Annotated in this window: 44 protein-coding genes and 1 riboswitch (2 of these 45 cut by a window edge); of the genes, 19 read left to right on the top strand and 25 right to left on the bottom strand. The window is 68.0% G+C overall.

What is annotated here, in order from left to right:
- The 7 genes from DEO45_RS02130 to DEO45_RS02100 form a co-directional block, all read left to right on the top strand.
- Window positions 1-236, top strand: partial view of an amidase gene (locus tag DEO45_RS02130; RefSeq protein ID WP_114340677.1) — the 3' portion only. Its footprint begins 1,162 nt before the window's first position; 236 of the gene's 1,398 nt are visible here — the last part of the coding sequence; its start codon lies off the left edge, out of view; the stop codon is at window positions 234-236.
- A gap of 255 nt (window positions 237-491) precedes the next feature.
- Window positions 492-1,409 carry a sulfate adenylyltransferase subunit CysD gene (gene cysD, locus DEO45_RS02125; RefSeq protein WP_114340676.1) on the top strand — a complete coding sequence of 306 codons (918 nt, stop codon included), beginning with the start codon at window positions 492-494 and terminating at the stop codon, window positions 1,407-1,409.
- Entirely contained in the window at window positions 1,409-3,301 is a 1,893-nt protein-coding gene (gene cysC / locus DEO45_RS02120; RefSeq protein ID WP_114340675.1) for an adenylyl-sulfate kinase, read from the top strand. Before cysD ends, cysC begins: the two co-directional genes overlap by 1 nt.
- An 88-nt stretch (window positions 3,302-3,389) precedes the next feature.
- Window positions 3,390-4,490, top strand: a complete 1,101-nt coding sequence (gcvT, locus tag DEO45_RS02115; protein WP_114340674.1) for a glycine cleavage system aminomethyltransferase GcvT — start codon at window positions 3,390-3,392, stop codon at window positions 4,488-4,490.
- Between the two features lie 89 nt (window positions 4,491-4,579).
- The gene (gene gcvH, locus DEO45_RS02110; protein ID WP_114340673.1) at window positions 4,580-4,975 is read left to right on the top strand and encodes a glycine cleavage system protein GcvH; all 396 of its coding nucleotides are present in this window, start codon (window positions 4,580-4,582) and stop codon (window positions 4,973-4,975) included.
- Between the two features lie 664 nt (window positions 4,976-5,639).
- Entirely contained in the window at window positions 5,640-6,164 is a 525-nt protein-coding gene (gene metJ, locus DEO45_RS16825; RefSeq protein WP_114340672.1) for a met regulon transcriptional regulator MetJ, read from the top strand.
- 392 nt (window positions 6,165-6,556) lie between these two features.
- Entirely contained in the window at window positions 6,557-7,588 is a 1,032-nt protein-coding gene (locus tag DEO45_RS02100; protein ID WP_114340671.1) for an energy transducer TonB, read from the top strand.
- Window positions 7,589-7,670: 82 nt separating this feature from the next.
- Here DEO45_RS02100 and DEO45_RS02095 read toward each other — a convergent pair whose 3' ends face one another.
- Both DEO45_RS02095 and DEO45_RS02090 read right to left on the bottom strand, forming a co-directional pair.
- Window positions 7,671-8,966: a serine hydrolase domain-containing protein gene (locus DEO45_RS02095; RefSeq protein WP_114340670.1), complete on the bottom strand. Its 1,296-nt coding sequence runs from the start codon at window positions 8,964-8,966 to the stop codon at window positions 7,671-7,673.
- A gap of 125 nt (window positions 8,967-9,091) precedes the next feature.
- On the bottom strand, window positions 9,092-10,681 hold the full coding sequence (locus DEO45_RS02090) for a GMC family oxidoreductase (RefSeq protein WP_114340723.1): 1,590 nt from the start codon (window positions 10,679-10,681) through the stop codon (window positions 9,092-9,094).
- A gap of 118 nt (window positions 10,682-10,799) precedes the next feature.
- Between DEO45_RS02090 and DEO45_RS02085 the strand changes: the two genes are divergently transcribed.
- Window positions 10,800-12,041, top strand: coding sequence for an NTP/NDP exchange transporter (locus tag DEO45_RS02085; protein WP_114340722.1), 1,242 nt, complete (start codon window positions 10,800-10,802; stop codon window positions 12,039-12,041).
- Between the two features lie 51 nt (window positions 12,042-12,092).
- On the opposite strand, the gene DEO45_RS02080 is transcribed toward DEO45_RS02085, so the two are convergent.
- From DEO45_RS02080 to mtgA, 3 genes are all read right to left on the bottom strand, one after another.
- On the bottom strand, window positions 12,093-12,521 hold the full coding sequence (locus DEO45_RS02080) for a CBS domain-containing protein (protein ID WP_114340669.1): 429 nt from the start codon (window positions 12,519-12,521) through the stop codon (window positions 12,093-12,095).
- A 95-nt stretch (window positions 12,522-12,616) separates the two neighbouring features.
- Window positions 12,617-13,555 (bottom strand): glycosyltransferase family 2 protein, encoded by a 939-nt coding sequence (locus DEO45_RS02075; RefSeq protein ID WP_114340668.1) that lies wholly within the window; start codon window positions 13,553-13,555, stop codon window positions 12,617-12,619.
- 62 nt (window positions 13,556-13,617) lie between these two features.
- The gene (gene mtgA / locus DEO45_RS02070) at window positions 13,618-14,358 is read right to left on the bottom strand and encodes a monofunctional biosynthetic peptidoglycan transglycosylase (RefSeq protein WP_114340721.1); all 741 of its coding nucleotides are present in this window, start codon (window positions 14,356-14,358) and stop codon (window positions 13,618-13,620) included.
- A 97-nt stretch (window positions 14,359-14,455) separates the two neighbouring features.
- Between mtgA and DEO45_RS02065 the strand changes: the two genes are divergently transcribed.
- Window positions 14,456-15,355 carry an Hsp33 family molecular chaperone HslO gene (locus DEO45_RS02065; protein ID WP_114340667.1) on the top strand — a complete coding sequence of 300 codons (900 nt, stop codon included), beginning with the start codon at window positions 14,456-14,458 and terminating at the stop codon, window positions 15,353-15,355.
- Window positions 15,356-15,411: 56 nt separating this feature from the next.
- Here the strand turns inward: DEO45_RS02065 and DEO45_RS02060 are convergent, their stop codons facing one another.
- On the bottom strand, window positions 15,412-18,312 hold the full coding sequence (locus DEO45_RS02060) for a bifunctional diguanylate cyclase/phosphodiesterase (protein ID WP_114340666.1): 2,901 nt from the start codon (window positions 18,310-18,312) through the stop codon (window positions 15,412-15,414).
- A 246-nt stretch (window positions 18,313-18,558) separates the two neighbouring features.
- Here DEO45_RS02060 and DEO45_RS02055 point away from each other — a divergent pair, with 246 nt between their 5' ends.
- A complete protein-coding gene (locus tag DEO45_RS02055; RefSeq protein WP_114340665.1) occupies window positions 18,559-19,452 on the top strand; it encodes a hypothetical protein in 894 nt (297 codons plus the stop codon).
- A gap of 80 nt (window positions 19,453-19,532) precedes the next feature.
- On the opposite strand, the gene DEO45_RS02050 is transcribed toward DEO45_RS02055, so the two are convergent.
- The 5 genes from DEO45_RS02050 to DEO45_RS02030 all read right to left on the bottom strand — a co-directional run bounded on the left by DEO45_RS02050 (window position 19,533) and on the right by DEO45_RS02030 (window position 24,072).
- Window positions 19,533-20,435, bottom strand: a complete 903-nt coding sequence (locus DEO45_RS02050; RefSeq protein WP_114340664.1) for a DUF4097 family beta strand repeat-containing protein — start codon at window positions 20,433-20,435, stop codon at window positions 19,533-19,535.
- Window positions 20,436-20,452: 17 nt separating this feature from the next.
- Window positions 20,453-20,896 (bottom strand): hypothetical protein, encoded by a 444-nt coding sequence (locus DEO45_RS02045; RefSeq protein ID WP_114340663.1) that lies wholly within the window; start codon window positions 20,894-20,896, stop codon window positions 20,453-20,455.
- Window positions 20,893-21,438: an RNA polymerase sigma factor gene (locus tag DEO45_RS02040; RefSeq protein ID WP_114340662.1), complete on the bottom strand. Its 546-nt coding sequence runs from the start codon at window positions 21,436-21,438 to the stop codon at window positions 20,893-20,895. The genes DEO45_RS02045 and DEO45_RS02040 overlap by 4 nt, the downstream gene beginning before the upstream one ends.
- 144 nt (window positions 21,439-21,582) lie before the next feature.
- Complete coding sequence (locus DEO45_RS02035; protein ID WP_262982180.1) at window positions 21,583-23,484, bottom strand: phosphoenolpyruvate carboxykinase (GTP); 1,902 nt, start codon at window positions 23,482-23,484, stop codon at window positions 21,583-21,585.
- A gap of 9 nt (window positions 23,485-23,493) precedes the next feature.
- On the bottom strand, window positions 23,494-24,072 hold the full coding sequence (locus DEO45_RS02030) for a TetR/AcrR family transcriptional regulator (protein WP_114340660.1): 579 nt from the start codon (window positions 24,070-24,072) through the stop codon (window positions 23,494-23,496).
- A 139-nt stretch (window positions 24,073-24,211) separates the two neighbouring features.
- Between DEO45_RS02030 and DEO45_RS02025 the strand changes: the two genes are divergently transcribed.
- The 3 genes from DEO45_RS02025 to DEO45_RS02015 are packed head-to-tail and all read left to right on the top strand — an operon-like array spanning window position 24,212 to window position 28,103.
- Window positions 24,212-25,117, top strand: coding sequence for an alpha/beta fold hydrolase (locus tag DEO45_RS02025; protein WP_114340659.1), 906 nt, complete (start codon window positions 24,212-24,214; stop codon window positions 25,115-25,117).
- 9 nt (window positions 25,118-25,126) lie between these two features.
- The gene (locus DEO45_RS02020; protein WP_114340658.1) at window positions 25,127-27,577 is read left to right on the top strand and encodes an acyl-CoA dehydrogenase; all 2,451 of its coding nucleotides are present in this window, start codon (window positions 25,127-25,129) and stop codon (window positions 27,575-27,577) included.
- A gap of 52 nt (window positions 27,578-27,629) precedes the next feature.
- On the top strand, window positions 27,630-28,103 hold the full coding sequence (locus DEO45_RS02015; RefSeq protein WP_114340657.1) for a hotdog fold domain-containing protein: 474 nt from the start codon (window positions 27,630-27,632) through the stop codon (window positions 28,101-28,103).
- 19 nt (window positions 28,104-28,122) lie between these two features.
- Here DEO45_RS02015 and DEO45_RS02010 read toward each other — a convergent pair whose 3' ends face one another.
- From DEO45_RS02010 to DEO45_RS01960, 11 genes are all read right to left on the bottom strand, one after another.
- Window positions 28,123-29,115: a diguanylate cyclase domain-containing protein gene (locus DEO45_RS02010; protein ID WP_114340720.1), complete on the bottom strand. Its 993-nt coding sequence runs from the start codon at window positions 29,113-29,115 to the stop codon at window positions 28,123-28,125.
- Window positions 29,116-29,201: 86 nt separating this feature from the next.
- Entirely contained in the window at window positions 29,202-29,435 is a 234-nt protein-coding gene (locus DEO45_RS02005) for a hypothetical protein (RefSeq protein WP_147269667.1), read from the bottom strand.
- Window positions 29,435-33,073: a response regulator gene (locus tag DEO45_RS02000; protein ID WP_114340655.1), complete on the bottom strand. Its 3,639-nt coding sequence runs from the start codon at window positions 33,071-33,073 to the stop codon at window positions 29,435-29,437. Before DEO45_RS02000 ends, DEO45_RS02005 begins: the two co-directional genes overlap by 1 nt.
- A gap of 66 nt (window positions 33,074-33,139) precedes the next feature.
- Entirely contained in the window at window positions 33,140-34,039 is a 900-nt protein-coding gene (locus DEO45_RS01995) for a CPBP family intramembrane glutamic endopeptidase (RefSeq protein ID WP_114340654.1), read from the bottom strand.
- 92 nt (window positions 34,040-34,131) lie between these two features.
- Window positions 34,132-35,733, bottom strand: a complete 1,602-nt coding sequence (locus tag DEO45_RS01990; RefSeq protein WP_114340653.1) for a peptide chain release factor 3 — start codon at window positions 35,731-35,733, stop codon at window positions 34,132-34,134.
- Between the two features lie 653 nt (window positions 35,734-36,386).
- Entirely contained in the window at window positions 36,387-37,289 is a 903-nt protein-coding gene (locus tag DEO45_RS01985) for an Abi family protein (protein ID WP_114340719.1), read from the bottom strand.
- 237 nt (window positions 37,290-37,526) lie between these two features.
- Window positions 37,527-38,924, bottom strand: a complete 1,398-nt coding sequence (locus tag DEO45_RS01980; RefSeq protein ID WP_114340652.1) for a M20/M25/M40 family metallo-hydrolase — start codon at window positions 38,922-38,924, stop codon at window positions 37,527-37,529.
- 227 nt (window positions 38,925-39,151) lie between these two features.
- Window positions 39,152-42,085: a TonB-dependent receptor gene (locus DEO45_RS01975; RefSeq protein ID WP_114340651.1), complete on the bottom strand. Its 2,934-nt coding sequence runs from the start codon at window positions 42,083-42,085 to the stop codon at window positions 39,152-39,154.
- 199 nt (window positions 42,086-42,284) lie between these two features.
- A complete protein-coding gene (fusA, locus tag DEO45_RS01970) occupies window positions 42,285-44,414 on the bottom strand; it encodes an elongation factor G (protein WP_114340650.1) in 2,130 nt (709 codons plus the stop codon).
- A 98-nt stretch (window positions 44,415-44,512) separates the two neighbouring features.
- Window positions 44,513-45,124: a M24 family metallopeptidase gene (locus tag DEO45_RS01965; protein ID WP_223250746.1), complete on the bottom strand. Its 612-nt coding sequence runs from the start codon at window positions 45,122-45,124 to the stop codon at window positions 44,513-44,515.
- 62 nt (window positions 45,125-45,186) lie between these two features.
- Window positions 45,187-45,543, bottom strand: a complete 357-nt coding sequence (locus DEO45_RS01960; RefSeq protein WP_114340649.1) for a DUF1304 domain-containing protein — start codon at window positions 45,541-45,543, stop codon at window positions 45,187-45,189.
- A gap of 647 nt (window positions 45,544-46,190) precedes the next feature.
- Here DEO45_RS01960 and DEO45_RS01955 point away from each other — a divergent pair.
- The 3 genes from DEO45_RS01955 to DEO45_RS01945 all read left to right on the top strand — a co-directional run bounded on the left by DEO45_RS01955 (window position 46,191) and on the right by DEO45_RS01945 (window position 51,631).
- Entirely contained in the window at window positions 46,191-48,941 is a 2,751-nt protein-coding gene (locus DEO45_RS01955; RefSeq protein ID WP_223250745.1) for a bifunctional diguanylate cyclase/phosphodiesterase, read from the top strand.
- A gap of 63 nt (window positions 48,942-49,004) precedes the next feature.
- Window positions 49,005-51,266, top strand: a complete 2,262-nt coding sequence (locus tag DEO45_RS01950; RefSeq protein WP_114340647.1) for a DUF1631 family protein — start codon at window positions 49,005-49,007, stop codon at window positions 51,264-51,266.
- Entirely contained in the window at window positions 51,263-51,631 is a 369-nt protein-coding gene (locus DEO45_RS01945; protein WP_189339653.1) for a PilZ domain-containing protein, read from the top strand. The genes DEO45_RS01950 and DEO45_RS01945 overlap by 4 nt, the downstream gene beginning before the upstream one ends.
- Window positions 51,632-51,670: 39 nt before the next feature.
- On the opposite strand, the gene DEO45_RS01940 is transcribed toward DEO45_RS01945, so the two are convergent.
- Window positions 51,671-52,405 (bottom strand): 2OG-Fe dioxygenase family protein, encoded by a 735-nt coding sequence (locus DEO45_RS01940; protein ID WP_114340646.1) that lies wholly within the window; start codon window positions 52,403-52,405, stop codon window positions 51,671-51,673.
- 41 nt (window positions 52,406-52,446) lie between these two features.
- The gene (locus tag DEO45_RS01935) at window positions 52,447-53,460 is read right to left on the bottom strand and encodes a cysteine synthase A (protein ID WP_114340645.1); all 1,014 of its coding nucleotides are present in this window, start codon (window positions 53,458-53,460) and stop codon (window positions 52,447-52,449) included.
- A 311-nt stretch (window positions 53,461-53,771) separates the two neighbouring features.
- A riboswitch (SAM riboswitch) is annotated at window positions 53,772-53,887 on the top strand.
- 86 nt (window positions 53,888-53,973) lie between these two features.
- Here DEO45_RS01935 and metX point away from each other — a divergent pair.
- The 3 genes from metX to DEO45_RS01920 all read left to right on the top strand — a co-directional run bounded on the left by metX (window position 53,974) and on the right by DEO45_RS01920 (window position 57,407).
- A complete protein-coding gene (gene metX, locus DEO45_RS01930; RefSeq protein ID WP_114340644.1) occupies window positions 53,974-55,005 on the top strand; it encodes a homoserine O-succinyltransferase MetX in 1,032 nt (343 codons plus the stop codon).
- A gap of 135 nt (window positions 55,006-55,140) precedes the next feature.
- Window positions 55,141-56,328, top strand: a complete 1,188-nt coding sequence (metB, locus tag DEO45_RS01925; protein WP_114340643.1) for a cystathionine gamma-synthase — start codon at window positions 55,141-55,143, stop codon at window positions 56,326-56,328.
- Window positions 56,325-57,407: a homoserine dehydrogenase gene (locus DEO45_RS01920; protein ID WP_114340642.1), complete on the top strand. Its 1,083-nt coding sequence runs from the start codon at window positions 56,325-56,327 to the stop codon at window positions 57,405-57,407. Before metB ends, DEO45_RS01920 begins: the two co-directional genes overlap by 4 nt.
- A gap of 19 nt (window positions 57,408-57,426) precedes the next feature.
- On the opposite strand, the gene DEO45_RS01915 is transcribed toward DEO45_RS01920, so the two are convergent.
- Window positions 57,427-57,671 carry the final stretch of a CDGSH iron-sulfur domain-containing protein gene (locus DEO45_RS01915; RefSeq protein WP_114340641.1) on the bottom strand. Its footprint extends 454 nt past the window's final position, so the window shows 245 of its 699 coding nt (coding positions 455-699); its start codon lies off the right edge, out of view; it ends in the stop codon at window positions 57,427-57,429.

The following is a 57,671-nucleotide window of genomic DNA, read 5'->3' as shown; positions in this document are numbered from 1 at the left end:
CGCAGGGCGCATTCCCGCTGGACGGCCCGGTGCCGGATTCGCAAGCCGACCTCACCAGCTTCGCCAGCCTGGCCGGTTGCCCTGCGGTGAGCCTGCCGATGGGCACGCTGCCCAACGGCATGCCGGTGGGCCTGCAACTGGTCGGTGCGCGCGGCTCGGACCTGCGCCTGCTGGAACTGGCCGCGGTGTGCGCGGCCACGCTGGATGCCGAGCCGGTATATCCGGCGATCGCCTGACGTGCGTCGCGCACCCTCCCCTGCACGCAGGGGAGGGTTGGGGTGGGGTGCTTTTTGCTCGTGCGCTCATCCCGAGAAGCACCCCCTCCCGGCCTCCCCCTGCACGCAGGGGGAGGGGAAATTCACCCACATATGCCCTGCGCGCACCACGCGGCGCGCCGAGGTTATTTCGGAACCCCGCCGGCGATCGCGTAACATGGCCGGATGACCGGCGCGCGATGGCGCGTCCGCGCAAGACCAGCTTGGGTTCCACGCATGAGCACAGACAACGCGCCAACGCATTCGCACCTGGACGATCTGGAGGCGGAAAGCATCCACATCTTCCGCGAGGTGGCGGCCAGCTTCCGCCACCCGGTGATGCTCTATTCGATCGGCAAGGATTCCTCGGTGCTGCTGCACCTGCTGCGCAAGGCCTTCTACCCGGCGAAGCCGCCGATGCCGCTGCTGCACGTGGACACCACCTGGAAATTCCGCGAGATGATCGCGTTCCGCGACCAGGTGGCCGCGGTCGGCGACGTGCAGGTGCTGGTGCACATCAACGAGGACGGCGTGCGCCAGGGCATCTCGCCGCTCACCCACGGCGCCACCGTGCACACCGACGTGATGAAGACCCAGGCGCTGAAGCAGGCGCTGGACCGGTACGGCTTCGACGCGGCGATCGGCGGCGCCCGCCGCGACGAAGAGAAGTCGCGCGCGAAGGAGCGCGTGTTCTCGTTCCGCAACGGGCAGCACCGCTGGGACCCGAAACGCCAGCGCCCGGAGTTCTGGCATACCTACAACACGCAGATCCGCAAGGGCGAGAGCGTGCGGGTGTTCCCGCTGTCCAACTGGACCGAGATGGACGTGTGGCTGTACATCCGCCGCGAGGGCATCCCGGTAGTACCGCTGTACTTCGCCAGACCGCGCCCGGTGGTGGCGCGCGACGGCGCCCTGATCATGGTCGACGACGAACGCCTCGCGCTGCGCGAGGGCGAGGCGGTGGAAATGCGCGAAGTGCGCTTCCGCACGCTGGGCTGCTACCCGCTCACCGGCGCGGTGGAGTCGTCCGCCGACACGCTGGACAAGATCATCGCCGAGATGGCCGACTCGCGCAGCTCCGAGCGGCAGGGCCGCGTGATCGACCACGACCCCGACGCCTCGATGGAACGCAAGAAGCAGGAGGGCTACTTCTGATGGCCGCATCGACTGTTTCCGCCATCACGGCTGCCGACGCCGACAAGAGCCTGCTGCGCTTCATCACCTGCGGCAGCGTGGACGACGGCAAGAGCACCCTGCTAGGCCGCCTGCTGTATGACGCCGGCACGGTGCCGGACGATCAGCTCGCCGCGCTGGCGCGCGACAGCCGCCGGCTGCATGCCGACGCAGGCGACACGCTGGACTTCGCCCTGCTCACCGACGGGCTGGACGCGGAGCGCGAGCAGGGCATCACCATCGACGTCGCCTACCGCTACTTCCACACCGCGCGGCGCAGCTTCATCGTGGCCGATTGCCCCGGCCACGAGCAGTACACGCGCAACATGGCCACCGGCGCCTCCAACGCCGAGCTGGCGGTGGTGCTGGTGGACGCGCGCAAGGGGCTGCTGCCGCAGACCCGCCGGCACACTTATATATGCAGCCTGCTCGGCATCCGCCAGGTGGTGCTGGCGGTGAACAAGATGGACCTGGTCGATGGCGACGAGGCCGTCTACCGCGAAATCAGCGAAGCCTACCGGGCACTGGCGCAGGGGCTGGGCATCGCCCGCGTGGAATGCCTGCCGGTGATCGCGCCGGGCGGCGACAACGTCGGCACGCGTTCCGCGCACATGCCCTGGTACCAGGGCCCCAGCCTGCTGGAGTTGCTGGAATCGGCCGATGCGGCGCCGGCCCGGGCGGCGGATTTCCGCATGCCGGTGCAGTGGGTGAACCGGCCCGACCAGTCGTTCCGCGGCTACGCCGGCACGATCTGCGGCGGCCGCGTGGCGAAGGGCGACGAGGTGGTGGTGCAGCCTGGCCTGCAGCGGGCGCGCATCGAGCGCATCGTCACCGCCGACGGCGAACTGGACAGCGCTGGCGACGGCCAGGCGGTGACGCTGTGCCTGGACCGCGAGCTGGACGCCAGCCGCGGCGACGTGATCGCCGACGCGCTGCGCCCCGCGCCGGTGGCCGACCAGTTCACCTGCCACCTGCTGTGGCTGGGCGACAGCGCGCTGCTGCCCAATCGCGCCTACTGGCTGAAGCTCGGCACGCGCACGGTCAACGCGCGGGTGATGGCGATCAAGCACAAGGTGGACGTGAACAGCCAGGCACGGCTGGCCGCGCGCCATCTGGAACTCAACGAGGTGGGCTACTGCACGCTCGGCCTGGACGAGGAGGTCGCGTTCGAGGCCTACGCGGACAACCGCACGCTGGGCGGCTTCATCCTGATCGACCGCCAGAACAACGCCACGGTGGCCTGCGGCATGCTCGACTTCGCGCTGGGCCGCTCGGCCAACGTGCACTGGCAGCATGTCGACATCGACAAGTCCGTGCGCGCCGCCAGCAAGGGGCAGCAGCCGCTGTGCCTGTGGTTCACCGGCCTGTCCGGCGCCGGCAAGTCCACCGTCGCCAACCTGGTCGAGCGCCGCCTGCACGCGCTGGGCTGCCACACCTATCTGCTCGACGGCGACAACGTGCGCCACGGCATCAACCGCGACCTGGGCTTCACCCCGGAGGATCGCGTGGAGAACATCCGCCGCATCGCCGAGGTGGCGCACCTGATGGTGGACGCCGGGCTGATCGTGCTGGTCAGCGTGATCTCGCCGTACCGCAGCGAGCGGCAGTCGGCACGCGAGCTGTTCGCCGCTTCGGAGTTCATGGAGGTGTTCGTCGATACGCCGCTGGAGGAATGCGAGCGGCGCGATCCCAAGGGGCTTTACCGCAAGGCCCGTGCCGGCGCGATCCGCAACTTCACCGGCATCGACGCGCCGTACGAGCGCCCCGAGGCGCCGGACATCCACCTGGCAGGGGCGGGGCGGCGGCCGGAGGAACTGGCCGAACAGGTGGTGGCGCGGATCGTGGCCACGCTGGACGGCGGCGCGGACGACTGACGCGCCGCGGCCAACGGCCGCGCACCGCTTGGATTGCCCGGGGCCGGCGGCGATAATGCGGGACTTCCCCCGCCAGGCGACCTCCGCGATGACCGAGAAAACCGTACTCAACGCCACCCACCGCGCGCTCGGGGCGCGCATGGTCGATTTCGGCGGCTGGGACATGCCGATCAACTACGGCTCGCAGATCGAGGAACACCACGCGGTGCGCCGCGACGCCGGCATGTTCGACGTCTCGCACATGACCGTGATCGACCTGCATGGTGCGCGCACGAAGGACTTCCTGCGCCATCTGCTGGCCAACAGCGTGGACAAGCTCAAGGCGCATGGCAAGGCGCTGTACTCGTGCATGCTGAACGAGCAGGGCGGGGTGATCGACGATCTGATCGTGTACTTCCTCGGCGACGAGTTCTACCGGCTGGTGGTGAATGCCGGCACCCGCGCCAAGGACCTGGCCTGGATCGAGCAGCAGGCGAAGGCGTTCGACGTGCAGGTGAAGGAACGCCCCGAGTTCGCGATGATCGCGGTGCAGGGCCCGCACGCGCGCGCGAAGGTGCTTGGCGTGCTGCACGAGGTGGATCGCCCGCGCATCGAGAAGCTGGGCAAGTTCGCCGCCGCGGCCGCGCAGGGCCCGCATGGCATGCCGCTGTTCGTGGCGCGTACCGGCTACACCGGCGAGGACGGTTTCGAGATCATCGTGCCGGCCGAGCATGCGGTGGCGCTGTGGGAGGCGCTGGCCGCCGCCGGCGTGAAGCCGGCCGGCCTCGGTGCGCGCGACACGCTGCGCCTGGAAGCCGGCATGAACCTCTACGGCCAGGACATGGACGAGGCCGTGTCGCCGTGGGAGGCCAACCTCGGCTGGACCATCGCACTGGACGAGGGCCGCGATTTCATCGGCCGCAATGTGCTGGAGGCGCAGAAGGCCACCGGCGTGAAGCGCGTGATGGTCGGCCTGGTGCTGGACGAGAAGGGCGTGCTGCGCCACGGCCAGAAGGTGCTCACCGCCAACGGCGAGGGCGAAATCCTCTCGGGCAGCTTCGCGCCGACTCTCGACAAGGCGGTGGCGTTCGCGCGCATCCCGGTGGGCGACCCGGGCGCGACCCGGGTGGACATCCGTGGCCGCGAGGTGCCGGTGCGCCTGGTGAAGTACCCGTTCGTGCGCGACGGCAAGCCCTGCGAAGGGATCTGAGCAGCTCCGCGCAACACGTTTTTCCGACGGCGGATGTGGCTAGAATCTCCGCCTGTACCCCGACCCAACCCAACGACTGGACCCCGATCATGAGCGAGATTCCCGGCGATCTGAAATTCCTCAAATCCCACGAGTGGGCCCGCGCCGAAGACGACGGCCTGGTCCGGGTGGGCATCTCCGACCACGCACAGGACCAGCTGGGCGACCTGGTCTACGTGGAGCTGCCGGAAATCGGCTCCGCGGTGAAGGCCGGCACCGGCGCGGCGGTGGTCGAGTCGGTGAAGGCCGCCTCGGACATCTATTCGCCGGTGTCCGGCGAAGTGGTCGCGGTCAACGAACTGCTCAACGACAAGCCCGAGACGATCAACGAGGACGCCTTCGGCGAAGGCTGGATCTTCCTCGTGCGTCCGAGCGATCGCGCCGAGCTCGGCGAGCTGCTCGATGCGAACGAGTACGAGGAACTGGTCGAGAACGAAGACCACTGAGCCTCCGCCTTCCCGCGTGATCCCGCCGGCCGCCATGTGCGGCCGGCGTCGTTTTTGACCGTGGCATCGCCGCGTTCCCGCCGGATGCCGACGGTGCGAAAAGAATCCCCACTCGTGCGTGGCGGATGCCATCGCCTTGATGCCGGGGTGGTGCATGCGGACCTTCGTCGACGCACATATCGTCGTCGCGTCGTGGCGAATCGGAACGGACGAATGGTGTCGGACAGGTGCCGTCACCCGTCGCCTGCGACATCGCCAAGCGGGGATTCCACCCCCGGGCAGCGGATTTTTTTCACCCGCCGGGATACCGTTCTGGCCGCCTCCAGTCGCGTTTCGTTCATCTGCGAAATGCGGCCGGACGGCCCGTATCGCGGCTCGTTTTGCGAACGTGTCTTGCAGCACAATTTTCGACATGAAACATGGCGAATGCCTGAAAAGCATTGCCCTGCAAGGGTTTCAAGGGCATGCCTTGTTTTGATGCACATTATGTTTGGCCGTATGGACGTCCAAACATAATATCTATGCATTACCCCGAAAGCCTTGTCGGACCGGGTTTTCGACCCACCCGGGGCAGGTCGGAGCGGATTGATTTCATGGTTGAAATCAATTGACAGCCGAAATCTTCGGGGATAGCTTTCGCAACAGATCACGGGGAATGTGTTTTATGGCGACAACGAAATTCATCAAGCCGTATGTCGAGCACGGTGAAAAAGCCAACGCAGTACGCAAGATCACCGTCTCGATTCCGTTGCATGTGCTGCGGCGACTTTCTGATTTGCGCACCCACCGCCAAGTGAACAATCTTCGGCACGCTACCAACAGCGACTTGTTGGTCGAAGCGTTCCTGCACGCTTTTACTGGGCAACCACTGCCAACTGATGAGGAGCTAAGACGAACCATGGCCACTGCCAAGAAATCCGCTGCAAAGAAACCGGCCGCCAAGAAGGCCGCCGCCAAGAAACCCGCCGTGAAGAAGGCCGCCGCGAAGAAGCCGGTTGCCAAGAAGCCGGCCGCCAAGAAGGCTGCGAAGAAGGTCGCCAAGAAGCCGGCCGCCAAGAAGGCTGCTGCCAAGAAGCCGGCGGCCGCCAAGAAGGCTGCCGTGAAGAAGGTTGCGAAGAAGGCCACTGCGAAGAAGGCTGCACCGGCCAAGGTGGTGAAGGCCACCCGGACCGCGAAAGCGAAGAAGTAAGCCACACGCTTCACCCTACAACCAGAAAAGTTATCGACTTCTCTCCCCGCGGTGCCCAGCGCGGGGAGAGCACTTCGAGAAGCCTTCGTCCCGGCCTGGCCGGGACGCTTCGTTTCAGGGGCACGGAAGTCGCGTCGACGCCCGCCATGCACTTTCCTCGACGCGGTGCCGGGCCTTTCCGTGATTGATTCCGTCACCATCCGCCGCCGCCAGGCGTCGCGGTCGCGTAGAGCAAATCGCCGCGCGGTGCCGTGAACTCCCGCGCTATTTGCCGTGCCGGGATATTGGAGTTACCTTTCCCCCATCCGCGCCGCGGCGAATCAGGGGATTCGCCGCTCCTGGATCGACAGGGGGAAAAAGCGCGGGTATCTGTCGACACTCAGCGAGAGACCATGGATACCCGATACACACTCGACGTGCGCCGGCATGCGCGCGGGGCCGCCAAGCCCATGCTCATTGCCATCATCTCCATTTTTGCCCTGCTCGCCGTGGGCGCCTGGTTCCTGATCATCAAGCCGCACCAGGAGCTGATCATGGCCGATTCGGGCGGTCATCCGTCGACGCCGGTGTCCACCACGACGCGGGTGGCGGCGGCTCCCCCGGCCAACGTGGCGGTGATGGACATCGACCAGTTGCTGGCCGAGGCACGCACCGCCATGAACGAGCAGCGCTACCTGGCGCCGGCCGGCAACAACGCGTTCGAGTACTACCTGCGCGTGCTGCAGAAGGAGCCTGGCAACAAGGTGGCCTCCGACGCGCTGCGCGAGACCTTCCCGTTCGCGGCAACCTCGGCCGAGCAGTCGATCAACTCACGCGACTTCAATGAAGCGCAGCGCCAGATCGACCTGCTGGCCAAGGCTGACGCGGCCAACTTCACCCTGACCATCCTGCGTTCCAAGCTGGATGCCCAGCGCAAGACGGTGGACAAGCAGCAGCAGCTGGCGCAGGAACAGCAGAAGGCGGCGGCCCAGGTGGCCGCGCAGAAGGCGGCGGCCGACAAGCAGGCGGAGCAACTGGCCGAGCAGCAGAAGACCCAGGTGGCGGCGCAGAAGGCAGAGGCGTCGCGTGCCGCGCAGCCCTCGCGCCAGGCGGCGGCCAGCCAGTCGGCGCCGGCGGACGGCAGCGTGGCGAGCAGCGAAGGCGGCGACACCGCGCAGACCAGCGCGGCCGTGCTGGTGAAGGGGGCCAGTGCGCGCTACCCCACCTCGGCCATGCGCGCTCGCCAGGAAGGCTGGGTGGTGGTGTCGTTCACGGTGGAAGCCGACGGCAAGACCAGCGACGTCAAGGTGGTCGAATCGCAGCCGCGCCACGTTTTCGATCGCGCCGCGATGGACGCAGTGGAGCGCTATCAGTTCACTCCGGCCATGCGCAGCGGCGTGGCCGTCTCCAGCACCAAGCAGCAGCGGATCGAGTTCAAGCTCTGATCGCGCCGCGGCTGTCATGACGAGGGCGGCGGGTGCCTGGCACGCGCCGCCCTCGTCTTGTCCGGCACCGGCCGACCGGGGGTCAGCGACGGCGTGATGCGCGATGCGGGCGCCGCGACGCGGGCCTCGGCCTGGCCTGCGCCGGTTTGGCGTTGCTTTCGACGCCGGCCCAGTCCACGTGCGGCAAGCCCAGCAACGCATCGAACACCATCGGCATCAGCCCGCTGGGCATCGGCCCGGTGGAGTTCCACAGGGTGACCACGCCGGTGCGGTACTTCGGGAAGAATCCGATCATGGTGCGATAGCCGGCCACGGCGCCGGCATGGTAGATCAGGGTTTCGCCGCCGTACTTGTAGACCCGCCAGCCGAGCGCGTAGTGCGCGGCGGTCAGGCGTGCGCTGCGCCAGGGCGTGGCGCGCAGCTCGCTGGGAGTGGCGACGCCGGGGGTGTGCAGCACGTCGAGCAGGGAGCTGGGCAACACATCCTGGCGGCCGCCCATCTGTGCGATCAGCCACTTTTCCATGTCGCGCAGACTGGCATTGACGCCGGCCGCCGGGGCGACCCGGTAATAGGTTTCGCTCGGCTCGAACGGCACCCAGCCGCCGCTGGTGGGGCGGTGCGGGCGTGCCCAGCTCTTGCTGGCCTCCAGCGCGGCGCGGCCGTAGCTGGCAGTGGTCATGCCCAGCGGGTAGAAGATGCGCTTGTCGACCTGGCGGTAGAAGAAGTCGCCGGTGCGCGCCAGCACCACGTCGCCGATCATGCTGAAGGCGACGTTCTGGTAGCCGTAGCACTGGCCCACGCCGCAGACCATGCTGACCTCGTCCAGCTTGCGCACCAGTTCCTCGTAGGGCGCGTCGCCCTCGAGCATGTTGTCGTAGGTGTTGCGCGGCAGGCCCAGGCGCTGGCCGAGGATATCGGCGACGGTGGCGTGCGACGCCGCCTGCATGTCCTTCAGCTTGAAGTACGGCAGCACGTCGATCAGCCGGGTATCCCATCCGAGCTTGCCGTCGTCGACCAGCAGCCCGGTGACGGCGGTGGCGAACGCCTTAGACAGCGAGGCGAGCCGGAACACGGTCTCCGGGGTGATCGGCTGCCTGGTGACCGTATTGGCGTAACCGACGGTGTGTTCGTAGACGACCTTGTCGTCGACCACCACGGCCGTGGCCAGTCCGGCAACGGCGTGGCGCTCGGCGAGGCGATCCAGCCAGTGCTGGTAGTCGGCAAGGGTCTGCTTGACGCGCGCTGGCGGCAGCTCCTGCGTTGCATGGTCGGAGGCCGGCGAAACGCTCGGCGTGGTGAGCGGGGTGGTGGCGAAAACCGGCGTGCAGGCCAGCCCCAGCGCACCCGCGATCAGCAGGAAGGTCGTTCGAAACTGCATGGTGTCTGATGTGATTCCGGCGTGGGGGTCGCCTCAGGGCGGGAACTCGGCGATGGGCCCGATCGTTCCCTCGATCGTGATCCTGCCGATTGTCTTGCACTTCGTGGCGATCTACAACGGATGGGTCAGCCCGTGCCGAGGATCAGCGCGCCGGCCCGTTCGGCGACCATGATCGTGGGCGCGTTGGTATTGCCGCTGGGCAGCGCTGGCATCACCGAGGCATCGACCACGCGCAGGCGTTCCACGCCACGCACGCGCAGCTCGCTGTCGACCACCGCGCGATCGTCCCTGCCCATCCGGCAGGTGCCGGCCGGGTGGTAGATGGTTTCCGCCTTGCGCCGGATGAAGTCGGCGTACTCGGCGTCGGTGCTGATCCGGCGCTCGGGGAACACCGGGGCGCCGCGGTGCGGCGCGAACGCAGCCTGGTCGAGGATCACGCGCGACAGCCGCGCCGCCTCGATCATCACCTTCAGATCGTGGCCTTCGGGGTCGCCCAGGTAGTTGGCGTGGATCGCGATCGGCTGTGCCGGATCGGCCGAGTGCAGGCGCAACCGGCCGCGGCTGCGCGGGTGCAGGTAGCAGGCGTGCAGGGTATAGCCGTAGCCGGGCAGGCGGTGGCGGCCGTGGTCGTCGAGCAGTGCGGGCACGAAGTGGAACTGCAGGTCGCAGCGCGCGTCGGCGGCGTGGCGGCTGCGCACGAAACCGCCGGCCTCGGCCACGTTGGAGCTGCCCGGCCCGTCGCGGTGGCGCAGCCAGCGCCAGCCGGCGGACAGCTCGTTGAGATGGTCGTAGCTGAGCTTGCCGGGATTGCCGTCCAGCGTGCAGATGTCCAGGTGGTCCTGAAGGTTGGCGCCCACCTCAGGCAGGTCGGCGAGCACCGCGATGCCGTGTTCGCGCAGGTGGTCGGCCGGGCCGAGCCCGGACAGCATCAGCAGCTGCGGCGAATTGATCGCGCCGCCGGCGAGGATCACCTCGGCCGCCTCGATCCGCTCGGCGCCGTGCCGGCCGTGGCGCAGCTGCACGCCGACGGCGCGGCCCTGCTCGACCAGCACGCGCCCGACCACGGCATGCGTGCGCACGTGCAGGTTCGCGCGCTGGCGCACCGGCTTCAGGAATGCCGTGGCCGACGAACAGCGCGCGCCGTGGCGCTGGGTCACCTGGTACAGCCCGAAGCCGGCCTGCCGTTCGCCGTTGAAGTCGTCGTTGCGCGCGAAGCCGGCGCTCGCCGCCGCGTCGATCAGCGCGTCCGACAGCACGTTGTGATGACGCAGGTCGGCAACGCCGAGCGGGCCGTCGACGCCGTGCAGCGCGCTGGCGCCGCGGCTGTTGTCCTCGCTGCGCAGGAACCACGGCAGCACCTCGCGCCACGACCAGCGCGGGTCGCCGCTGGCCTCGGCCCAGTGGTCGTAGTCGGCCGCCACGCCGCGGATGTAGCACATCGCGTTGATCGAACTGGAGCCGCCGAGCGTCTTGCCGCGCGGCCACCACAGGCGGCGCTGGCCGAGCATCGGTTCCGGCTCGGTGCGGTAGTTCCAGTTGAGCGTGCGGTTGTTGGCCAGCCGGGCGATGCCGGCGGGCATGTGGATCAACGGGTTCCAGTCCGCGGGACCGGCTTCCAGCAACAGCACGCGCTTGCCCGGGTCGGCGCTGAGCCGGTTGGCCAGCACGCAGCCGGCCGAGCCGGCGCCGACGATGACGTAGTCGTAGTGGTCCACGGCATTCCCCATGCGTGACGGGATCGGCGGGTATCGCGTGCTAGGCTTGCCGCGCCCCACGCCGGAAGTCCCCGTGAGTTTGCACCGCCAGGTCGTTGTGGAACAAGCCGCTGCGCCGATGCTGTCCGCACTGGCGTTTTTTTTCGTGATGACCTCGTACTACATCATCCGGCCAGTCATGGGCCAGCTGAGCGGTGCGGTCGGCTCGCAGTCATTGCCGCTGTTCTACGGCGCGGTGTTTGTGGTGATGCTGCTGCTGACGCCGGTGTTCGGCATGCTGGTGGCGCGCTTCCCGCGCAGGCAACTGCTGGGCTGGAGCTACAGCTTCTTCATTTTGTGCCTGCTCGCGTTCGTGCCTGCGTTCATGGCGCAGGATCGCATCGGCGCGCGCGAGCTGGGCGTGCTGTTCTTCGTCTGGGCCAGCGTGTTCAACCTGTTCGTGGTGTCGCTGTTCTGGAGCTTCATGGCGGACATCTTCTCCAGCGGTCAGGCACGGCGGGTGTTTTCGCTGATCGCATTGGGCGGCATGGCTGGCGCGATCTTCGGCCCGCTGGTGACCAGGCTGCTGGTGCAGCTGATCGGGGTGGCGCCGTTGTTGGTGGTTTCTGCGTGCGCGCTGACGCTCTCGCTGGCGTTGCTGCTGCGGCTTTCCGCGCAACGCGATCAGCAGCCGGGCAGCGCTGGCGAAGCGGCGATCGGCGGCTCGCTGTGGGCCGGGCTCAAGGAGCTGTGGTCGCGTCCGTTCCTGCGCTACATGGCCTTGCTGATGTTGTTCGGCGATGGCATCGGCACGCTGGCCTATGCGCTGGTGGCGGACTATGCCAAGGCGCATTTCACCAGCACGGTCGCGCGCACGTTGTTCTACAACGATCTGGATCTGGCTACCAATCTGCTCGGCGCGGTGTTGCAGCTGAGCCTGACGCCGTGGCTTTTGGTTCGTCGTGGTGCCGGCTGGGGACTGGTGCTGCCAGCGTTGGTGAATGTTGTCCTGCTGATCGGGGTCGCGCTGATCGGTGGCGGCAGCTTTGCGTTCTTCGGCTACAGCGTGCCGCTGCTGGCGGTGATGCAGGTGATCACGCGTGGCTTCGCCTATGGCATGACCAAACCGGCGGTGGACGCACTGTACACGCGGGTGCCGCGCGAGACGCGCTACAAGGGCAAGAATTTCGTCGAGACCGCGGTATGGCGGTTCGGCGACTTTGTGGTGACCAGTGCGGTCAACGGCCTGCGCATGCTGGGCTGGGGCATCGGCGGGCTGGCCCTGCTCGGCGCCGGTGTCGCCACCCTGGCCACCGTGGTGGCCCGTCGCGCCGGCTGGTCGCCCGACCTGGCACCGGAGAAGCCGGCTAACCTCCCATGACGGGGCACCGCCAGCCGGCGGTGCAAGGTCTCGTCTTTGCCGAGCCCCGCCTCAGCTGGTGATGTAGCGCTGCAGGTGCTCGATCTGTTCGGCTTGCGCGTCGATCACCGCCTTGACCAGGTCGCCGATCGAGATCACTCCCACGACCTTGCCGCCCTGCACCACCGGCAGGTGGCGGATGCGGCTGTCGGTGCACAGGCGCATGCAGTCGAACACGTCGGTGTCCGGCCCGACGGTCAGCGGCGTGCCGCTCATGATGTCGGACACGGCGGTCTGCGACGAGGAGCGTCCCTGCAGGATCACCTTGCGTGCGTAGTCGCGTTCGGAGATGACGCCGACCAGCTGCTCGCCCTGCATTACCAGCAAGGCGCCGATCCGATGCTCGGCCATGTGCTTGATCGCTTCGAGCACCGGTGCATTCGGAGCGATGCTGTAGATCGCGTTGCCTTTGCCTTGCAGCAGATGCTTGACCTGGCTCATGCTGGACTCTCCCATCGGCCCGGGCGGGCCGCCCGCAGCGAGTCTAGCGCCGCGGCCGGGCTGGCGTGTAGCGAAGTCGTGAAGCCCTGCCGGGTTCAGCGCGGCGCGCGCGGGGTGCGCCGTTCCTCGATGAAATACAGCGGCCGCTGCTTGCTTTCGGCGTAGTTGCGGCCGAGGTATTCGCCGATCACGCCGAGCGCCAGCAACTGCACGCCGCCGAGGAACAGGACCACCAGGATCAGGGTGGGGTAGCCGCGCACCGGATCGCCGTAGAGCAGGGCCTTGACCAGCACGAAGGCGCCGTAGGCGAAGGACACCCCGGCCGCCGCCAGCCCGACCCAGGTGGCCAGCCGCAGCGGCGCGGTGGAGAACGAGGTGATCCCCTCGATCGCCAGCTGGCCCAGTCGCCAGTAGTTCCACTTGGTCGTGCCGGCCTGGCGCGGCTCGCGCTGGTAGTGCACTGCGGTCTGCCGGTAGCCGATCCAGCTGAACAGGCCTTTCATGAAGCGCTGCCGTTCGCGCAACTGCCGCAGCGCGTCCAGCGCGCGGCGCGAGAGCAGGCGGAAGTCGCCGGTGTCGCGCGGGATCATGGTGTCGGACAGGCGCTCCATGCTGCGGTAGAACGCCGCCGCGGTGAGGCGCTTGAAGCCGCTCTCGCCCTCGCGCGCACTGCGCGTGGCGTAGACCACGTCGTAGCCGGCCTGCCATTGCTCGACCAGGGCGGGGATCAGTTCGGGCGGGTCCTGCAGGTCGGCATCGATCACCACCGCGGCATCGGCGAGCACGGCGTCGAGTCCGGCGGTCAGCGCCGCCTCCTTGCCGAAATTGCGTGACAGCTTCAGCGCGCCGGTGCGTGGATCGGCGGCGACCAGCGACTCGATGATCGACCAGGTGTCGTCGTGGCTGCCGTCGTCGACGTAGAGCACGTCACACGCCAGCGGCAGGCCGTCCAGCACCTTGCGCAGGCGCTCGTGGAACGACCGCAGCACGGCCGATTCGTTGTAGGCGGGAACGACTACGGTGAGCTGCGGCATGGGTGGAACCTGCGGAAGTCGGCGCCATGCTAACCAACTGGTTGCCGCGAGGCGAGCCGCGCTCAATGCGGCGGACGTGGCGGCGCGCGGCCCTCGACATAGCCGGGGCCGCCGAGCCGGACCATCTGCTGCTGGATCCAGCCGGTGCGGCGCTGCACGTAGGCGCTGGGGCGGTCGGCGTGCAGCCGGCGCGGGCTCGGCAGCACCGCGGCGAGGCGGGCGGCCTGGGCCGGGCCGAGCTGGGCCGGTGATACGTGGAAGTACGCCTCGCTGGCCGCGCCCACGCCGTAGATGCCGTCGCCCAGCTCGGCAATGTTCATGTACACCTCGAGGATGCGCTGCTTCGGCCAGCTCAGTTCGATCAGCACGGTGAAGTACGCCTCCAGCCCCTTGCGCACGAAGCTGCGGCCGTTCCACAGGAACAGGTTCTTGGCGGTCTGCTGGCTGATCGTGCTGGCGCCGCGCAGGCGCCTGCCGTCGTCGGCCGCGTCGAGCGCGTCCTGGATGGAATCGAGGTCGAAGCCGTGGTGGTAGGGAAATTTCTGGTCCTCGCCGGCCACCATCGCCAGCGGCACCCAGCTCGACACCTGCTGCCACGGCACCCAGTGCTGGCGCAGGCGGAAATCCTGCTCGCCGTGCAGCCACGCGCCGAGCTGGCGCTCCAGCATCACCGCCGATGTCCACGGCGGCACGAAGCGCAGCACCAGCACCACCAGCCAGCTCAGCGCCAGCCATGCCAGCACGAGGATCGCCAGCGCGCGCAGCAGGCGGGTCAGCACCGGACGGCGAAACAGAAAGGGCATGGCGGTACGCATGGGAGGATGCGGCAGTATAAGGGGCGTTGTTCTGCCGCCGCGGCGTCCCCATTTGTCCGGGCTGACTTCAACGAGAACATTTGCCGTGGAAAACCTGCCTGTCGAAGACGTGCTGCACCGATTCCTGCTCGAACGCGCCGGTGTACGCGGAACCCTGGTGCGGCTCGGGCCGGCCTGGCGCGAGGTGGCCGGTCGCGCCGATTACCCGCCGGCGTTGCACACGCTGCTCGGCCATGCACTGGTGGCGAGCGCGCTGCTGACCGGCAACATCAAGCTGGACGGCGCGCTGTCGATCGAGCTGAAGAGCGCCGGCGCGTTGCGCCTGCTGTTCGCCGAGTGCAGCGACCACGGCCGCCTGCGCGGGCTGGCGCGCTGGAACGCGCCGCTGCCCGAGCCGTTGGCGCTGGATGCGCTGGCCGATGCGGTGATGGCGATCACCATCGGCAACGTCGACCGCGGCCAGCGTTACCAGGGCCTGGTCGACCTGCGGCACGCGGGGTTGGCGGCGTCGCTGGAAGGCTACTTCGTGCAATCCGAACAGTTGCCGGCGCGGATCCTGCTGGCCGCTGACGGCGAGCACGCGGTCGGCCTGATGCTGCAGAAGATGCCGGGCGAGGGCGGCCACGATGCCGTGCAGGACGATGATGCGTGGAACCGCGTGGTGCACCTGACCGCCACGCTGGGCGCGGCGGAACTGCTGGCCAGCGCGCCGGAACAGTTGCTGTACCGGCTCTACCATGAGGAATCGGTGCGCCTGTTCGAGCCGCGCCCGCTGGCATTCGGCTGCAGCTGCAGCCGCGAGCGGGTGAGCGCGATGTTGCGTTCGCTCGGCCGCGACGAGGTGGAGGCGGCGCTGGCCGCGCGCGGCGACGAGATCGAGGTGATCTGCGAGTTCTGTGCGCAGCACTACCACTTCGACCGCATCGATGCCGAGCACCTGCTCAGCACGGCGGCGGCGCCCGGCGCGCCGGGGACGGCGCAGTAGAAAGCCCCCGCACTGGAGGTCTTCGGCCGGCCGGATACGGCGGCCGCGTCGGGCGCTCAGCCCGTAAGCAGCGGCCTGCCCGCGCCGAGCCAGGTGCTGGCGGGCTGCGGTTCGGCGAACAGGAAGCCCTGGCCGTAGCGGCAGCCGACCCGCAGCAACGCCCGGCGCTGCGATTCCTCCTCGATCCCTTCGGCGATCACCTTCATGCGCAGCGAATCGGCGAGTACCTGGATCGCGCGCACCAGCGCCAGGCCCTGGGTCTCGGCGTCGTCGGGAGGCAGCTCGGTGATGAACGAGCGGTCGATCTTCAGCGACTCGAACGGGTACTGGTGCAGGTAGCTGAGCGAGGAATAGCCGGTGCCGAAATCGTCCAGCGAGATGCCGACGCCATGGCTGCGCAGGTTCTGCAGCATCTGCTTGACCTGGGTCGGGTTCTCCAGCAGCGCGTGCTCGGTGACCTCGATGCGGATGCAGTGCGTCGGCACGGCGTACTGGTCGAACAGCGCGAGCAGGCGCTGGTCGAGGTCGGCCGAGCGGAAGTGCCGGCCGGAGACGTTGATGCTGATGAAGCCCTCGGTGCCGATCAGCCGCACGGCCTGGGTGCACACCTGCTCGAAGATCTGCCAGTCGATCGCCTCGGCGCAGCCGCATTCCTCGGCGATCAGCAGGAAGTCGTTCGGCGGCAGCAGGCCGCGCTCGGGGTGGTGCCAGCGCAGCAGCGCCTCGTAGCCGACGACGCGGCCGTCGGCGAGTTCCACGATCGGCTGGTAGAACGGCTCGAACTCGTTGCGGCTGAGCGCATGGCGCAGGTCGCTCTCCATGTCCAGCAGCGACAGCGCCTCGCGGCGCAGGCGGTCGTCGAACATCGCCGCGCGGTGGCGGCCGCCGTCCTTCGCGTGATACATCGCCGCGTCGGCGTCGCGCAGCAGCTCTTCGGGCTGGCGGTAGTGCGGACTGGCCAGCGCGATGCCGATCGAGGCGGAGGTGAAGATCTCCTTGGTGCCGAGCCGGAACGGCGTGTGCAGTTCGCTGATGATGCGCTCGGCGATCAGGCGGGCCTTGTGGGTGTCGACGATGCCCTCCAGCAGCACGGCGAACTCGTCGCCACCGAGGCGCGCCACCACGTCGCGGGTCTTCAGGCAGGCGCGGATGCGGCCGCCGACCTGGAACAGCAGGTCGTCGCCGATCAGGTGGCCGACCGAGTCGTTGATCACCTTGAAGCGGTCCAGGTCGATGAACAGCACGGCGAACTGTTCGTCCGGGTTCGCGTGGTGGCGCTGCATCGCCTGCTCCAGCCGCTGCAGCAGCAGGGTGCGGTTGGGCAGGCCGGTGAGCGAATCGTGCAGGGTCTCGTACTTCAGGCGGCGCTCGATCCGCTCGCGCTCGGCGATCTGTTCGCGCAGGTCGCGGTTGGCCAGCGCCAGCGCACGGGTGCGTTCGGTGACGCGACGCTCCAGCCCGGCGTAGGCGTGCTTCAGCGACGCCGCGGCCTGCTTTCGCTGCAGCGCGTTGGCGATGTGGTAGCTGACGAAGGTCAGCAGCTCCTGGTCGCGCTCGTTGTAGGTATGTTCGGGCGAGTAGCTTTGCAGCGCCAGCACGCCCATCGCCTTGCCGCCCCAGATCAGCGGCACGCCGAGCCAGCATACCGAGGGCGCGCCGATGTGGGCGATCTCGCCGAGCGCGACCAGCCGGGCCAGTTCGGCCGGCGTGGCCAGCAGCGGCTTGGCATGGCGCAGCACATATTCGCTGGCGCCACGGCCATGCGCGCGCGGCAGGCGCACGCTGTCCACGTCGTCCACCGAGTAGGGGAAGGTGAGGTGGCCGCTTTCCTCGTCGATCAGCGCGATATAGAAATTGCGCGAGTACAGCAGGCCGCTGATGACCTGGTGAACCGCCGCGTAGAACGTATCCAGGCTTTCCGGCGCGCTGGCCAGTTCGGCTATGCGGAACAGCGCGGCCTGCAGGCGCTCGCCGCGCTGGCGCTGCAGCACCTGCTGGCGCAGCACGCGGTTGGCCTCGCGCAGCGCGGCGGTGCGGTCGGTGACCCGCCGGCCCAGTTCGAGGTGCGCCTCGCGCCGTTCCAGCGCGGTCTGCACGTGCTGGGCCACGTAGTTCAGCAGCTCCAGGTCGTGTTGCGAATAATGCGTGTCGTCGCGATAGCTCTGCATCACGATGCCGCCGACCACGCGGCCGCTGCGCAGCAGCGGCACGCCCAGCCATTGCTCGCAGCTGGGGCCGAGCGGCACGAGGGGGTTGCTGAACTGCTGGCGCAACTCGTCGAGCGAACCCATCAGCGGCCGGCCTTCCTGCAGCAGGTTCCAGGTCAGGCTGTGCAGCATGTCATGCAGCGGCAGGCTCTGGTCCGGCGGCGGCGGGTCGGTGTCCTTGATGTCGACGTAGTAGGGAAAACGCACCGTGTCGGTGGCGGCGTCGTAGAGCACGATGTAGAAGTTTTCCGCGTACATCAGGCTGCTGACGATGGCGTGCAGCGAGCGCGTCATCTCCGGCATGTCGTGCTCGGCGCCGGCCTGCTCGGCGATAGCGTACAGGGCGCGCTGCAGCCGCTCGGCCTGCGCCAGCCGCGAGATCGCCTCGTACAGGCGACTGGTCTCGGCGAGTTGGCGCAGGCGGGCCCCGACCAGCCGGCCCATCCAGTCCAGCCGGTCACGGATGGGTTCGGGCAGCGGCAGGTCGGCCCAGTCCAGTACCAGGGTGCGCGGGCCCTGGGGATCCACGGCCAGTTCCATCTGCCCCGTCAGGTGCCCCGGGGACTCGTCCCCGCGACGCCAGCGCAGGCGGCCCTGGATACCGAAGTTGCCCAGCATCAGCTCGCAGATTTCCATCACGCTGGCGGCGTCGGCGGCCTCGAACAGGCGTTCCACCGCCTCATGCAGGGCCGCAAGATCCCGCGCCACCGGAAACGGCTGGGATGAACGGATCGTCGGCGTGGCACTCATGGGGCTGGGTTGATTCCGGTGCGATCTGGCAGGATCGGTGCGGTGCTGCGCTCCTTTATATCGTGTAAGCCTAGGCCCTCGCCAGTTTTCACGGACGGGAACCTGGCGGCGGCGCAGGGGTCGAAACAGGCGCGGAAACCCTGCCATTTTGTGAGTTGGTGCGAGTTTCCGGGGTGTTAGTAAAACGTAAAGCGGGGTATACTGTCGCCCGAATATCCCTTCACCGAGATCCACGGGTTCGAATTCATGCGTCGCCTGTCTGCCCTGCTGCTGTTTCTCCTGCTGCCGTTTGCGGCGGCAGGACAGTCGGTGGGCGCCGACAGTGCCACGGCCCAGCAGCTGCTGGCGCGGCCGACCGGGCAGGTGAGCGCAACCGGTGCGGTGGTACCGCTTTGGCGAGGTACCGACGGCCAGCTGTTGACGCTCAAGGCGGATCGCAGCACCGGCGGCGAAGCATTGGGCAGGAATGCCCAGCTGGCTCCGCGTGTGGTGGACGCCACCGGCGTGACGACGACCGGCCTGCAATATGGGCTGGGCCCGCAGTTGCAGGCGCACGCCGAGATCAGCGAGCTTTCGTGGGCCAATTCGAATCTGCGCGTGCTCGACAGCGAAGTGGGCGCCACGTTCGATGCCGGCCGTTACAGCGTCGGCGTGAGCGTGGGCGCGAGCAAGACGCCGGACAACAATGCGGTGTTGCCGCGCGTGCTGCCGGGTGTCGACGGGCTGTCCGATTTCGACAGCAGCTCGCAGCTGAAGGCGCATGGCCGGTTGGCGCTGGGCAGCAAGAGCGGCATCGACGTGGGCGCCAGTGTCGGTCGCGTCCATCTGCTGCCGGGCAACCTGCTCGGCATCAACACGCTGGACCAGAAGGCGTTGAGCTTCGGCGTCGATCATGGCCCGCTGAGCGGCGTGCTGATCGGCCGCACGATGCAGCCGCAGGCCGGCATTCCCGGCAGCCTGAACGCGGACCGGCGCTGGAACAGCATCGACCTGGGCGTGACCTGGCGTCTGCCGTGGCGCGGCTCGCTGAGCGTCGGCGCACAGAACCTGTGGTCGTCCGGCACCCCGGCCAATACGCCGGCTGGCCCGGAACCGGACCAGTCACGCACGCCTTACGTGCAATATCACCAGGATCTCTGAGCGGCCGGGCCGCCTGTTCCCGCGCATCATGGAAAACGCCGTCGCAACCGCGACGGCGTTTTCGTTTCCGGCGGCAGCGCTCAGCCCTGCTTGCGCACGCGCAGGTCGCCGCTGAAGGTCTCGATGTTGATCTTGCCGCGGCCATCGCCGAGGCGGACGTCGAGCGAGCTGCCGGGGCCGTGCTCGGGTTGCGTCGGAGTGCCGAAATCGCTGCGCAGGTTGCCGCTGAAGCTGCTGGCGTGCAGGTTGCCGGAGGTATTCGCCGGCAGCAGCAACTGCACGTTGCCGCTCATGCTGTCGATGCCGAGGCGGCCGCCGGCCGCCAGCGCGCCGGCCAGCTGCACGTCGCCGGATACCGTGCTGAGCGTGAGCTTCTGCCAAGGCCCGCCGCTGGCCTGGATATGGCCGGAAATCGTCTGCAGTCGGACGGTGCCGCCCAGCGCGGGAGCCAGGATGTCGCCACTGACGGTCTGCAGCTCGGCCTGCTCGGCATGTCCGGCCTGCTCGATGCCGCCGCTGACGCTGTCCACCTTCAGCGAGGGCGTGCGTGCATTGATGCGCGCCTTGCCGCTGACCGTGTTGACCTGGATGTTGCCGCCGTCCATGCCGTCGATGACCAGTGGTGCGCTGACCACGCTGATCTCCAGCGACGCCGCCCTGGGTACGTGAAGTTCCAGGGTGGTGGGCGCCATCTTGCTGTCGCCGCCCCAGTTGAACCGGCCGGAGCCGCCCTGCGATTCGACCCTGATCTCGAGATTGCCGTTGCTGCCGCTGATCGCCAGCGGTTTCGCACCGTCGCCGAGGCGGCCGCCCACCTGAACCTCGTTGCGGTCCCAGGCGGTCACGTTCACCGTGCCGGCGATATTGCTGATGCCGATGCGCGCGGTCGGGGTGGCGTCGTGGCGCAGCTGGATCGGCGTGTCGGCGAGGGCCTGGCCGATGCAGAAGCACAGCAGCAGGGGAAGATAGCGGGCGGTTTTCATGATCGTTCCTGTGGATCTCAACCGGCCTGGCCGGCCAGTTGGCGCAGCTGCGCCTGTTGACGTTCGGTGCGGCCGAGCAGCCGCTGCAGCGCCGGCGAATCCGGTGCCTGCCGGATCGCCAGCTGCAGTTCCATCCGCGCGGCATCCAGCTCGATGGCGGCGCCGGCCAGGCGCGGGTCAGACGGCTTCCAGCTCGTCGGGAAGTGGGTGACGGTGGCGAGCGGCGTGGCCGCCGGCACTTGCCGCAGGTGCCAGCCGAGGCCGCCGGCCAGCAGCAGCGAGGCGGCGAGACCGGCGGCGACCAGCCAGCGGCGGCCAGGAGCTGCCCCGGTGCTGGCGGTGTGAGGATCGCCCTGGCCGGCATCGTCCAGGGCGGTCTCGATCGCGGCCCACAGGTCGCGCGGCGGCGCGAGTGGCTGGCGCAGGCCGCGCAGCTGCCGGCGCCATTCGAATTCGTTCATGAGCTTTCTCCCAGTGCCTTGCGCAACAGGCCGCGGGCGCGGTGCAACTGCGCTTTCGATGTACCGACGGCCATCGCCAGTTCGGTTGCGATTTCCTCGTGCTTCCAGCCTTCGATGTCGTGCAGTACCAGCACGGCACGGGCGCGCGGCGGCAGCTTGCCGACGGCGTGTTCCAGTTCTTCGCGCTCGGCTGCGCAGAACGGCGTTTCGCCGGTATCCGGCAGGTGTTCGTCGTCGACCATGCTCACCGGGTCGGCCCCGCGGGCGCGGATGTCCATCAGCGCCAGGTTCACCGCGAGCCGGTACAGCCAGGTGCCGAACGCACTCTCGTGCCGGAAGCCGGGCAGCTTCTGCCAGGCGCGGACGAACGCATCCTGGGTGAGATCCTCGGCGCGGGCGTGGTCGTAGCCGGCGAGCCGGTACACCGCACCATGCACGCGGCCCGCGTGCAGCTGGTACAGCCGCTGGAACGCACGGCGGTCGCCGGCGGCCGCGGCGCGCACGTCATCGCTGTCGTTGGCTCCCGCTGAGGCAGGCGACATGGAGCTTCCAAGGGCAGGACAGGCGGCGGTCATCTTGCCAGCTTGGATGCGGTGTGGCGCGAAAGGGTTGGAACGGACGCCGCAGTGGCGGGGGTGCAGGCATCACGGGCGGATCGCGGTGGATCCGCCCGTGGGCGGGACGTCTCAGAAGGCGATGGCTTCGCGGCGCGACTGCCCGGCATCGTCCTCCAGTGCCTGCGCCACGCGCTGCTGTTCCCGGTGAAGGCGTTCGGGCAGGCGTGGGGTGAAGCTCGCAAGGTATTCGCCGATGGCGGACAGTTCGGCCTGCCAGCCGGCGTTGTCCACGTCGAGCAGTTCGTCGAGCCTGGCGCGATCGAGCCCGAGCCCGTCCAGCTTGAGCTCGCCCTCGCCTGGCAGGATGCCGATCGGCGTCTCGACGCCGTCCACGCGGCCCTCGGCGCGTTCGATCATCCACTCCAGCACGCGCAGGTTGTCGCCGAAGCCCGGCCACAGGAACTTGCCGTCGGCGCCCTTGCGGAACCAGTTGACGTGGAAGATCTTCGGCAGCTTCGCGCCGGGCCGGTCGAACGACAGCCAGTGCGCGAAGTAGTCGCCGTAGTGGTAGCCGCAGAACGGCTTCATCGCCATCGAGTCCCGGCGCAGAACGCCCACCGCGCCGGTGGCGGCGGCGGTGGTTTCCGAGCCCATCGCGGCGCCCATCAGCACGCCGTGGGTCCAGTCGCGCGCTTCCATCACCAGCGGCAGCAGCGAAGGGCGGCGGCCGCCGAACACGATCGCGCTGATCGGCACGCCTTGCGACGCCTCGGCCTGCTCCGACCAGGTCGGGCATTGCTTCGCGCTGACCGTGAAGCGGGAGTTGGGGTGCGCGGCCGGGCCTTTGGCCGGGTCGTACGGACGCCCCTGCCAGTCGGTGACCGGAGTGCCGGGCAGGCCTTCCCACCATGGCTGGTTGTCGGCGGTGACGGCGACGTTGGTGAAGATGGTGTCGTGCGAGATGCTGGTCAGCGCGTTGTGGTTGGTGCTGTCGCTGGTGCCCGGCGCCACGCCGAAGAAGCCGGCTTCCGGGTTGATCGCATACAGCTGTCCGTCCGCGCCGGGGTGCATCCAGCAGATGTCGTCGCCGACCGTCCACACCTTCCAGCCGTCGCGCAGGTAGCCTTCCGGTGGAATCAGCATCGACAGGTTGGTCTTGCCGCAGGCGGACGGGAAGGCGGCGGCGACGTAGTGTGTCTCGCCGCGCGGGTTCTCGATGCCCACGATCAGCATGTGCTCGGCCAGCCAACCTTCGTCGCGCGCCTGGTTGCTGGCGATGCGCAGCGCGTGGCACTTCTTGCCCAGCAGCGCGTTGCCGCCGTAGCCGGAGCCGTAGGACTTGATCGTGAGCTCGGCCGGGAAATGCATGATCCAGCGACGTTCCGGGTCGAGTTCGCCGACGGAGTGCAGGCCCTTCACGAACGAACTCTCGCGCTCGATCCGCGCCTGCGCGGGGGCGCCCATGCGGGTCATGATCTTCATGTTGGCGACCACGTACGGGCTGTCGGTGATCTCCACGCCGCAGCGCGCCAGCGGCGAGTCGATCGGGCCCATGCAGTACGGGATCACGTACATGGTGCGGCCTTCCATGCAGCCGTCGAGCAGCGCGTCGATCTTCGCGTGCGCCGCGGCCGGGTCCATCCAGTGGTTGTTGGGGCCGGCGTCTTCCTCATCCGGGTGGCAGACCAGGGTGAGGTGCTCGACGCGGGCCACGTCGGAGGGATGGGAGCGGTGCAGGTAGCAGCCCGGATGGGTTCGCTGGTTCAGTTCGATCAAGGTGCCGTCGGCCAGCATTTGCTGGACCAGGGACTGGTACTCGGCATCCGAACCGTCACACCAGTGGATCCGGGCAGGGCGGGTCAGCGCCGCCACTTCGGCTACCCAACGATCAAGCGCTTCCAGCTTGCTGGCCATCGTGTCCTCTAAGGTCTTGTGGAAAAAAGGAGTTGGCACGGTAGTTTGCGCGCACTGGTATTGCAAGGTTCCGCGCAACAAAAACGGCGCCAGGTGGCGCCGTTCGGGGTATTCCATGGAGCCGGCTCAGGCCGGAATCAGGGTCGCGATCATGTGTTCGACATAGGCGTCGAACTCCTCGAGGTTGATCCGCGGCAGGCCCAGGGTGAAGTTCAGCTGCAGGAAACCGACGTAGGCGGCGTAGGTCAGCCGTGCGCGGTTGAGCGCCTCGCCGGGGGGCAGGCCGGCTTCGCGATAGGCAGTGGTGAGGAACTCCATGCGCCGCTGCGACACGCGGGCCATCACCGGCACCACCTGCGGGTGGTCCAGCGCCTTCAGCAGCGCGGCGTAGACGCGGTGCGGCTGCAATTCGTGCGCGACGCGGCGGAACAATTCGGGCAGGCGCTTGCGCGGGTCGGTGATCTGTTCGATCTGGCCCAGCACTTCACGCTCGCCGTACTGCTCCCAGCGCTCCAGCGCGGCGTGAAGCAGGGCTTCGCGGGTACGAAAATGCCAGTAGAAACTGCCCTTGGTCACGCCGAGTTGGCGCGCCAGGGCCTCCACGGCCAGTGCGCCGACGCCTTGTTCGGCGATCAGCTGCAGGGCGGCGAGTTCCCAATCCTCGGCCGACAGCCGGGTGCGTTCTGGCTTGCTACTGACATTCATGTGCGTATGGTAGCGGCACCCCCGCACGTTTGTAATGCGGAACGTCAAACTTGTTGAATGCGGGGGGTTCTCGTGCCCGGCGACAGAGCGCATGGCGCATGGTTGACGCCGCTCATCGGGGCAATCCATACTCTTCCGTATGGTAAACGATGCCCGCGCGTTCGTGGCGACCAGCCACTTCCCCGCTGCCGACCTGAGTCTGGCGGTGGAGACGCGTTGCCCGGATGGTCATCCGACCCTGCTGTTCGCGCATGGTTTCGGCCAGACCCGTGGCGCCTGGAATGGCGCGGCCGTGGCGCTGGCGCAGGCCGGCTGCCGCTGCGTCACCTTCGACGCGCGCGGGCACGGCGAAAGCGACCGGGTGCCCGGCGGCGGCTACCACATGGATCAGTTTGCCGACGACCTGCAGCGGCTGGCCGCGGCGCAGCCGCAGCCGCCGATCTTGGTCGGCGCCTCGATGGGCGGCCTGCTCGGCATCGTGCTGGCCGGCGAAACGCGCCCGGCGCCGTTCCGTGCGCTGGTGCTGGTGGACATCACGCCGCGCTGGGAGACCGGCGGCGTGGAACGCATCCTGGCCTTCATGCAGGCGCATCCGGACGGCTTTGCGAATTACGCCGAAGCGGCCGAGCAGATCGCCGCGTACCTGCCGCAGCGGCGCGAACGCAAGAGCGAGCAGCAACTGCGTCCGCTGCTGCGCGAAGGCGCCGACGGCCGGCTGCGCTGGCACTGGGACCCGGCCCTGCTGGCCGGCGACCTGGTGCAGGAGAGCGAGCGTTACCAGCCGCGCCTGCTCGCCGCCGCGACGAAGATCGAGGTGCCTGTGCTGCTGCTGTCCGGCGCGCGCAGCGACGTGGTGTCGCGCACCACCGTCGACGAATTCCTGCAGCTGGTGCCGCACGCGCAGCATGTGGAACTGCCGCACGCCACCCACATGGTGGCCGGCGACGCGAATGATGCCTTCACGCTCGAGGTCGCGCGCTTCGCGCTGGGTCTTGCTCCCTTACCCGCCAGCCGGCGCGTCGCCGGTGCCGTTCCATCGCAATGAGGTGTTGAGATGTCCGTGATACTGACCCTGCTGGCGGCGCTGCTGGCCTCCGGCGCCTGCGCCTACCACCGCAGCAGCCTGCGCACCTGGGCGATCGCCACCATCGTCGCCACGCTGGTGGTGGGGCTGCTGGCCCATGCGCCATGGACGATGGTGATCTTGCTGATCATCGAACTGGCGATCGCGCTGCCGCTGCTGCTGGTGGACTTTCGCCGCAAGCAGATCAGCCTGCCGCTGCTGAAGCTGTTTGCCAAGGTCACGCCGAAGCTGTCGGAGACCGAGCAGACCGCGCTGGAGGCCGGCACGGTCGGTTTCGAGGGCGAGCTGTTCTCCGGCAAGCCGGACTGGCACGAACTGCTGAAGCAGCCGAAGCCCGAGCTGAGCGTGGAGGAGCAGGCCTTCATGGACGGCCCGGTGGAAGAGCTGTGCGGGATGATCGACGACTGGCAGATCACCCACGAACTGGCCGACCTGCCGCCGAACGTGTGGGAGTTCATCAAGAAGAACCGCTTCTTCGGCATGATCATCCCGAAGCAGTACGGCGGCCTGCAGTTCTCCGCGCTGGCGCACTCGGCGGTGCTGCAGAAGCTGTCCACCATGTCGGCGACGGTGTCTTCCACCGTGGCCGTGCCCAATTCGCTGGGCCCGGCCGAGCTGCTGCTGCACTACGGCTCGGAGGAGCAGAAGAACCATTACCTGCCGCGCCTGGCGGTGGGCGAGGAGATTCCCTGCTTCGCATTGACCGGCCCGTACGCCGGTTCCGACGCCACCTCGATTCCCGACACCGGCATCGTCTGCAAGCAGGTGGTCGACGGCGTCGAGACGCTCGGCATCAGGCTCACCTTCGACAAGCGCTACATCACGCTGGCCCCCGTCGCCACCGTGGTCGGCCTGGCCTTCCGCATGTTCGACCCGGAGCACCTGCTCGGCGACAAGGAAGACCTCGGCATCACCCTGGCCCTGCTGCCGCGCTCGACGGCGGGGCTGGAGATCGGCCGGCGCCACTTCCCGCTGAACATCCCGTTCCAGAACGGGCCGGTGCGCGGCAAGGACGTGTTCGCGCCACTGTCGGTACTGATCGGCGGGCCGCAGATGGCCGGCCACGGCTGGCGCATGCTGGTCGAGTGCCTATCGGTGGGCCGCGCGATCTCGCTGCCGTCCAACGCCACCGGCGGCATGCGCGCCTCGGCGCTGGCCACCGGCGCCTATGCGCGCATGCGCAAGCAGTTCGGCCTGGCGGTGGCCCGCTTCGAGGGCGTGGAGGAAGCACTGGCGCGCATCGGCGGCCTCACCTACGCCACCGCCGCGCTGTCGCGCGCCACGGCGGCGGCGGTCGACCGCGGCGAGAAGCCGGCGGTGCCGTCGGCGATCGCCAAATACCACGCCACCGAGTGGGCGCGGCAGATCGCCAAGGACACCATGGACGTGCACGGCGGCAAGGCGGTGCAGCTGGGCCCGAAGAACTACGCCGGCCGCGGCTGGTCCGCGGTGCCGATCGCGATCACCGTGGAAGGCGCCAACATCATGACGCGCAGCCTGATGATCTTCGGCCAGGGCGCGATCCGCTGCCATCCGTACGTGCTGAAGGAAATGCAGGCGCTGTCGATCGCCGATCGCGGCGAGCAGCTGAAGACGTTCGACCGGCTGCTGTTCGGCCACGTCGGCTTCGGCATCTCCAACGCGGTGCGCAGCTTCGCGATGGGCCTCTCAGGCGCGCGCCTCGGCGAAACCGCCGGCGACGCCTACACCCGCCGCTACTACCGCAAGCTCGACCGCTACTCGGCCGCGCTGGCGCTCACCGCCGACGTGTTCATGGGCGTGCTCGGCGGCAAGCTGAAGTTCAAGGAGAAGCTGTCGGCGCGCCTGGGCGACGTGCTGAGCTACCTGTACATCGCCAGCGCCATGCTCAAGCGCTACGAGGACACCGGCCGGCCGGAGGCGGATCGCCCGTTCCTGGCCTGGGGCTTCCACGAGTGCATGTGGCTGATCCAGAACGCGCTGGACGGTGCGATCCGCAACTTCCCGGTGCGCCCGGTGGCGTGGCTGCTGCGTGCGCTGGTGTTCCCGCTGGGCCGGCGCGAAGTGCCGCCGTCCGATCGCCTCGGCCGCCGCGTCGCCGCGCTGCTCACCGCGCCGAACGACGCGCTCGACCGCCTCACCGACTGGGTCTACACCACGCCCACGGCGAACAACACGATCGGCCGCATGAAGGCGCTGCTGCCGGATGTGATCGCTGCCGAGCCGGTCGACCGCAAGTTCGGCAAGGCACTGAAGGCGGGGCAGTTCACCTCGCACGACTACCTGGGCCAGCTCACCGAGGCGCAGCAGGCCGGGGTGATTTCGGCAGCCGAGGCGGACCTGCTCAAGCGCGTACGCGAAGGCGTGTTCGAGTTCATCTCGGTGGACGACTTCGATACCGACGAGCTGCGCGCGTTCAAGACGCGGGCGGATGCCGCGTAAATCGACCGACCGGCCCGCCTTACGGGCCGGTTCTTTTCCTGGGGGGCAATCGATGAGTGCTTCGGTGTTGTCGCTGTACCGCCGCATCACGCGCTGGCCGGCAGGCCACTGGATCTTCTCGCGGCTGGTTTGCCTGAAGGCACCGTACTTCGCCACGATTGCGCCGCGTTTTATGGTGCTGGAGCCGGGACGCTGTGAAGTGCGCATCCGCGACCGGCGCCGCGTGCACAACCACCTCGGCACCGTGCATGCGATCGCCCTGTGCAACCTGGCCGAGCTCGCTGCCGGGGTGATGACCGACGCGACCATCCCGGCCGACATGCGCTGGATTCCCAAGGGCATGACGGTCGACTACCTGAGAAAAGCCGTCGGCACGATGCACGGCGTCGCCACGCCGGAGCTGGCTGCGCCCGTGTCCGGCGACGGCCACGAGTGGCCGGTGAAGGTGGAGGTGGTGGACGATGCGGGCGAGGCGGTGTTCCGGGCGCGCGTGCTGATGTGGGTGTCGCCGCGCAAGCGCGCCTGAGCGCACCGCGTGCCCCTGGTCAGTCCGCCAGTACGCAGCGGTTCTTGCCGCTGCGCTTGGCCGCGTACATGGCATGGTCGGCCGCATGCATCAGCAGCTCGTCGGCGTCGGGTTGCCCGTTCGGGCGGTAGGGCGCGATGCCGATGCTGGCGCCCACCTGCACCTCGATCGGCTGGCCGTTGACGCTCAGCGCATAGGGCTCACCCAGCGCAGCGCACAACTTTCCGCACAGCTGCAATGCCAGTTGTGGCTCCTCGATGTCCTCAAGCACCAGCGCGAATTCGTCGCCACCCAGCCGGGCCACCGTGTCGTTGCTGCGCAAATGCGCCGACAGCCGCGCGGCGATTTCCTGCAGCAAGGCGTCGCCGGCGGCGTGGCCATGGCTGTCGTTGACGTGCTTGAAGCCGTCGATGTCGACGCAGGCCAATGCGAAGCGGCTGTGATGGCGGTTGGCGCGCTGGATCGCGCCATGCAGGCGGTCGTGGAACAGGAGGCGGTTCGGCAGGCCGGTCAGGGCGTCATGGTGGGCCTGATGGCGAACCATCGCCTCCATCAGCTCGCGCTCGGCGATCTCCTGGATCAGCTGCTGGTTGCGCTCGGCCAGCTGATCGAGCGCGTGCTGCAGCTTGGCGCGCGCCGCATACAGCTCCAGGAACACGCGCACCTTCGACTGCAGGATCACGTCGTTGATCGGCTTGGCGATGTAGTCGACCGCGCCGGAGCGGTAGCCCTTGAGCCGGTTCATGTCGTCGGCGTAGGCGGCAGTGACGAAGATGATCGGCGTGTCGCGCAGGTGCTCGGCCTCGCCCAGCAGGGCGGCCACCTCGAAACCGTCCATGTCGGGCATGTTGACGTCGAGCAGGATCAGCGCGAACTCGTTATCCAGGCACAGCGCCAGCGCCTCGTTGCCGCTACGCGCTTCGAACAGCTGCGCGCCACTGTTGGCCAGCAGCCGGCGCATGGCGACCAGGTTGGCGGCGGTATCGTCGACGACCAGGATTTTCGGCGGCATCGCGTTCATGTCGGTGGCGGGCGTTTTCCGTTGGCCAACCTTAACCCTTGGCGGCCATGGCCGACGTGAACGGGGACACCATCCTTTCAGGTTCGAGCAAGGCGGCCCGGTTGGCTCGCCGATACGGTCGCAGGGCGGTACCGACCGCGCTGAAATCGGTGGCGAACGCTGCGGCAGGCGTGCGCCAGCAGGCACGCGCGGCGCAGCAGCGAAGCCGGTGCGCACTGGCTGAAGTCGTGACCGTGACGCCGCTTCGACGCCTGCACGAACAGATCCGGTTCGATCTGTTCCGGTTCGCCGGTGGTGATCGATGCCGGCATCACGCGCGACTCTGCAGCCACAGGCGCAGCAGAGCCGCCAGCTTGTCGGTGTCGATCGGTTTGGACAGGTAATCGCTGGCGCCCATCTCCAGGCATTTCTCGCGATCCCCGCGCATCGCCTTGGCGGTCAGCGCGAGGATCGGCAGGTTCGCGAAATGCGACTGAGCACGGATCGCGCGGATGGTTTCGTAGCCATCCATGCCCGGCATCATGATGTCCATCAGCACCAGTTCCGGCGCTTCGTCGCCGTCCAGCATCTTCAGCGCCTTGTGCCCGTCCTGCGCCATGCTCACCTGCAGCCCCCAGCCGCGCAGCACCTTGGACAGCGCGAACAGGTTGCGCATGTCGTCGTCCACCAGCAGCACGCGGCGGCCTACCAGCTCGCTGGCCGCCACCGGTTCGGCGGCGCTGCGGGGTGGCGCATGCGGGACGCTGTGCAGGAACAGGCTGACCTCGTCGAGCAGTCGCTCGGTGGAGCGCGCGCCCTTGACCACGATGGCATCGGTGTACTGGTGCAGCTTCAGGCTCTCCTCGCGGCTCAGTTCGCGGCCGGAATACACCACTACGGGTGGCACGCCCTTGCTGGTCTGTGCCAGTTGCGTCAGCAGGTCGAGCCCGGACATGCCGGGCAGGCCCAGGTCGAGCACGATGCAGTCGTAATCCGTATGGGCGATCATCGCCAGCGCGTCCTCCGCCGAGCCCGCTTCATCGATCTGCACGCTGTCGTCGCGCAGCATGATGCGCACGGCGGTGCGCGAATCGGCATCGTCGTCGACGATCAGCAGGTGTCGTTGCCGCCCGGCGGCGAAATGCAGCAGGCGCTCGAGCGCCAGGCCGATCGATTCGCGGCTGACCGGCTTGGTGAGGAAGCCCACCGCGCCGCGCTCCAGCCCATGCGTACCGCCGTCGGCGACCGAGATGAAGTGCACCGGGATGGCCCGCGTGGCGTCGTCGGCCTTGAGCTGGTCGAGCACGCTCCAGCCGTCCATCACCGGCAGCGAGACATCCAGCAGGATGCCGGTGGGATGATGCTTGCGCGCCAGTTGCAGGCCCGATGCGCCATCACCGGCGGCCAGGGCGCGATAGCCCCTGCGGTGGATCATGTCGATCAGGATGCGCACGAAGGCAGGGTCGTCCTCGATCACCAGGATCGTGGTCTGATCCGGCAGCAGCGTGTCGCGGTCGTCGTCGATCGGCTTCGACAGCGGATACGGCGAGACGGTCCGGCTGAGCCTGGTCGTGCTGGCGCGGGGCACGTCTTCGGCGGACCCGGATGCCGCGGGCGGCGTCTCCGGCAGCAGCACGGTGAAGTGGCTGCCGTGGCCGCTCTCGCTGCGCAGCACGATGTCGCCACCCAGCAGCTGCGCCATCCGCCGCGAGATCGCCAGGCCCAGCCCGGTGCCGCCGAACTGGCGGCTGGTGCCCGCATCCACCTGCTCGAACGCGTTGAAGACGCGCTGGAACTTGTCCTTCGGAATGCCGATCCCGGTATCGCTCACCGTCAACGCGATCAGCGACTGGCCGCGAAGTGCTTCCGGAATGCCCACGTCGCTGCCGGGGCGGCCGATGCGCAGGCTTACCATGCCATCGGCGGTGAACTTGAACGCGTTGCTGAGCAGGTTGTTGGCGATCTGCTCCAGCTTGCTGTCGTCGGTGCGCAGGACCGGGGGCAGGCCGGGGTCGATGTCCAGGGTGAAGCCGAGCCGTTTTTCCTCGGCCACATGAGCAAAGGTGCGTCGCAGCCGTTGCCCCAGGTTGGCCAGCGCCAGCTCGTCGATCACCAGTTCCATCTTGCCGGCCTCGACCTTGGACAGGTCGAGGATGTCGTTGATCAGGTGCAGCAGGCTGTTGCCGGCGTCGTGGATGATCCGCGCCGACTCGACCTGTTCCTCGTCGAGGTTGCCGGTGTCGTTGTCGGCAAGGCTGCGCGACAGGATCAGCAGGCTGTTCAGTGGCGTGCGCAGCTCGTGCGACATGTTGGCGAGGAATTCGGACTTGTACTGGCTGGCCCGTGCCAGTTCGGCGGCTTTCTCGGCGGTTTCCTGCTGCAGGTCCTCCAGCACGTATTTCTGCCGGTTCAGGCTGTCGGTCATCTCGCGCAATTCTTCGTTGGATACCTGCAGCTCTTCGGCCTGTACGCGCAGTTCCTCCTCCGAGGCGATCAGCCGCTGGGACTGCTGCTCCAGCTCGGCGGTCTTCGCCTGCAGCGCGTCGTTGTTGTCGCGCAGCACCTCCTTCTGCTGGCGCATCACCAGCTCGGACACGCGCAGTTCGTCGGCCTGCTCCTGCGTGCGCTGCAGCAGGTCCTGCGCGCTGGCGGTGCGGTTGAGGTTCTCCAGGCTCAGCGCCACGAGCGGCAGCAACTCGTCCAGCATCTGCCGCACCAGCGGGCTGAGTGGGGTGAAACCGGCCAGCTCCAGCACGCCGATCAGGGTGTCGCGGTACAGCACCGGCATGATCACCAGATGGCCGGGCAGCGCCTCGCCGCTGCCGGAGTCGATGTGCAGGTAATTGGCCGGCACGTTGTCCAGGATGATCGCCTGGCGTTCGAGCGCGCATTGCCCGACCAGCCCCTCGCCCGGCATGTATTGGTCGGCCGAACGGTTGCCCAGGCGCAGGCCGTAGCTGCCGAGCAGGTCGAGCCGGAGGCGCGCATCGTCGTACGAGTAGAACAGGCCCACGCCGGCCTTGCACAGCGGCGCCAGTTCGCTGGTGAGCCACTGCGCGAACTCCTTGTGCGTGGTGGCTTGCAGCAGCAGGTGGGAGATGCCCGATACCTGTTCCTTGATCCAGTTCTGCGCCTGGGTGTCCACCGACATCTGCCTGAAGACCTGCAGCGCGCGGACGATCTGACCGATCTCGTCGCGGCGTTCGAGCCGGTGGATCACGAAATCGTGGTCGTGGTTCGCCAGCCGGGTCAGCTGGTCGGTCAGGCCGCGCAGCGGACGGGTGACCAGGCGCAGGGTCAGCCGTATCACCGCCAGGCCGAACAGGATCGCGAGCAGCGCCGCCACGAGGTTGACCACGCGGGTGATGGCGAGTGTCCTGTCCAGGCGCTGGTTGCGCGTGATCAGGAGCCGGTTCTCGTCAAGCGTCATCTGCCCGATGGCGTCCTTGATTTCCTTCACGCTGATGCTGCGGTGTTTCAGGTAGTCGGACTGGATGCGCAGCCGCTGCGCTGCAGCCTGCGCCGGGTCGAGCGTGCCCAGGCCGGTGATGGCGTCGATCACCTCGCTGCGGAACTCGCGCTGCCACAGCGTCGCCATCGCCTCCACCGTGTCGATGCGCGACAGCTGCAGCGGGTTGTCCGACATCAGCTCGCGCAGCCGGCCGATCTGGGTGTCCAGATCCCGGGTGGCATTGCCGAACGCATCGCGCTGCGCGGCATCCTGGACCAGCAGGTAACCGCGGGCGCCGACCTGGCTGGCCTGCACCGCCTGCAGCACGTGATCGAGCTGCAGCAGCACCTGGTAGGTATGCATCGACCAGTGGCGGTCGTCCTCCTGCTGGCGCAGCGAGCGCAGGGTGATCAGACTGGCCAGCAGGAACAGCCCCAGCAGCAGGCCGATGGCCAGTACGATCTTGTGCTGCAGTGGTCGGTCGGCCAGCCAGGTGTTGGACGTTCGGGTCGTGGGCATGCAGGCATCATCGCAGTTTGCCCCCTTGCCTGTCGTATGCCCGGGGTGAAGGCCGGCGATCGCTGTTCAGCGCCGCCAGGCCGGCGGCACGAACGAACCGCGCCGTCGCGCCACGATCAGCAGGCCGGTCGTGCACAAGAGGCACAGGGCCAGCGCGACCACCGACGCCTCGGCGCCGAACACGCCGCCGCTGAGCCAGTCCGGGCCGCTGCGGGTGGAGACCAGCCAGCCGTCGGCGCGGGTGCCGGAAACCGGGATGCCGTAGATCGTGCCCTGGGCGAAGTTCCATGCCGCGTGCAGGCCCATGCATGCCGGCAGCGAACGGGTCACGTGGTAGAGCATGCCGAACAGCAGGCCGGCCTCGATCGCGATGGCGGCCGAGCTCCACAGCGTGGCGCCGGGATTGCCGGCGTGCGCCGCGCCGAAGAACAGCGCCGAGACCAGCAGCGCCCACCAGCTGCCCAGGCCTTCCTCGACGATGCGGAAGATCACGCCGCGGGCGATGATCTCCTCGCCGATGCCCGCGCCCAGCCCCGCCACCAGCAAGGCGGGCAGCCACTGGGCGTGCGGGTTGGTACCGGTGATGTGGTAGCTGCCGAGCAGGTACAGCACGCCGACCACCGCGCTGAACAGCAGCAGGCCGGCGACGATACCCGCGATGCCGTCCGGCAGCAGCCGGCGCGGGGCCAGTTCGGCGGGCGGGCGGCGTTCCACGAAACGCACCAGCAGCAGGTAGGCCAGCAGCGCCGGCAGCGCGCGCATCAGGAACTGCGCCAGGCCGTGGAGGGTGGACGGAGCGTCCTTGCCGAGCCAACCCAGCCCATGCAGCAGCGCGTTCATCGCCAGGCTGAGGAGCAGGAACATCGCGACGAAGATCACGATCCGCGCCAGCGGCGAGAACAGCAGCCAGCGCTGCCAGGAAGGGGCCGTGGCGGGCGTCGTGCAGGCGATCGTGACGTTGGGCATGCGGAGCATCTCTGGTGGAGTAGTCCGGCACGCTAGCGGCCGTCCGCGGCGGCCTCCAGTGACGATCGTCACGCCTGGCCGGAAGTCGGGGGTCACACCTCGACCGAGGCCGCATGCTCGCGCGTGGCGGCGAAGCGCACCTGCGGCCAGCGCTCCTGCGCCAGTTGCAGGTTGACCCGCGTGGGCGCGATGTAGACCAGCTCGCCGGCCGCGTCCAGCGCCAGGTTCATCGCGTTCTTCTCGCGGAATTCCTCCAGCTTCTTCGGGTCGTCGCAGTGCACCCAGCGTGCGGTGGTCACCGTTACCGGCTCGAAGCTGGCGTCGACGTTGTACTCGTCCTTCAGCCGGTAGGCGACCACCTCGAACTGCAGCACGCCGACCGCGCCCAGGATCAGATCGTTCGACATCAGCGGGCGGAAGAACTGGGTGGCGCCTTCCTCGGAGAGCTGCGCCAGGCCCTTCTGGAGCGCCTTCATCTTCAGCGGGTCGCGCAGCCGCGCGCGGCGAAAGAGTTCGGGTGCGAAGTTCGGGATGCCGGTGAAGGAAACCAGCTCGCCCTCGGTGAAGGTGTCGCCAATGGTGATGGTGCCGTGGTTGTGCAGTCCGATCACGTCGCCCGGGTAGGCGGTCTCGACGATCTCGCGGTCGCTGGCCATGAAGGTCAGTGCGTTGGCGATGCGCACCTCCTTGTTCGTGCGCGTCTGCACCATCTTCATGCCGGCCGAGTAGGTGCCCGAGCACACGCGCATGAAGGCCACGCGGTCGCGGTGCGCCGGGTCCATGTTGGCCTGGATCTTGAACACGAAACCGGAGAGCTTCTCCTCTTCCGGCTGGATCTCGCGCGTGGTGGTGGCGCGCGGGCGCGGGCTGGGCGCGTGCTCGACGAAGAAGTCCAGCAGCAGCTGCACGCCGAAGTTGTTCACCGCCGAGCCGAAGAACACCGGCGTCTGCCGGCCGGCCAGGTATTCGTCGAGGTCGAAGGAGGGTGCGGCGCCCTGCACCAGCTCCAGTTCTTCGCGCAGCTCGCGCATCGCCTCGGCACCGATCTTCTCGGCCAGGCCGGGCGCATCGAGGCCCTGGAAGATGGTCGAATCCTGCCGGGTGAAATTCTTGCCCTGCTCGAAGATGTGCACCTCGTCCAGCGCCAGGTGGTACACGCCCTTCAGCCGCTTGCCCATGCCGATCGGCCAGGTCAGCGGCGCGCAGGCGATGCCCAGCACCGACTCCACTTCGTCCAGCAGCTCGATCGGCGAGCGGCCCTCGCGGTCGAGCTTGTTGATGAAGGTCATGATCGGCGTGTCGCGCAGGCGGCACACCTCCATCAGCTTGATCGTTCGCTCCTCCACGCCCTTGGCGCAGTCGATCACCATCAGCGCCGAGTCCACCGCGGTCAGCACGCGGTAGGTGTCCTCGGAGAAGTCGGCGTGGCCCGGCGTGTCGAGCAGGTTGACGATCTTGCCCTCGTACGGGAACTGCATCACCGACGAGGTCACCGAGATGCCGCGCTCCTTCTCCAGCGCCATCCAGTCCGAGGTGGCGCTGCGCGACGTCTTGCGGCTCTTCACCGAGCCGGCCAGCTGGATCGCGCCGCCGAATAGCAGCAGCTTCTCGGTCAGCGTGGTCTTGCCCGCGTCGGGGTGGCTGACGATGGCGAAGGTGCGGCGGCGGCGGGTTTCTTGCAGATGGGTCGGCATGGGGGCGGGTCGGCGGGAGCGCGAACCGGTAATTGTAGCTTGGATCGGGGATTGGCTTCGGCTGAAAGCAAGAGCTTTCGTGCGCCTGCGGCGCCCGAGTTACTTTCTCTTTGCTTGGCCAAAGAGAAAGTAACCAAAGAGAAAGGCCACCCCGCTTGGCGCTTGCCGGGCATCCTGCCCGGCAAGTTCGTGAGCCGGGGCCGGGCTTTTCGAACGGGCCTCCTGCCCGTGCGAAAAGGAGTCGACCTCCTGTCGACTCCCGCTGCGCGGCCTGTCGTCCCCGCCTCACCGCCGCACAGGGGCCCCGGGTAGAGCAGCGCGCCATTCTGGCGCGCACTCGGTACGCCACCGCTGCGCGGTGGCGGGAGAGCCGATCGCCAGAGTTTGTGTTCCGAGCGCCATTCGCGAGTATACGAATGTCTCAGCTCGGTCAGAACAAGACAGTCAAAGCTTTGAGTCAAGCGGCGGCGTAGCGTGCGCCTTGAACGATGGAGCCCCAGCGTATGCACCAAGTGGCGACGGAGCGCAGCTGAATCCGCCATTTCGAAGCAGCAGTCGTTCGAGCTGAGCGAAACCTTCCTTCTCGATTGTCGGTCGCTCAATTGTCGAGAGGGGTCGCCGCTGTAATAAATCGCCTGGCAAGAGGACGGTTGTTACCGCCATGCTGGGTGGGTATTCCAGTTCGGCGGCGCGCCCATGCTGCGTTCGATATCCGGTGCAACCAACAGCATTTGCAGGTGATCCGTCACGCGGTCGCGCCATGCATCGGCATCGGCCACGCTCGCCTTGAGCATCCACCGCAGCGCCTGCAAGACGAAGAACGCGCGGTCTGTCGGATAGGTCTTGGCCATGTACTGAAAGGGGCCGTTGTTCGGCCGCACGGCAGCGACACCGAAAACCCGGTTCCAAAGTCGACTATGATGAGCGGCTACGTTACGCACCACGCTCACAACGTGTAGCCAGTTGGCAAACACCGGGGCGGGCAGCGCGAACTCCGCAGCAATTGCCTTCCTGTCGGTGCTATGCATTGCGGCCACGAGTTTGGACAGCGTTCCAAGCGACATAACCTCACTCGCCATCCAAATCGGGACGCGTGGGTATTGCGGTTGGTGATACCGCTGTTTGTAGTGATCCAGAAAAGTCTCGCGCGCCCGACCCACCTCTTCGTCGACGCCGGCGAGCCAGTCCGTATGCCATACACCGGGACGGGCCACATTGGCCGGTTCAGCGTGGCCGAAGGCACCGTATCGGTGCGCGATGCAGTAGGTCACCTTTGTACGCACCGAGACCTCAATGCTGCAGATTGCATCCATGACTAGCAGGCGCAGCACTTGGTCGAACTCGTATCGCTCGATTGCAGTCTCGAACGTGGCACCGGGCAGATAGTTGTCACTGCCTAGCTGGCGCAACGGAAACAGGTAGCCCATTAGCCGGTAGTAGCCCACGCGTTCCAGGTACATCGTGGCACGGGCTGAATCGCCAACCTGAAGACCGCGCTCTTGCAGCTGTCGCAGCTGGTCGGCGTAGGTCAGCGCCGGCTTCGTATATTCCGTCATCCCCATCCCTAAGTATGCGGACAAAAAAAACCCGCCTATTTGCGCATGCTACGACGGATCGCGGCAGAGGCGTGGCGGGTGTGTTGCTCGCAATCCTATTGACAGCCATATCAATAGTCAACTTTCGGTTGAAAGTTTCGGATCGCTCGTTCAGGCAGCAAAAGTAGGTCCCGGGACTTTCCTCCTAGCGTCCGCTTTGGATCGGAATCAGTAGGTACGGAGACTTTTCCACTTGCCTCACTCCGCCAACTGCACCAGCACCCGATGCCAGAACTCCAGCCCCGCCGCGACTTCCGACGCGGGCAGCTTTTCGTTGAGGCCGTGGGCGAAGGTGTCGTCGGGTTTGGTGAAGGCGGCATCGATGCCGTAGCTGGGCACGCCGGCGTTGCGGAAGTACATGCTGTCGGAGGCGCCGGCGGACATGCCGGGCACCACGTCCACGCCGGGGTAGCGGGCGTGCACGGCGTCGGTGACGGCGGCGATCACGTCCTGGCGCAACGGCGAGGCGGGACTGGCCACCGGCGGGGGCTGCAGCACGGTCACGCTGGCGGACTGGTCGTCGATCACCTTGACCAGCGTGTCGCGCACGCTGTCGACCGGCGTGCCCGGGAAGATGCGGCAGTTGACGTTGACGCTGGCGCTTTGCGGCAGTGCGTTGAGTGCATGGCCGCCGTTGAGCATGGTCGCCACACAGGTGGTGCGGATCTGGCCGACGTAGGCGGGGTCGGCGGAGAGGGTGGCTGCGGCGGTGGCATCGTCGGGGTGGGCGGCGAACTGCGTCATCGCCGCGCCGAGCGGGCCCGGGGTGTGGGCGCCGAGCGCGCGCAGCGAGGCCCGCGTGATCTCGTTGCTCTGCGGCGGGAACTGGTAGCTGGCGACGCGGTCGATGATGCGCGCCAGCCGGTAGATCGCGTTGTCCGCGGTGGGTTCGCTGGAGTGGCCGCCGGGCGAGGTGAGGGCGATCCGGAAGTCCGCATAGGTCTTCTCGGCGGCTTGGATCTGGTACAGCGCGGGTTTGCCGGTATCGGGGTTCAGGGTGCCGCCGCCGGCGTCGGCGTTGAGCAGGAACTCGGCGTCGTGATAGCGCTTCGCCAGCTCGCGGGTCGAGGCCATCGCGGTCTCCTCGTCGCCGGACAGCAGCAGGATCAGGTCGTGGCGCGGTTTGAAGCCCTCGCGCTTGAGTCGGATCAGCGTTTCGACCAGCACCACCACCGCGGTTTTCATGTCGGCGGTGCCGCGGCCGTAGAGGTAGCCGTTCTCCTCGATCAGGGTGAACGGGTCACGGGTCCAGTCCTGGCGCTTGGCCGCCACTACGTCCATGTGCCCGGACAGCAGGATCGGCTTGCCTTCACCGGTGCCGCGGTAGCGCGCCACCAGCGCGGCGGTTTCGCCCACCGGGATGATCTCGACGTCGCCGGCGGGGATGCCCGCGGCCTTGAGCTTGTCCGCGAGATAGGCAGCCAGCACCGGCACCTGGTGCTCGCCCTCGACCGTGGGGATGCTGATGGCATGCTTCAGCATGGCCATGGTTTCGGGTAGCGCGGCGGTGGTGGTGTCGGCATGTGCCAGCCCGATGCCGGCGCAGAAGACCAGCGTGGCTGCCGCCGCGGAGCCGAGTGCTCGTGGTGTTCTCATTCGAGTTTCCCTGTGCATGTGCTGAACGATGCCCGAGTATGCGCGGCGGCCCACGCGCTTGCATCTGCCGCGCTGGCGGCAGGCATGCGGAGTTCCGCGCCGCCACCGCCCTGGTCGGAGTGGGCACAATGGTCGCGGACGAACATCTCGCCGCGTGGCAGGCGCCCAATGAAAAACCCGGGGATCGCTCCCCGGGTTCCATGGCTTTCCCGCGCTTGCCGGGTCGCCTACAGCTTGTAGTTCAACCCCAGCATCACCGTGCGGCCCCAGGTGTCGTATTCCAGCGGGCGAGCCACCTGCACGTTGTTCGGCAGGCCGGAAACCTGCACCGTCTTGTCCGGCGTGTTGGTGAGGTTGCTCACCTGCAACAGCAGGGAGAGGCCGTTCCAGCGGCCTTCGGAGAACGCATAGCCGAGCTGGAAGTCGGTCTGCTTGTTGGCCAGCACCTTGGTGTAGCCGAGCTGGTCGAACAGCGCCACCGCCTCGCCGGTGAAGGACGAGCGGTAGCGCTCGGCCACGCGCACCGACCAGCCGTACTTCTCGTAGTACAGCGCGAGGTTGGCGACCTTGCGCGACAGCCCGGGCAAGGTGGCCGGACCGCCGGGGATCGAGGAGATCGAGCTGGTCGGGATCGAGCTGTTGGTCAGCGAGAAGTTGGCCTGCGCGCCGAAGCCGTCCAGCGCGCTCGCCAGCAGGCCGCCTTCCAGCGCGCCGGACAGCTCCAGGCCGTCCATCTTGCCGCCGGTGCCGTTCGCGGGGCGGCTGAACGAACCGATCTTGCTGGTCGGGGTGAGCGTGGGGTTGTCGTTGGTGTAGTGCGAGAAGTCGTAGTCCAGCGTGGTCTGGTTGTAGATGTAGTTCAGCAGGTTCTTGTGGAAGCCCGCCACGGCGAGGTAGCTGGACTTGCCGAAGTAGAACTCGTAGGAGAGGTCGGTGCCGACCGCCACGTACGGCTTCAGCTTCGGGTTGCCGCCGCTGCCGGACCACAGCACCTGGCCGGCCGCGGGGCCGTCCTGAATCTTTGACACGCCGGCGGAGGTGGCGACCTTCTCGTCGTCGATGCGTCCGCGCGCCATGGTCTTGGCGAGGCCGAAGCGCAGGTACTGGCGGTCGGTGAGATGCGCCACCAGGTTCAGGCTGGGCAGCACGTTGTTGTACTTGGCGCCGTCGCTGATGCGGCCGACCAGGGTGTCGCCGTTGGTCTGCAGCGCGGTGGAGGACTGGTCGGTGCGCACGAACTGCACGCCCACGTTGCCGGTCAGCGGCACGCTGCCCAGCGTGGTGTCGATATTGAGCTTGACGTAGGCGACCGGCACCTTCTCCTTCACGGAGTAGTTGCGGCTCCAGTCGCCCTGGCCGTTGCGCTGGGTCAGGTAGAACTGGTTGGTCAGCGCGGCCAGCACGTCGTAGCTGAGGATACCGGGGATGCCGCCGTAGCCGAGCGAGGTCGGCGCCCACAGGTAGGCCGGGTTCACCGGCGCGCTGAAGTGGTTGTTATAAGTGCCCTGGGTGGAGCCGTTGCCGTTGAGCCAGGCGAAGTCCACGCTGGCCTGCTTGGTCTTGGTGCGCTCGGAGTAGTCCGCGCCGAGCGTGAAGTCGCTGAAGATCCAGCCCAGCGGATGGCTCACCTCCAGGCGCAGCGCCTTGATGGTGTCCTTCTGGTGGTCGAGTTCCTGGCGACCGTTGTAGCCGTAGCCGTCCGGGTCGGTGAACACCACCGTGGAGGGATCGGCCAGGTTCACTGCCGGCGAGAAGTACGGGTAGCCGTTGCCCACCGGCGTGTTGAACGCCACGTTGGTGAAGGCGCCGCCGGCCAGGCCGGTGAACAGGTAGGCGTCGTGCAGCTTCTTCTTCGCGCTGGAGTAGGAGAGGTCGGCGGTGGCCGCCCAGCCGTTGCCGAAGTCGTACTGGTTGTTCCAGCCGGCGGAGAACAGCTTGTCGTGCTCCTTGGTGTACTCGTTCTGCAGGATCGGCGCGATGCCGCTGATCGTGCCGGAGGTGACCACCGGGTAGGGCTGCGCCGGCGTGACGCCGACGTTGGAGTAGCTGACGTTGTCCCACGGGTTGCTGGACCACTGCGCGCCGTTCTTGAACGTCTTGTCGCCGAAGCTGGAGTAGTACAGGTCCAGCGTGGAGTGGTAGTGGTCGCCCGGCGCCCATTCCACCACCGTCATCAGGCCGCTGCGCCGCTGGCGCATCGACTGCGCGCGCAGCTGCATGCCTTCCTGCGAGATCACGTTGTCGGGCAGCCCCGGCGTGTGCGGCGCGCCCCAGTTCTGCTCGGCGCCGGCGCTGCCGTTGTCCACGCTCCACCACCAGGCCTGGTACTGCTTCTCCTGGATCGGCGAGTCGAGGTGCGCGAAGCCCACCGCGATGCCCAGGGTGTGGTCGAGGAACTGGTCGATGTAGGAGATGCTGGCGCGGTGGCCCATGTCGCCCACGCCGCCCGGGTTGAGGTCGCCGTTGGTGGTGTGCTCGCCGCGCAGGTTGACCGCGAAGGCGCGGTTGGGCAGGTCCAGCGGGTGGATCGTGTGCAGGTCGACGGTGCCGGACAGGCCCTGGCCGATCAGGCTGGCGTCGGGCGTCTTGTAGATCGCCGCGCCGCTGATCAGTTCGGACGGGTACTGGTCGTATTCCACGCCGCGGTTCTCGCCGACCGTGGCCTGCTCGCGCCCGTTCAGCGTGGTGCCGGCGAAGTCGGGCGACAGGCCGCGGATCGAGATCATGTTGGCACGGCCGTTCAGGCGCTGGGTGGCCAGGCCCGGCACGCGCGACAGGCTCTCGGCGATGCTGGCGTCGGGCAGCTTGCCGATGTCCTCGGCCGAGATCGCCTCGATGATGTCGTTCGAGTTCTGCTTGGCCTTCAGCGAATTCTCGATGCTGGCGCGGATGCCGGTGACGACGACGGCGTCCAGGTTGCTCACCCTGTTCTCGGATTTCTTGTTCTTCTTGTCGGTGGCATTGGCCTTCTTGGCCGCGGGCGCCGTCTGAGCGCCCGCGGGGGTGGATGCCTGGTCCTGCTGCGGCTGTGCCTGCTGGGCCGATGCGGCCCCGGCCAAGATCAGGCCGAACAGGGCGGCGGCGCAGGCGACGGCCAGCGGCCGCTGACGATGGCGGACAGGCCGCGCAAGCAAATCCGCATGCATGCGTTTTGAATTCATGGTGACCCCTACTGGAATGGTGGGCGCCCCCCGGCACCCGGATGCAGGCCGTGACGCTCCTGCGGGCGACCGATATGCTACCGCCTCGTCGGGTGCAGGGCGTGCCCTGTCATTTTCCTTCAGTACAGGATGAGTGGAGTCACCATGGCGCCCCGCGCTGGCGATCGCCGTGCAGGCGCTGCCCCGGAGAGACGAAGGTCTACTTCGCCTCCTTCTCCATCAGCTTGTCCACCATGCCGGCCGGCACGTCCTGGTAGTGGTCGAACTCCATGCTGAAGGTGCCACGGCCGCGCGTGGCCGAGCGCAGGAAGTTGATGTAGCCGAACATCTCGGCCAGCGGCACGAAGCCCTGCACGAACGCGGAGCTGCCCTTGTGGCCCTGGTCGCTGACCGTGCCGCGGCGGCGGTTGATGTCGCCGATGACGTCGCCGAGGTAATCCGCCTCCATCACCACCTCGAGCCGCATGATCGGCTCGAGCAGTTTCGGCTTGCTGAGCTTCTGCGCCTCGCGGAAGCACTGGCGGCCGGCGATCTCGAACGCCAGCGCGGAGGAGTCGACGTCGTGGTACTTGCCGTCGATCAGGCGCGCCTTGAAGTCGACCACCTCGTAGCCGGCGACCTGGCCTTCCTGCGACTCGGTCTTCACCGCGTGCTCGACCGCCGGGATGTATTCGCGCGGCACGCGGCCGCCGACCACCTCGTCGGAGAACACCACGCCGCTGCCCGGTTCGCCCGGCTCGAAGATCATGGTGACTTCGGCGAACTGGCCGGAGCCGCCGGTCTGCTTCTTGTGCGTGTAGGTATGCTCGACGGTCTTGCCGAACGCCTCGCGGAAGCTGACCCGCGGCTTGCCCATGTTCGCTTCCACGCCCAGTTCGGTGCGCATGCGGTCGATGGTCACCTCCAGGTGCAGCTCGCCCATGCCCTTGAGCACGGTCTCGCCGGTTTCCCTGTCCACCTCCAGCTTCAGCGACGGGTCGGCCTTGACCATCTTGTAGAGCGCGGTGGACAGTTTGTCGACGTCGTTGCGGTTCTTCGGCTCCACCGACACGCTGATCACCGGCTCAGGGAAGCGCATGCGTTCCAGCAGCGCCGGGTGCGCCGGGTCGGCCAGCGAATCGCCGGTCTCGGTGTCCTTCAGCGAGACGAACGCGCAGATGTCGCCGGCGCGCACCTCGTCGATTTCCCGGGTGTCGTCGGCCTGCACCTCGACGATGCGGCCGATGCGCTCCTTCCGGCCGCGGGTGACGTTGAGCAGGGTGTCGCCCTTCCTGATCACGCCCGAATAGATGCGGCAGAAGGTGAGCGTGCCGAACTGGTCGTTGATCACCTTGAACGCCAGCGCGCGCGCCGGCGCGTCGTCGGTCACCGCCTGCTCGCCGATGACATGGCCGTCCTCGTCGACCAGCGCGATGCCGCCGTTCTCGCCCGGGTAGGGCAGGTAGTCGACCACCGCGTCGAGCAACTGCTGCACGCCCTTGTTCTTGTACGACGAGCCGCACAGCACCGGCACCAGCGCGCCGCTGACGGTACCCTGGCGGATGCAGCGCTTCAGCACGGCCGGGTCGAACCCGCCGGTCTCCAGCAGGCGCTCGAAGGCGTCGTCGTCCAGCGCCAGCGCGGTTTCCAGCAGGTCCTGGCGCAGCTTCGGCAGGTCGGCGATCCACGCGTTGTCGGCGCTGGCGCCGAACGTCAGGCGATCCTTCAGCTGTTCCAGCGGCACGGTTTCCCACACGCTGTCCTTGTCGTCGGAGGCCCAGAGGTAGCCCACGCCCGCGACCAGGTCGGCCATGCCGACGAACTCGTCGCTGCTGCCCAGCGGCACCTGGCACAGCAGCACGTTGGCGCCCAGGCGCTCACGGATGCCCTTCACGCAGTGCGCGAAATTCGCGCCGATGCGGTCCATCTTGTTGACGTAGCACAGCCGCGGCACCTTGTACTGGTCGGCCAGGCGCCAGTTGGTCTCGGTCTGCGGCTCCACCCCGGCGACGCCGTCGAACACCACCACGGCGCCGTCCAGCACGCGCAGCGAGCGGTTCACCTCGATGGTGAAGTCGACGTGCCCGGGCGTGTCGATCACATTGATCTGGTGGCCCTTCCACTCCGCGGTCACCGCTGCCGACTGGATCGTGATGCCGCGCTTGCGCTCCTGCTCCATGTAGTCGGTGGTGGTGGAGCCCTTGCCTTCCTTGGTGTCGTGCACGTCGACGATCTGGTGCTTGCGCCCGGTGTAGTACAGCACGCGCTCGGTGGTGGTGGTCTTGCCCGCATCGATGTGCGCGATGATGCCGATGTTGCGGTACAGGGTCAGGGCTTTCTTGCGGGCCACGGGCGGGACTCCGGAAAGGGCTGCACAAAGGCAGCGAGGGGATCGTTCAGATGCTGTCCTTCGCGGGCGTTTTCAATGAGTGTCCGCTTCCGGGCGGCCTACGTCGACAGCAGATCCTCGTGGAACGCACCGAACGGTTCCGTCGGATGCGCGATCTGGATTTCCAGTATCCACAACCCGCTCGATGGCGATGCCTCCAGCTCGCCGAGGTCGCCGCCCTTGTGGATCGAGTGCGGGAAATCGCCGACCCGGTGGCCCTTGATCGCATGGTTGAGCCGCCAGCCCATAGCCGCGGCGCGCTCGCCGGCGAACGCATACAGCGCCTGCCCGCTCAGCCCACGCGAACGCCACGCCGCCGCCACTTCGCCGAACAGCGCGCGCGCCGCCTCCGCGCAGGCCTGCCGTTGCGGCGCGTGGCCGACCACGAAGGTATCGCCCACGTCGCCCTCGTGGCCGTCGAAGACCAGGCCGAGGTCGATGAAGTAGCTGTCGTTCTCGCCCAGCCGCACGCCGGGGTCGGAGCGCTGCCTGTAGGTTTTCACGGTGTTCGCGCCGATGCGGATGATCGCCGGATGCCACAGCCGTTCGACGCCCAGCTCGCGGAAGACTTCGGCGGCCTCTATTTTCGCCTCGTCCTCGCTGATGCCCGGCCGCATGCGCGCGCGGATGCCGTGCAGCACCGCCCAGGTTTTCTCGCGGGCCCGTTGCATGAGCGCGGGATCGAAGCGTGGCCCGACCGCTTCGCGGAAAGGAGGCGCCATGGATGCCGGCATCAAGCCAGGTGAACGAGTACCAGCCCGATCACGGCCGGCAACGCCTGTATCCACAGGATTTTCCGGCTCGCGGTCAATCCGCCGAAAATGCCGGCGGTCAGCACGCAAGCGAGGAAGAACACCTTGACGCCCAAACCGTCGGCGCCGAGCCAGAGGCTCCACGCAAGGCCGGTCGCCAGAAAACCGTTGTAAAGCCCCTGATTGGCAGCGAGTGCTTTCGACTCTTCGGCGAACTCGGCGGTGATGCCGAACGCGCGGCGGCCGGAGGGCTTCGTCCACAGGAACATTTCAAGGATCAGGAACCACAGGTGCAGCAGGGCGACCAGGGCGATCACGACATTTCCGGCGATGGACATGGCACGGGTTCCGGTGGCGGCGGGAGGCGCCTCTTGCGCCGGCGTCGTGCCGCGAAGTGTCGCAGCCGTTCCGGTCCATCGCAAACGCCGGTATGTATCGTTCCATCAGGTAGTGCCGGGCGAGCGGTCTGCGCCGGATGGCGCACGCCGTGGCGGCACGGAATGGCTGTCTCGACCATGCCGGTTTCAGGCAGTTTGTGACCACGGCCGCGCGCCGGACTTTCCCGCGTTGACCGGTGCGCTGAACGGTTCACGAACCCGGACGGCTGGATCGCTCCAGCGGCAACGGCCCCTGCGCATCACGGGCCTCGTTCTGCCCGGCGACGGGCTTTGTATGAACGCAAGCCGCCGATATATGTGATGGACATCACAGTAACCGCCGCGACCGTCGTCGTTCAGCTTGTCTGGAACAGGCATTGCATGCTGCGGATATGTCCACAACAAACATCAACGTGCAATCGCGCATCTCCTGTCCGATGCCGCTTACGGCGGCGGCGGAGCGGGCATGGCTGCGTCGCTTGATCGTCGCGACGACGCCCGTCGAGGTCGCAGAGGTGATCGTTGACCTGGCTTGCGCCTTCCCCGACTGCGAGAGAGCGAGCGTGTTGTGGGGTGGCGAGATCGACGTGCATCCCTGCGGAGCCAGCGTGACCCCCAACGAAGTTGCCTGGTCACAGGCGGCGCTTGGCGGCAATGGCTTTGCCCTCGATGCCGATGGCCGTCGTCTGGCATGGCGGCTGGTGCCGGACGACCGCGCGGTGTTGCTGCTTCATTTCGCTCGCGGACAGTCGGCGGCCAGCCTGCCCATCGCGCTCGATCGGCATTTCGACATGGCCAGCCAGCGGTTGCAGCAGACGTTGAAGCTGACCGGCGTGCAAGGTTCGCACAAGCAGCTGGAGCGTTCGGAAAAGCTGCAGCGGGCGCTGTTCGCGATTTCCGATCTGGCCGGTTCGGACCTGGACATGCCCGAACTCCTGCGCGGCATCCACGAAATCGTCAGCACGTTGATGTATGGCGAGAACTTCCTGATCGTCCGTTATGACGAGGAGCGCGGCACGATGCGCTTCCTCTACTACGCCGACGTCGAGGACAAGGAAGGGCCCGACACCACCCGCGACGTGGCGCTGGAAGGCCGGCGCCATACCCTGACCTGGCATCTGCTGACCGGCGGAAAGCCGTTGATGGGCAGTCAGGAGCAGCTTGACGAACAGGTGAACGGACCGGTCATCAAGGCTGGCCCCGAAAGTGCCGACTGGCTCGGCGTGCCCATGCTGCGCAATGGCCAGGTGCATGGTGCACTGGTGGTGCAGAGCTATCGCGAGGGCACCGTATACACGCTTGAAGACCGGGCGCTGCTGGAGTTCGTCGGCAGCCACATCCTTACCGCGCTCGAACGCAAGCAGAGCAAGAACGACCTGGAGCTGCGCGTACAGACAAGAACACTCGAGCTGGCCGAGGCCAATCATGGCCTGCAACTGGAGGTGCTGGAGCGCCAGCGTGCCGAGCAACTGCAGGGGGCCCTGTTCCAGCTGGCGCAGCTGGCGACCGCGGACATCGACGAGAACAAGTTCTACGCGCGCACCCATGCGGTGGTCGGCGCCCTGCTCAATGCGGAGAATTTCTTCATCGCGCTGATTTCCGACGATCACGAGATGCTCGAATTTCCCTACTACGTGGACGAGGGAGTGCGCCGTACGCTGGTTCGGCCGCTCGGGCACGGTCTGAGCGAATACGTTCTCCGGCGTGCTCGCCCGTTCCTGGGACGACTGGCCGATGTCGAGATGCTGCTGCAGGAAGGCGAAGTCATCCGGCACAACATCGGTGCCCCCGCAGCATGCTGGCTGGGCGTGCCGCTGGTGGTCGCTGACGAGGTGATCGGACTCGTGGCCGTGCAGAGCTACGCAGAGGAGAACGCCTACGACGCCGCGGATCAGGAGCTGCTCAGCTTCGCCGCGCTGCAGATCGCCAACAGCATCTACCGCCGCCGTTCCACCGCTTCGCTGCACCAGGCCAATGCGCAGCTCGAACAGCGGGTGGAAGAGCGCACGCACGAGTTGCTGCAGCAGATTCGCCAGCGCGAGCAGGTCCAGCAGCAGCTGAAGCATCAGGTGATGCACGATTCATTGACCGGGCTGCCGAACCGCGGCTACCTGCGTGATCGACTCGATCGGGTGCTGGCGCTGCTGCGACGCGAACCGGCACGGCGTTGTGCGCTGCTGTATCTGGACGTCGATCGCTTCAAGGTGATCAACGACAGCCTCGGCCATCTGGCCGGGGACGCGTTCCTCAAGGAAATCGCCGGACGGCTGATGCATTGCGTGCGTGAGCCCGACGTGGTGGCGCGGCTCTCGGGCGACGAGTTTGCGATCCTGCTGGAGGGCGTGGAAACCCCCGCCATGGCCGTGATGGTGGCGCAACGCATACTGAAATGCCTGAGCGAGCCGCTGCAGCTGGTGGGCAAGGAGCTGGAGCCCTCGGCCAGCATCGGCATCGCCGTTGCCGACAGGCACTGTCGCTACGACAGCGCCGATGACCTGCTGCGCGATGCCGACATCGCGCTGTACCGGGCAAAGCAGAGCGGCCGCAAGCGTTTCGAGATGTTCGACGAGGCGCTGGCAAAGAACATGGTCGACGTGCTGACGCTGGAGGCCGAACTGCGCCATGCGTTGCAGCACGACGAGTTCGAGCCGTACTTCCAGCCGATCTGCAGACTCGGGGACGGTCGGGTGGTCGGCCATGAGGCACTGCTGCGCTGGAACCATCCGGCGCGCGGCCTGCTCAGGCCCGAGGATTTCATCAGGATCGCCGAGGACAGCGGGCTGATCGAAGCGATCGACTGGAGCATGTTCGAACTCAGCTGTCGCCAGCTCATGCTTCGTGACCGCGACGATACGTTCATGACGCTCAACGTCTCGGCGAGGCACCTGCGCTATGCCGATTTCGACACGCGCCTGCTCCAGTTGCTCCAGTCCACCGGCCTGCCGAATTCGCGCCTGATCATCGAAGTCACCGAAGGCGCGCTGCTGGACGACGCCGAACGCGTGCACGCCACGCTCGAACGATTGCGCGTGGCAGGCGTAGGCGCCGCGCTCGACGATTTCGGTACGGGTTATTCGTCGCTCAGCTACCTGCACTCGCTGCCGTTGCGCATGTTGAAGATCGATCAGGTCTTTGTGCAGAAACTGGACGAAGTCGGCCCCACGAGCAACACCAGCGGTGTCATGGTGGAGGCGATCCTGGCGCTGGCGCGCGCGCTGAACATCCAGGTGGTCGCCGAAGGCATCGAGACCCAGACCCAGCGCCGGATGCTGCTGGACATGGGCTGCGAGCTCGGTCAGGGCTATCTGCTGGGTCGGCCAGGCGCCCTTCCGGTGCCGCCGGATGCGTTTGGGACATGACACGACGGTGCGGGCGGATTTCCAGAATCTTGACGGCGGAGGTGGGCTGAATGTCTGCCATTTTTGACCGATACCGGCTTGATCGGCCCGGTGGCGATGGAATGCCGTGCGGGTCTGGAGGTTGTCATGACTGATGAACAGACAGGTCCGCGCACTGGAGGCGATGCCGATTCGGTGCGCCATCCGGACGCACGCTGGCCGGCGCGCACGCGCCGCCTGCTTGGTGAGCTGCGTACGCTCTGCGCCAACTGGCTGGATGAGCCGCTGGGGCGCAGCCTCGACCATTTCGACATGAGCCTGCACCGGCAGTCCCAGCTCACGGCCAGCCATCTCGAACAGGAGCGGTATCTGGCTACCCGGCTGCGGTTGCGCGACGAGCGCAAGGCGTTCGATCAGCGCTTCATCGCCAGTGTCGATCAGGCATTCGACCGCCTCGGCATGCCCATCGCCAGGACCGCGGCGGCCGCCCCGCAAACGCTGAGCCTGCTCGACCCGCTGGAGCACGAACTGGCTGCCGCGCTCGATCAGCTGGTCGCACGCAGCGAGGCGCGCGGCGGTCCGCAACTCATCGAGCTGGGTTATCGGTTTGCCGTGCTGATCGGGGCGCCGCCACTGGAGAGCGAAGCGCTGCCGATCGGGCCGCAGGCCATGGCCGGTGCCTTTCGCGAGGCCAGTCGCACGCTGGGTCTGCCCAGCGTGCACGAGTTGCTGCTGCTGCAGAGCCTGGAGGGCAGCCTGATCCAGGGGCTGGCGCCGCTGTACGAGCTGGTCAATGCCCACTTCTGCGCCGATGGCATCCTGCCGCGGCTGCGCCCGTTTGCGTTGCCGCGCACCGCGCCACGCCGCGACCCGGCCAGGCAGGAGACGCCAGCCATGCCGGCCGTGCCGGCGGTCGCCACGCAGGCCGTCGCGTCGCCGTCGCCGCGTGCAGCGCCCGTGCCGTCGTGTGTGGGTGGTGCCTTTGGCGCGCGGAACAACAACGCGGTCACTGACGAGGAGCTGCAAGCCGCGCTCGCCGCCTTGCAGGCGCACCTGTGGGATGCGGACGAGGGGACCCGCGTCGATCTGAACCGTCCCTCGCGCCTGCGCGAAGAGCTGCTCATCCAGCTCAGCGTCGGGCGCCCGGGCCAGGCCGCGCGCGCCAGCCTGTCCAGCGAGCAGGACGATACGGTGGAACTGATTGTGCGCCTGTTCGGCCAGATCGCCCGGCAGTTGCCGCCCGCCAGCGACGCGCAGACCCTGATTCGTGATCTGCAGCTGCCCATGTTGCGCATGGCGCTGATCGATCGCGGGTTCTCCGAGCAGCATGACCATCCCGCGCGCAAGGTGCTTGGCCGGATCGCCGAAATCGCCCGCGACTGGCTCGATGACGCTGGCGGGTTGTCCGACCGCGGCTTGCGCATGCAGTTGGGCCAGCTGATCGAACGTGCCGGTCATGAAGCGCCCGGCGTGGCGCTTTATGTCTCGCTGCTGGACGACATCGAGCAATACCTCGCCTACCTGCAGCACAAGACCCAACTGGCAGAGCGTCGCCAGGTGGATGCGATGCAGGGGCTCGAGCGCCTGGAGCAGGCGCGCCACCGGGTGGGCGAGTTGCTGTCCCCTCGCCTCGCCAGGGCGTCGCAGATGCGCGGTCAGCTCGATCAGGCGTGGTCGGATGTGCTGGCGCTGACCCTGCTGCGTCATGGCGAACAGAGCCAGGTCTTCGGAACGCGACTGGCGGTCACCGACCAGTTGCTCGGCGCGTTGCCGGTGGGCGATCGCCACAAATTGCAGCTCGAAGTGGAAGCCGGCCTGCGGCAGATCGGCATGCCGGACGAGGAGCTGGCCACGCTGGCCCGGCGGATGACGGAAGCGAGCCGGGAGGGATCGTCCGACAAGCCCGCCGGCGCCGACCAGCTCGCCGCGCGACTCGGGAGCCGTGAGCGGCCGGACGATGACCCGCGAGACGCGGGCGTCGCGCCCGCCGTGCATGCGCCCGACCTGGCCGCGAGTGCGCCTGGCCCCGATGTGTTGCGCGTGCATCGACATCTTCGCGCACTGCCGCCCGGGGCATGGTTCGAGTTCGCCGATCCGGCCGGCGGACGCGCGACCCGGCGGCGGCTGGTCTGGTATTCGTCGTTGACCGGGCACAGCCTGTTTGTCACGCGCAGTGGCCAGCGGGCGGAGGAGCTGGGCGAGCTGCAACTGGCGCGCGAGATCGCCAGCGCCCGTGTGCGCGAGATCGCCTCGGAGCACGAGGACGTACTCGATCACGCCTGGCGCGCGGTTACCCGGGAGCTGGGCCGGCAATCCCATTCGCCCCGCCAGGGAGGTGACGCATGAACCAGGCTGGCCACCATCCGCATCAACACGATCGCGACCAGCGTCGAACCCGGCGCAAACCGGTCGCCTTCGCGGCGACGGTGATGGACGTCATCACCGGCGAGCCGATGGGTCAGATCGGCAACCTGTCCGGTACCGGCATGCTGTTGATCTGCCCGGCGGCGCCGCAAAGCGAGGCGATCCACCAGGTGCGCCTGCCGCTGTCCGGCGACGGCGCCGTGCCGCAATACATCGAGGCAGGCATCCAGGAGCAGTGGCACGAGTCGCCGGGTGCGGCGGACCTGGTCTGGGCGGGCTATCGCATCATCGCGATCAGCGAAGAGGACGACGCGCGGCTCGACGCGTGGCTGGCACTCCCCGGCTGAGATTCGTGCCAGGCGGGAACTGCCTTGCACGGGCGTGTCTCACGTCGCGCCGGTCACGGCCTTGAACGTCACCACCAGCACGTCGCGATGCGCGGGTCGGGCTGGATCGAGCGGCGTCACCGCGGTGACGCCGTGCAGCACGCGGGCATCGTCGACTAGCGCCGCATCCAGCGCATGCGTGAGCGTGAAACTGCCCAGCACGGCGCCGTCACGGGTGTGGATCGTGGTGGTGCCGCTTTCGATGTTCTCGCGGTCGATCAGCAGCACCAGCACGTAGTCGACGCCGTCGCGGTGCACGCCCTCGGGGGTGGGCTCGCCGGCCTCGTCCGCACGCGCCTCGATGCGGAACTGGTGCACCTCGACGTGCCAGTGGCTTACAGCAGGGGCCAGCGCGCCGAAGCAGTCACGGCAGAAGCCGAGGATGCGGTGCAGGCTGGCGCCGTCGGCGATCGCCGGCAGCACCGGTTCGAACCAGCGCTGGATGTCGCCCTGCAGCGGGTTGTACGCGAGGCTCTGGTAGTGCGGCTGGTGTGCCTCGCGGCGGATGCCGCCATCGGCGTCGGCGGAGAACGTGGCATGCCGGCGACGCCGGTGACGGCCGCTGGCGGCGAGGTAGGTGTCCGCCGCCAGGTCGTTCCAGCTGGCGACGAAGGCGGGCCAGTCGCCCAGCGTCGGCGCATCCAGCAGGTGGCGCATGATGTCGGCGGTGACGAAGGCGAAGCCGTCGCGCTGCAGCCGGTCGTGCAGTGCGGACGTGTCGGGGAGGGGAGTCATCCGGATACGTTAGCAGGACGCCGGCAAAGCGGCGCTCGTTTCTACGGGAAGGCCGTTGCCAGCCAGTCCGGCACCGGGATGTTCTTTTCGCGCAGGAACGCCGGGTTGAACAGCTTGGCCTGGTAACGCGTGCCGGCGTCGGCGAGCACGGTGACGATGGTGTGGCCGGGGCCGAGTTCGCGGGCGAGGCGGATCGCGCCGGCCAGGTTGACGCCGCTGGAGCCGCCGGTGCACCAGCCCTCCTCGGCCAGCAGGCGGTGCAGCAGCGGCACCGATTCATCGTCGGGGATCGACCAGGCCAGGTCGATCGGCGCGCCGTCGAAGTTCGCGGTGACCCGGCTGGAGCCGATGCCCTCGCTGATCGAGTTGCCACTGGCGAGCAGCTCGCCGGTGTTGACGTAGCTGGCCAGCGCCGAGCCGGCCGGGTCGGCCAGCGCGATGCGCACGCGCGGGTTGCGCGCCTTCAGCGCGCGCCCCACGCCGGCCAGGGTGCCGCCGGTGCCGGCGGCGCAGACGAAGCCGTCGACGCGGCGGCCGGCATCGTCCCATATCTCTGGCCCGGTGCTGGCCTCGTGCCAGTCGCGGTTGGCGGTGTTGTCGAACTGGTTGGCGAACCACGCGCTGCCCGGATTGGCCGCGTTCGCCGCCTCGGCGTGGGCGCGGGCCTGGTGCGCGTAGTGGTTCGGATCCTTGTACGGCACCGCGGGCACCAGCCGCACCTCGGCGCCGGCGATGCGCAGCGCGTCGATCTTCTCGCGGCTCTGCGTGTCCGGCATGAAGATCGTGGTGCGGTAGCCGCGGCTGGCGCCAAGCAGGGCCAGCCCAATCCCGGTATTGCCGGCGGTGCCCTCGACGATGCGGCCGCCGGGGCGGATCTGCCCACGCCGCTCGGCGTCCAGCAGCAGGCCGAGCGCGGTGCGGTCCTTGATCGACCCGCCGGGGTTGAGGAACTCGGCCTTGCCCAGGATCTCGCAGCCGGTCAAGGCGGAGGCGTGGCGCAGGCGCAGCAGCGGGGTGCGGCCGACGGCGGCGGAGAGGTCAGGCTGGATGCTCATGGGGTGGAGTCTGGCGGAGAGGTGTTGATTTTGCTCCTCCCCTGCATGCAGGGGGGCTTTTGATTTTTGAAGATCAAGGGCTGGCCCCTCAGCCAAGGCACTCCTTGCGGTCGCCCAGCCATCTCCTACTGCGCAGGGGCGGGAGCAGGGGATCGGCTCATGCCCGCGATGGTTTCCCGTCGCCAGGATGGTGGCGGCAAGCATGTTTCGATAGCAACCATGCGACAAGCGATATGATTGAATAAACATATATGTGTCTAGACGTTTAGACGTCTATTGACAAGACATGGCGGCAGGCATCACCATCTGCCCACTCATCGAGACCGGCTGAGGGACAGGCCCTTTGAAGCCGGGGCAACCTGCGGAGCGCTTCCGCCACGGTGCCAACTCCTGCGGGGATGCTGCGGCATCCACCGGAAGATGGGCGTCGTCCGGCTCGCGGCAGCTTCCGCCAAACCGGTACCGACGACCCTTCCGGTCCCGCGCAGGGCGATGCCGACCGGAGAGAGTTTCATGACGTTCCTGCCCGAAACCCGCTGTACCGAAGCCAGCCAGGCCGCCTGCACCGCCGCCGCCGAGCCGGCGTACGCGCGTTCGCCGCTCACCGCCCAGCGCAGCACCCGCCGGTTGCGGCTCAGCCCGAAGTACGGCAGCGGCCCGCGCGAGGTGGAGGTGGACTACCTGTGGTGCGGTGCGCCGGGCGCGCCCACCGTGATCGTGCAGGGCGGCATCTCGGCCGATCGCGATGTCACCGCGCTGGACGGCGGCGCGGCGCCGGGCTGGTGGCAGGCCTTGGTCGGCCGCGGCGCGGCGATCGACCTGGAGCGCTGGCGTGTCCTGTCCATCGACTGGCTCAGCCCGGACCGGCTCGGCGCGGGTTCGGTCTCCAGCGAGGACCAGGCCGATGCCCTGGCCGCGCTGCTCGGCGAGCTGGGCATCGCGCAGGCGCATGCCTTTGTCGGCTCCTCCTATGGCGCAATGGTGGCGCTGGCGTTCGCCGCGCGGCACCCGCGCAGCGTGGACCGCCTGCTGCTGCTGGCCGGCGCGCACCGGCCGCATCCGCTCAGCACCGCGCAGCGCAGCGTGCAGCGCGGCATCGTGCGGCTGGGCCAGGCCAGCGGCCAGGCCGATGCGGCGCTCGCGCTGGCGCGCCAGCTGGCGATCACCACCTACCGCGGTAGCGCCGAGTTCGGCCGGCGCTTCGCCGGCGGCCCGGAATGGCGCGAGGAGCGCTTCCACTTCCCGGTCGAGGACTACCTGGCGCACCAGGGCCGCCGTTTCGTCGAGCGCTTCGATGCGGACCGCTTCCTCGCGCTGTCCGAGTCGATCGACCTGCACGACGTGCAGCCCGAGCGGATTCCCGTCCCGGCCACGCTGATCGGCTTCCCCTCCGACCGGCTGGTGCCGCTGGCCGACCTGTGCGAACTGCAGCGCCGCCTGCATGGGCCGGCCACGCTTGAGGTGGTCGAATCGCCGTACGGCCATGACGCCTTCCTGAAGGAACCCGAACAGCTCGCGCCGCTGCTGCGTGAAGCGCTCGCGTAGCCGCGTGCACTGCCTTCGTAGGGCGGGCAGTGCCCGCCGCTCCCGAGCCATACGCATCGTCGAACAGCTGGCGGGCAGTGCCCGCCCTACCCAAGAACCTGCATTCACCGACTGACGAAAGACCTGGAGATCGAGATGACCGAGCCCGCCCCCTGTACCCGCGCCGTGCGCGCCGGCATCGAGAGCGACACCCAGCACGGCGCCGTGGTGCCCGCGCTGCACCTGTCGACCAACTACAGCTTCGCCGGCTTCGGCCGCAAGCGCGCATACGACTACTCGCGCAGCGGCAATCCCACCCGCGACCTGCTCGGCGAGGCGCTGGCGGAGCTGGAGCAGGGCGCCGGCGCGGTGGTGACCTCCAGCGGCATGTCGGCGGTGGCGCTGGCGCTGGAGCTGGTGCCGGCGGGCGCCACCGTGCTGGCGGCGCATGACTGCTACGGCGGCACCTGGCGGCTGCTCGACGCATGGGCGAAGAAGGGTCGCTTCCAGGTCGAGTTCGCCGACCTCACCGACAGCGTGGCGCTGGCCGCCGGCCTGGCGAAGAAGCCGGCGTTGGTGTGGGTGGAGACGCCGTCGAACCCGCTGCTGCGCATCACCGACATCCGTCACGTGGCGCAGGCCGCGCACGCGGTGGGCGCCCTGCTGGTGGTGGACAATACCTTCCTGTCGCCGGCGCTGCAGCAGCCGCTGCTGCTCGGCGCGGACGTGGTGGTGCACTCTACCACCAAGTACATCAACGGCCACAGCGACGTGGTCGGCGGCGCGGCGGTGGCGCGCGACGCCGCGCTGGCCGAGCAGCTGAAGTGGTGGGCCAACTGCAACGGCCTCACCGGCGCGCCGTTCGACAGCTACCTGACCCTGCGTGGCCTGCGCACGCTCGGCGTGCGGCTGCGCCAGCACCAGGAAAGCGCTGCGCGTATCGCCGAGCGGCTGGACGCGCACGCCGCCGTGCGCAAGGTCTGGTACCCCGGCCTGGCCAGCCACCCCGGCCATGCGCTGGCGGCGCGCCAGCAGCAGGGTTTCGGCGCGATGCTGAGCTTCGAGCTGGACGGCGACGTGGCGCAGATCGAGGCCTTCGTCGACGGCTTGCAGTATTTCTCGCTGGCCGAGTCGCTGGGCGGCGTGGAAAGCCTGATCGCGCACCCGGCCACGATGACCCATGCCGCGATGGCGCCGGAGGCGCGCCGCACCGCCGGCATCGCCGACAGCCTGCTGCGGCTGTCGGTGGGCATCGAGGACGGCGACGACCTGCTGCGCGACCTCGACACGGCGTTGGTCCGTGCCGCGGCGGCAGGGACGTCCAAACGCCGGGTGCTCGCATGAGCGCGGTGCTGGCCGAGCGCGCGACGAGCGCCAGGAGCGAGGCATCCTCCACCATCGCGATCGTGCTGCTCGGCACCGGCGTGGTCGGCGGCGCCTTGCTGAAGCTGCTCAACACCACCGCCGCGGGTTCGCTGCGGCTGGTCGGTGCGGCGAACTCGCGGCGCCAGCAGACCGACCCGGCCAGCCTGGCCCGGCGCAACCTGCGCGAGCAGCTGAACCAGCACGGCACCCCGCGCGACAACGCCAGCCTGCTCGCCGCGCTGGACGCCAGCGACGCGGCGGTGAAGGTGATCATCGACGCCACCGCCAGCACGGCGCTGGCCGCGCGCCACGCCGAGTGGCTGGCGCGCGGCTACCACGTGGTCACCGCGAACAAGGCGCTGGCCGGCGGCGAACTCTCCGGCTGGCGCGCGCTGCAGGCGGCGCTGGCGAACGGCGGTTGCTATGGCGACTCGGCCACGGTGGGCGCCGGCCTGCCGGTGCTGTCCACCCTGCGCCGCCTGCGTACCTGCGGCGACGGCCTGCTCACCCTGGAAGGCGTGTTCTCCGGTTCGCTGTCGTGGCTGTTCAACCAGTACGACGGCAGCCGTCCGTTCTCCGAGCTGCTGCGCGAGGCGCGCCAGCTCGGCTATACCGAACCCGATCCGCGCTCGGACCTGTCCGGCGAGGACGTGGCGCGCAAGCTGCTGATCATCGCCCGCAACGCCGGCTTCGCGCTGGGTACCGACGAGGTGCAGGTGGAAGGCCTGGTGCCCGAGTCGTTGCGCGAACTGGACACCGAGGCGTTCCTGGCGCGGCTGGCCGAACTCGACGTACCGCTGGCGGCACGCCATGCCGAGGCGAAATCGCGGGGCTGCGTGTTGCGCTTCCTGGCCCGGCTCAACCAGCGCGGGCATGCCCGCGTCGGCCTGGCCGAAGTGCCGCTCACCCACCCCGCCGCGCGGCTGTACGGCACCGACAACCAGTTCGCGCTCACCACCACCCGCTACTACGCGCAGCCGCTGGTGATCCAGGGCCCGGGCGCGGGGCCGGAAGTGACCGCGCAGGCGCTGCTGGGCGATGTGCTGGCGCTGGCTTGAGCCCGCGTGGGCTGACTGCTCATTCGCTGTCACTGAATCCGATCGATGCATGCGTGCCGTCGCAGAACGGCTTGTTCTGCGACGCGCCACAGCGGCACAAGGTCACCCGGTTGCGTATTTCGTATTCGAAGCCGTCGGCGCCGATCAATTGCACGCCACCACGCAACCAGATCGGGCCGGAGCAGTGCTGGGCAGGATCCTCGATCAGGGCAATCGACGGCTCGAACGCGGGCTCGATCGGCTTGCCGGTCTCATTGTCCCAGG

It is taken from the genome of Rhodanobacter denitrificans (genome assembly GCF_003335105.1).
GTDB lineage: Bacteria > Pseudomonadota > Gammaproteobacteria > Xanthomonadales > Rhodanobacteraceae > Rhodanobacter > Rhodanobacter denitrificans_A.
This window is presented reverse-complemented; position numbering and strand designations above follow the sequence as displayed.

Excerpts from the sequence above, each read along its gene's own strand:
- DEO45_RS01985 (WP_114340719.1), bottom strand. The coding sequence starts at position 37,289 with ATGACGGAATATACGAAGCCGGCGCTGACCTACGCCGACCAGCTGCGA.
- metX (WP_114340644.1), top strand. The coding sequence starts at position 53,974 with ATGACGTTCCTGCCCGAAACCCGCTGTACCGAAGCCAGCCAGGCCGCC.
- DEO45_RS01940 (WP_114340646.1), bottom strand. The coding sequence starts at position 52,405 with ATGACTCCCCTCCCCGACACGTCCGCACTGCACGACCGGCTGCAGCGC.
- DEO45_RS01990 (WP_114340653.1), bottom strand. The coding sequence starts at position 35,733 with ATGCCGACCCATCTGCAAGAAACCCGCCGCCGCCGCACCTTCGCCATC.
- DEO45_RS02100 (WP_114340671.1), top strand. The coding sequence starts at position 6,557 with ATGGATACCCGATACACACTCGACGTGCGCCGGCATGCGCGCGGGGCC.
- DEO45_RS02030 (WP_114340660.1), bottom strand. The coding sequence starts at position 24,072 with ATGAATGTCAGTAGCAAGCCAGAACGCACCCGGCTGTCGGCCGAGGAT.
- DEO45_RS01945 (WP_189339653.1), top strand. The coding sequence starts at position 51,263 with ATGAACCAGGCTGGCCACCATCCGCATCAACACGATCGCGACCAGCGT.
- DEO45_RS01975 (WP_114340651.1), bottom strand. The coding sequence starts at position 42,085 with ATGAATTCAAAACGCATGCATGCGGATTTGCTTGCGCGGCCTGTCCGC.
- DEO45_RS02000 (WP_114340655.1), bottom strand. The coding sequence starts at position 33,073 with ATGCCCACGACCCGAACGTCCAACACCTGGCTGGCCGACCGACCACTG.
- DEO45_RS02035 (WP_262982180.1), bottom strand. The coding sequence starts at position 23,484 with ATGGAATACCCCGAACGGCGCCACCTGGCGCCGTTTTTGTTGCGCGGA.
- gcvT (WP_114340674.1), top strand. The coding sequence starts at position 3,390 with ATGACCGAGAAAACCGTACTCAACGCCACCCACCGCGCGCTCGGGGCG.
- DEO45_RS02020 (WP_114340658.1), top strand. The coding sequence starts at position 25,127 with ATGTCCGTGATACTGACCCTGCTGGCGGCGCTGCTGGCCTCCGGCGCC.
- mtgA (WP_114340721.1), bottom strand. The coding sequence starts at position 14,358 with ATGCCCTTTCTGTTTCGCCGTCCGGTGCTGACCCGCCTGCTGCGCGCG.
- DEO45_RS02080 (WP_114340669.1), bottom strand. The coding sequence starts at position 12,521 with ATGAGCCAGGTCAAGCATCTGCTGCAAGGCAAAGGCAACGCGATCTAC.
- DEO45_RS01980 (WP_114340652.1), bottom strand. The coding sequence starts at position 38,924 with ATGAGAACACCACGAGCACTCGGCTCCGCGGCGGCAGCCACGCTGGTC.
- DEO45_RS01960 (WP_114340649.1), bottom strand. The coding sequence starts at position 45,543 with ATGTCCATCGCCGGAAATGTCGTGATCGCCCTGGTCGCCCTGCTGCAC.
- DEO45_RS02050 (WP_114340664.1), bottom strand. The coding sequence starts at position 20,435 with ATGAAAACCGCCCGCTATCTTCCCCTGCTGCTGTGCTTCTGCATCGGC.
- cysD (WP_114340676.1), top strand. The coding sequence starts at position 492 with ATGAGCACAGACAACGCGCCAACGCATTCGCACCTGGACGATCTGGAG.
- DEO45_RS01995 (WP_114340654.1), bottom strand. The coding sequence starts at position 34,039 with ATGCCCAACGTCACGATCGCCTGCACGACGCCCGCCACGGCCCCTTCC.
- metJ (WP_114340672.1), top strand. The coding sequence starts at position 5,640 with ATGGCGACAACGAAATTCATCAAGCCGTATGTCGAGCACGGTGAAAAA.
- DEO45_RS02005 (WP_147269667.1), bottom strand. The coding sequence starts at position 29,435 with ATGCCGGCATCGATCACCACCGGCGAACCGGAACAGATCGAACCGGAT.
- DEO45_RS02015 (WP_114340657.1), top strand. The coding sequence starts at position 27,630 with ATGAGTGCTTCGGTGTTGTCGCTGTACCGCCGCATCACGCGCTGGCCG.
- DEO45_RS01935 (WP_114340645.1), bottom strand. The coding sequence starts at position 53,460 with ATGAGCATCCAGCCTGACCTCTCCGCCGCCGTCGGCCGCACCCCGCTG.
- DEO45_RS02040 (WP_114340662.1), bottom strand. The coding sequence starts at position 21,438 with ATGTCGCCTGCCTCAGCGGGAGCCAACGACAGCGATGACGTGCGCGCC.
- DEO45_RS02085 (WP_114340722.1), top strand. The coding sequence starts at position 10,800 with ATGCTGTCCGCACTGGCGTTTTTTTTCGTGATGACCTCGTACTACATC.
- DEO45_RS01965 (WP_223250746.1), bottom strand. The coding sequence starts at position 45,124 with ATGCAACGGGCCCGCGAGAAAACCTGGGCGGTGCTGCACGGCATCCGC.
- cysC (WP_114340675.1), top strand. The coding sequence starts at position 1,409 with ATGGCCGCATCGACTGTTTCCGCCATCACGGCTGCCGACGCCGACAAG.
- DEO45_RS02055 (WP_114340665.1), top strand. The coding sequence starts at position 18,559 with ATGCGTCGCCTGTCTGCCCTGCTGCTGTTTCTCCTGCTGCCGTTTGCG.
- DEO45_RS02025 (WP_114340659.1), top strand. The coding sequence starts at position 24,212 with ATGGTAAACGATGCCCGCGCGTTCGTGGCGACCAGCCACTTCCCCGCT.
- DEO45_RS02045 (WP_114340663.1), bottom strand. The coding sequence starts at position 20,896 with ATGAACGAATTCGAATGGCGCCGGCAGCTGCGCGGCCTGCGCCAGCCA.
- DEO45_RS02075 (WP_114340668.1), bottom strand. The coding sequence starts at position 13,555 with ATGCCGCAGCTCACCGTAGTCGTTCCCGCCTACAACGAATCGGCCGTG.
- DEO45_RS02095 (WP_114340670.1), bottom strand. The coding sequence starts at position 8,966 with ATGCAGTTTCGAACGACCTTCCTGCTGATCGCGGGTGCGCTGGGGCTG.
- DEO45_RS02010 (WP_114340720.1), bottom strand. The coding sequence starts at position 29,115 with ATGCCGCCGAAAATCCTGGTCGTCGACGATACCGCCGCCAACCTGGTC.
- DEO45_RS01920 (WP_114340642.1), top strand. The coding sequence starts at position 56,325 with ATGAGCGCGGTGCTGGCCGAGCGCGCGACGAGCGCCAGGAGCGAGGCA.
- gcvH (WP_114340673.1), top strand. The coding sequence starts at position 4,580 with ATGAGCGAGATTCCCGGCGATCTGAAATTCCTCAAATCCCACGAGTGG.
- metB (WP_114340643.1), top strand. The coding sequence starts at position 55,141 with ATGACCGAGCCCGCCCCCTGTACCCGCGCCGTGCGCGCCGGCATCGAG.
- DEO45_RS02060 (WP_114340666.1), bottom strand. The coding sequence starts at position 18,312 with ATGAGTGCCACGCCGACGATCCGTTCATCCCAGCCGTTTCCGGTGGCG.